Source organism: Paenibacillus oleatilyticus, from assembly GCF_018998565.1.
GTDB lineage: Bacteria > Bacillota > Bacilli > Paenibacillales > NBRC-103111 > Paenibacillus_G > Paenibacillus_G oleatilyticus.
Genome location: NZ_JAHNZO010000002.1, coordinates 230,686 through 288,356 on the forward strand (window position 1 = coordinate 230,686; position 57,671 = coordinate 288,356).

The following is a 57,671-nucleotide window of genomic DNA, read 5'->3' on the forward strand; positions in this document are numbered from 1 at the left end:
GCTCGCGGAAACGAAGCGTCAGCGCGTGCTTAAGGACCGTGCAGACACGCTGGAGCTGGTGGAGCAGGATATGCTGGAGCTGGAGCTCGCCGAGACGTTCACGCACGTTCTGTGCCCCGAGGGAATTATCCAGCATGTAACCCGGATGAGCGAGCACCGGACTGTGCTCGGGAACATCCGAAAGCATCTGGTTCCCCAAGGGCTGCTTGCCGTGGAGCTGCTGCTGCCGCCCGTGCAAGCGAGCTGGAAAACGGTGCAGCGTAAGGTGCTGCCGAAGGACAAAATCGTCTACAAGCACGTGGAAGGGGAAACATCGCTGCGGCGTCAAATCTACCGGCTAACCGTTACCTACGAAACGTTCGTGCAAGGCTTGGAGCAGCCCAGATACCGGGTGGAACGGGAATTGGCCCTGATGACGCCGAAGGAACTCGTGCTGCTGCTGGAGTCGGAGGGCTTCGAGGTGGTCGGCCTCGTAGAAAACGAAGGCAGCGGCAAGCCATGGAGCACGGTGCTTCCGAGCGGACTTGACCGGGTCGTGTCCGATCTGAAGCCGGACGAAACCTTGGAGACGCTGGAAGCCGAAGGGCGTCTCGGCTCGACGACGCTTCCCTACACGCCGGAGGCATGGCGCGCAGGAAGCTTTCCGGTCGGAACGGACGCCGGAATGAACGTGCACGCGGCGGCTGCGTCCTTCACGATCCTGGCGAAAAAGCGCTGATTCGGCTGTATCTATACATGATCCTTGTCGAAGACGGCAGGGATTATTTTTTTTGCAAATGTTTTTCGTTAGAAAAGATAGCCCCGGCGAGTCATAGGCACAGGTACTTAATTTATGTTTAGATGAAGGAGCGTGGTTATACGCTGATTACATATCCGGGAGGATTTTTCTCATTGTATAAGCATTTGAAGAGTTTGATTTTGATCATTCCTACATTGACCATCGGGATATGGGAATATACCCGGCATGAGTTTTTGCTTCCTTACATTTCGATGGATTTGGGCAACTGGCTGGCGCCTTTGCTCGTTTACCTTGTCACGATGACGCTGCTTCGGAAGCTGTTTGCGCTGATGGAGCAGTTGCAGGAGCAGCTGCAGCAGGAGCGGGCGGCGAAGGCGGCCTTGGAGGAACGGGAGAGAGTGGCTTCGGAGCTTCACGACGGCATCGCCCAATCGTTATTTCTGTTATCGGTCCGCGTGGACCGGATGGAGCAAAGCCATGCAGTTCCGATGGGCGAGCTGTATCAAAGCTTGCGGAAAACCGTGCACGAAGTGAACGACTATGTCCGCCAGGCGATCGACGGCTTGCGGTATCCGGCCGCGCCGCAAGCGCAGCCGTGGATGGAGTCCGTCCAGCACCTGATTGCGGATTTCAGGAAAGATACCGGCATCGCCGTCCGCCTGGAATGGAAGCTGTCCGAGGAGCGCATGACCGTAAAAGAAAAGGTGGAGCTGTACGCTACGCTTCGCGAGGCTTTAATCAATGTCTTCAAGCATGCAGGGGCGACGAACGTCTGGATACAAGGCAAGGACGCCCCCGGAGCGGGTGACGGCTGGAGGTGCACGGTTGCGGACGACGGCCAAGGCTTCGTATTCGATCCGCTGTCGAAGAAGAACGGCTACGGCTTGAAAATCATCCAAGACCGCGCGGCCAAGATGGGCTGGACGTTCGCTCTCCGCAGAGAGAACGGGCACACCGTGCTGGTCGTGAACAAGCCGGATGACGCAGCATTCAGGCATTAAGGGAGTAAGCCGGACGGAAGGACGCTGAAGCCGGTCGTCCACCGTTTGTTCATAAAAAAGGCGGAAAATTGACTCAAAGGGGTCATTTTTCGCCTTTTATCGTTCGTTATAATAAGGACGAGGGTTCGCGAAAAGAACAGAGTGCAGGGAGGCAGCCTTATGCAGCGTAGAAATGTCGAAGGGATTAAGAAATTCAGCGAGCAAAAGACGGTAGAGGCGTACCGCAAGGCCGCATCGGCCATTGAACGGTTGAGGAAGGAAAAGCTGAAGATTAATTTCAATACCGTATCGATCGAGGCTGGCGTGTCCAAGCCATTTCTGTATACCCATCCTGAGCTTCGCGACAAGATCGAATGGCTGCGCAGGCAAGAGCAGACGGAGACGAGCGAGAAATGCAGGCTGACGCAGCGGCTGGAGGAAGAGAACGAGAGGTTGCGAAAAGAAGTGCGGAGACTGCACGAAATTCTGAGAAAATCGAAGATACCCGTTGTTATTTAAAGTAAATGACGTGTTTGTTCATTATTTTATCAATATATTAGCCCTGGGGAGTCATTTTGAACGAAAACGACTTCTATACAATAATTCTTGTCGCTTGCGGCAAGGATTATTTTTTTTACGGAAAGGGAGTGCGGGAAGGTGGAATTTCCGACAATCGATTTCGGTTGGGTCGGCAACGGCAACCTGATCGGCATGATGGCGGTGCTGCACGTCATGATCAATCATGCCGTCGCTATCGGCGGGTCCGTTCTTATGGTATCCATGGAGTACGCTGCTTTCAAACGAGGGAACGAAAGGCTGGAGGCGTACGCCAGATGGCTGAGCAAATGGATTCTGATCATCACCACGACGGCGGGAGCGATGACGGGAGTAGGCATTTGGTTCACAACGACCGTTATACTGCCGAATGCAATCGGCTCGCTGCTGCGCATTTTTCATTGGGCTTGGTTTACGGAATGGCTGGTGTTCGTATCGGAAGTCGTATTGCTGTTGACGTATTTTTACACATGGGACCGCTGGAAGGGAGAGAAGAAAAAGCTGCATTTGTGGACCGGCCTTGCACTGTGCATCATGTCCTGGTTCACAATGGTAATCATTACCGGCATTTTGGCTGCCCAGATCAATCCAGGCGATTGGGTCGAGACGCTGTCGTTCTGGAGCGCATTTTTGAATACGACTTGGGTGCCTTCCACGTTGTTCCGCACCTTCGCCGCCATCACGCTGGGGGTTGCGGTACTGACGCCACTGAACCGGTGGTTTGTAAAAGACTCGCTTGACCGCCACATCGTCTTGAAGCTGTACGGCAAATGGCTCGTCGTTTCTGTGCCGCTGATGCTCGCATCCGGGTGGTGGTATCTAAAGACGCTGCCCGATCAAGCGCAAACGCTGGTCGTCTGGGCGTCGGGCATGAGCGACTTTACGTTCGCCTTTATCAACGTGCTCGGCCTGCTGCTTATGTTCGTGCTCGGCGTCATGCTGATGGATGGCCGGACGAAGTACCCGGTTGCGCTAACCGTATTCACGGCGGCGTTCTCGCTGCTGCTGATTACCGAGTTCGAGATCGTCCGGGAAAATATTCGCAAGCCGTATGTCATTTACAATTACATGTACGCCAACGGCGTGCTGAAAACGGATGTCGAGCGGTTTCGCAAGGATGGCGCGCTGGCGCAAGCGAAGCTATCTCCCGTCCGGGAGGTGACGGAGGCGAACAAGCTCCAGGCCGGGGAAGAGCTGTTCCGCATGCAGTGCATCGCCTGTCACAGCATCGATGGTCCGCGGCGCAGCCGGGTCATGACGGAAAGAGCGAAGGGCTGGAGCGAGGAAGCGCTGGCGTCCTTCATTCCGCAGATGCACAATATCCGTCCGGTCATGCCGCCGTTTGCGGGAACGGACGAGGAGGTCAAGGCGCTGGCCGCCTATATTCACAAGATGGTTTCGGAGAGGAACGGTGCAGAGTGAACGCCTATTTGACCGCCAAATCGCCAGTACCCAACGATCTGGGGCTGGCCATTCCGGGCGACCTGCCATTTTTCGAAGTGCTGATGGTCGTCGGCTTTATTCTTCATATCATTTTCGTCAACATTCTGGTAGCCGGCTCTGTGTCCGCGGTGTATAACGAGCTGAAAGGCATCGTCCGCAAGGATGCGGTTCTGGACCGCCTGGCGCAGCATATGGCGACGCACGTGTCGATTGTCAAAAGCATCGCCGTCGTGCTCGGCATTGCGCCGCTGCTGATCATCAGCACCATTTACACCCAGTTTTTTTATCCGTCGACGATCCTGATCGGCAAAATGTGGCTGCTGCTCATCCCGCTGCTGACTGTCGCGTTTCTGGCACTGTATGTCTATAAATTCACATGGGAACGCTGGCAGAAGCGCAAGGCGCTGCATCTTGGCTTCGGCCTATTCGGCACGTTGATCCTGCTGTTCGTACCGCTGCTGTTCATCACGAACGTGACCTCGATGCTCCATCCCGAGCTGTGGGACCCGGAGCGCGGCTTCTGGCGCTCGCTGTTCGCGTATCCGACCATCTGGCAGCGCTACCTTCACTTTATGGCGGCGAGCTTTACGATGCTCGGCCTGTTCCTGTACGGGTGGGCGAGACGCCGCGAGCGGAACGGCGCCGGAGCGGTCACGGAGGCGGCCAAGCGCTACGGCAAAACGATGGCGGCAGGCTTCACGCTGCTTCAACTGCTTGCAGGACCGCTGCTGCTGCTTAGCATGGACGGACGTGTCCGCCATGCGTTTATGGGCGGATCTGCGTTCCATACCGCGCTGCTCGCTACCGCGGTGCTGCTGGCTATCGGCTTATGCTGGCTGCTGGTCCGCCTGGTCAGGCAGGATGGGCGAAGGCTGTTCGCCGCCACCGTTACCGTGCTGCTGATCGTACTGACACTGATGAGCTGGATCCGGCACGAGGTGAGGGAGATTTACTTGCAGCCGTACATGGAGGAATCGCCGCGCACTGTACAAAAATAATGCCGGGGAAGGCTGCCGTGGAGGCGGCGTTTAGTAATAAGTAATCGGAAAAGGGCCATAGCAGGCTCTTTTCCATTACAACCTGTGATACCTGTAAAAATAAAGCACAGCGGGGTTGTATATAATTGCCAATCTGCTATAATAATATTGTTTCGTGCGAAACAAAAATACCGATATTGTTTTGTTCGAAACAAAAAATTCGTAACGGCAGTTGGAGAAAAGGAGAGGATACGAATGGATTATGAAGTGATCGTTGTCGGCGGAGGTCCGGTCGGCATGCTGTTGGCAGCGGAGCTGGCTTTGGCCGGAGTGAAGGTATGCGTGTTTGAGCGCTTGAAGGATACGACGCCGTATTCGCGGGCGCTGACGCTTCATCCCCGCTCGCTTGAACTGTTCGATTTGCGCGGCTTGAAGTCGAAGCTGATGAGCATCGGAAAGCCGCTTCCGACCGGACATTTTGCGGCGCTGGATACCCGCTTGGATTTTTCGGTATTGGATTCTTCCTCTAATTACACGCTGTATATTTCGCAGCACGATACCGAGAAAGTGCTGGAGGAGTGGGCGCAAAGTGTTGGCGTGGAAATTCGGCGGGAGACGGAGGTCGTGTCGGTGCGCCAGGATGCGCGAGGCGTAGAGGTCACTGCCGTCGGCGCGAAAGGGGAAGCCGTACTGACCGCAGCGTATGCTGTCGGCGCAGATGGGGCAGGAAGCCTTGTACGCAAGCAGGCGGGCATCCCGTTCGAAGGCACGGACGCGACCTTAACCGCGATGCTCGGAGACGTCGTACTGGCGTATCCGCCGGAAACGAACGGGCTTTCCCGCTTCACCGAGCACGGGCTGGTCATGATTGTCCCCGTAACGGACCGGCTTCATCGGGTCGTGATGATCGATCCCCTGAGGATGGGGGTGCCGAAGGAAGAACCAGTGACGCTCGAAGAGCTGCGTTCGGGGCTGGAGCGTATTCTCGGAAGCGATCTAGGCATCTCCGAGCCGTTCTGGCTGTCCCGCTACGGCAATGCGACACGTCAAGCGAAGCGTTACCGGGAGGGACGGATATTCCTCGCGGGGGATGCGGCGCATATTCATTTCCCGGCGGGAGGACAGGGGCTGAACGTAGGGCTGCAGGAAGCGATGAATCTTGGCTGGAAGCTGGCGGCGGAGCTGAAGGGGCAGGCTCCCGGATGGCTTCTGGACAGCTACCATACCGAGCGGTTCCCCGTAAATACGGCGCTGCTTCGCAATACACAGGCGCAAACGCTGCTGATGGGATTTGACTTCTCGCCGAGAATGATGGGACTGCGCAGCATGCTGTCCGATTTGCTTCGCATCCCCGAAGCGAATAAGGAATTAGCGGCCCAGATCGCGGCGTTCGATGTCCGGTATGCGCCGGATGAGGGGGCATTGCCGCACGCGTTGAACGGACGCCGCTTTACGGAATTGAAGCTGCGACTGGACAACGATACCGTTCGGAATGCTTATGAGCTGTTTCACTCCGGCTGCTTCGTTCTGCTTCATTTCGCTTCCGATGACCGGCTGAACGACGTCGTTCCTTGGGAGGGGTACGGTCATATCCAAGTTGTTCGCGCCTCGATCGCCGGAAGCGGGAACGAAGCCGAATGGGACGACGTGCATACGGCGCTGATTCGTCCGGACGGACATATAGCGTGGGCGGTTCCCCGATCTGAGCCGCAGCCGCTGGAAGCTATCAAACGGGGAATCGCCCGTTGGTGCGGAAGCCATCATATTTAAAGGTCTTATTGTTTTGTTCGAAACAATCGGTGTATAATTGGAAGGAGATGATGTGTGAAGAGGAGACCTCAAACCGATGTCGAAAACCCAACTTAACAAGCAGTGGATTTTTAAGCTATTCGTAGAACTTATCACGCAGCAGGAGACGAGAGACGGCAAATTTACCGTCCGATTCGCAGAAGAGAAGCGAAAGGTGGAATCCGAGCTGCGCCAGAAGCTGGATCTCAATTTGTCCGAGATTCACCTGATCGCCTGCATAGGGGACCACGGGCCCATCAACGTGACGACGATTTCGGAGAAAACGGATTTGACCAAAGGGTCCGTCACTCGGATCACCCAAAAGCTGCTAGCCTTGGATTTGATCAAAAAACAGCAGCTCCATGATAACAAGAAAGAGGTTTATTTTCGTTTAACGGCCAAAGGCCAGAAGCTGCATCTGATTCATGACCGCCTTCATCAGGATATCGAACAGCGGTTTATGCTCTTATTGGATAAATATACGCCGGAGCAATTGACCTTTGCCCGGGAGCTGCTGCAGGATTTGCTGGAATGGGATTACTGAGCGGTTAACAATTTGACTGCCGGCCGTCTCATCGGTACGGAAAAGGAGAATGGCGCCATGAGCATCGCCCAAACGATCAGGGAAAGAAGAAGTATCCGGACGTTCAACCAGACCCCTGTTCCCCAGGATCTGGTTCTGCAGCTGCTGAATGATGCGGTATGGGCGCCAAATCACGGCCTCCGGGAGCCTTGGCGGTTTATTTATGTGGGAAGCGCCGAGGGGAGGGACAAGCTGGCTGCCCTTACGCTTGAAGCCTCCGCCCACTTGAAACGGGTCAAGCTGCTGCCGTCCAAATTAAAAGAACTGATGCGAAAAAAGCTGGCCCAAATTCCGGCCAATCTGATCGTCGTCATGACGGAAGATAAAAACGAGCATAAAAGAGATGAAGATTTCGCCGCCGTCTGCTGCCTGATGCAAAATATGCAGCTGCTCGGATGGGAGCAAAAGCTCGGGATGATCTGGTCGACGGTTGACTTTATTCATTCCCCTGTGTTTCGCAGCGGACTTGGCGTCCGGGAAGGCGAACGGATCGTCGGCATCCTGCACATGGGGTATTTCGATAAAGTCCCCAAGCCGAAAACCCGGACGCCGGCGGAAGCTAAGCTTGTTGTATGGTAGGATCGTTCAAGAGGGGGAGAGCCCCCTCTTTTCTGCTTGCGGTTTCACCTGCGCTGAGACCAGGATCGAGACTACCAGCAGGGCGCAAGTATAATACACCAGACCGTTCCAGCCGAACCGGTTGAGAAAGAAGCCGCCCGACCAGCCGACCAAACTTGATCCCGCATAATAGAACAGCAGGTAAAAGGAAGAAGCCTGCGCTTTGAAATCTTTTACCGCCATTACGCCTACCCAGCCGCTCGCCACCGAATGACCGGCAAAAAAGCCGAACGCGACGATCGCAACCCCCAATACCTTGACGGCAAGAAGGCTGCTTAACGTCATCAGCGCGCCCAGAATAAAAATGGCAATCGCAAGGCCGAGAACCCGTCTTCGGGAATAACGGTCCGCCAGCTTTCCGAACCAGATCGAGCTCCAAGTCCCTACCAGATTGACTACGAACAGAAAGCCGAAAATCGTTTGGCTGACATGATACGGCGCTTGCGTAAGCGGGTAACCGATATAGTTCAACACCGTGATGTACCCGCCCATCAGCAGGAAGCCCGTAATAAACATGGATAGCAGATTTTTATCTGCCAGACTGGCCCGCATCCCGGCAAGCCATTGCCGCACGGACGTTTTGCTCGGGGTAAAGTTCCCGGAGGCCGGGAGATAGAACCAGAACCACAAGCTAAGTAGCAAGCTCACGATTCCCATCATGAGCATGGCGAATTGCCAATTGAAGAGATCAGTTAATCCTCCGATGATAATCCGGCCTATGAAACCGCCTATGGCCGTTCCCGCCACATAGACCCCGATAACTCTCCCGATGGCCCGGGGAGAAAATTCCTCATTCAAATAAGTCATGGCGATCGACGGAAAGCCTGCGATGCTGATGCCTTCCAGAAACCGAAAGACGAGGAAAGCCTGAAAATCATGGATAAAGGCCGAAGCGATGGCGAATATCGAAGTGAGCAGCAGCGAGAGGCTCATGATTCCTTTTCGACCCCAAATATTGGAGACGACCGTGAAAAACAGCAAGCTCATCCCCAAGGCGATGGTCGTTAACGAGATCGAAGCGCTGGCGGTTGCCGGCGAAACTTGATACTGCTGCGAAAATAAACTGATGAGCGGCTGCGGACTGTATAATATGGCAAACGTGACGATGCTCCCCAGCAGCATGCTGACCGAAGCCTTCCGATGCGCCGGGCTTCCGAGTTCGAGATAGTTCATCTTATGGCGCCTCCATCCGTTGAATTGACAATTCAAGTATAGGATTGACAAGAAGCGCTGTCTAATGCATTGTTTTTATTATAATGATGTTTTACGTGTAATAAGATACGGAGGGATCGGAATGGAATGGCAGCAGCTCGAATATTTTCATACGGTTGCCCGATTGCAGCATATGACTTTGGCGGCGCAGACGTTATGTATTACCCAACCGGCTTTAAGCCGCTCGATTGCCCGGCTGGAGAAAGAACTCGGCGTCCCGCTATTCGAGCGAAACGGCCGTGCGATCGCGCTCAATCGGTACGGACGCCTGTTTTTGAACCGTGTCAACCGGATCATGAACGAATATCAAGAGGGCAAGCGAGAGCTGGAGGATTTGATTCATCCGGAGCATGGGGAGGTATCCTTGGGATTTCTTCATACGCTCGGCGTCCACTCGATTCCGGATGTCATCCGGTCCTTTCGCTCGGCTTACCCGCAGATTCATTTTCAGCTGCATCAAAACAGCACCCAGTTCCTGCTGGATCAGCTCTCGGCAGGGGCGATCGACCTCTGTATGGCTGCCCCTCAAGAAACGAAGCACATCCAATGGGTCTCGTTATGGAACGAAGAGTTGTTTGTTATCGTTCCGGAAAATCACCCGCTTGCCGCTTCCGAATCCGTTCTGTTGGAGGACATACGCAGCGAGCCGTTGATTTCGTTCAAGAAAGGCTACGGACTGCGAAAAATTACCGACAAGCTGTTCGAAGAGGCCGGAATCGGTCCCGATATCCGGTTCGAAGGGGACGAGGTCCATACGATCGCCGGGCTTGTCGCGGCCGGTCTTGGCGTTGCCGTCATCCCCGATACGAAAGGAATCGAACGCGCCAACCTTTCATTCCTGCGCGTACGTTGGCCCGAGTGCCGCCGGGTAATCGGCATCGGCTGGATCGAAGGACGCTACCTGTCACCTGCGGCGGAGCGGTTCCGTGATTTTGTCATCGATTATTTCAGAAACTGACGTAACTGTCCTTCCGGCGGTTACGTTGCCTGAATTATTTATGAATTAATTCTTAATATGGGTCGTGGAGTACGCATTGATTGGCGGTCACCTTGACATTTTTGAACCGGCTAATATTGAGCATAATGTTCATTTGATCCGCCTCGTCTTGCAGGCCATCGCTCGGGGCGAAACTATCGCGGTGGACTCCGTACGCTAACGGAAAGCCCTCTTGTTTCAGCCTTTTTGGCAGCACAAGAGGGCGATTTTTTATGACGCGCTCCTGTTGGCGCTGCGCGAAAGTTGTCGAATAAAACCGGATCATCTGGTACAATATGGGTGAACCCTGCGATTAGGAGCGAGAGAGATGCCTGATGAAACGGATGCCTTACAAATACGGATCGAGCCTTGGGCGGAAGCAGATCTTGATCTGCTGTATCGCTTGAATACACCGGAGATGCTGGAGCATCTCGGAGGACCGGAGACGGAGGAGCAGCTTCTCGCGCGCCACAAGCGGTACGTTGAGATCGGGCCGAAGGGGACCGGCCGCATGTTCGGTATCGTCCTGCTGCCAAGTCTCGAAGCGGTCGGCAATATCGGGTACTGGGAGCGGAGCTGGCAAGGAGCGACCGTGTATGAGACCGGCTGGGGTGTTCTCCCGGCATACCAGGGCAAAGGCATCGCGACCATGGCAGCCGCGGCAGCCATGGCCAGCGCCAGGGCCGAGCGGAAGCACAGGTACATGCACGCTTTCCCGTCCGTCGATAACCCTGCATCCAACGCGATCTGCCGGAAGCTGGGCTTCCAGTTTGTTGCCGAATGCAGCTTTGAATACCCGCCGGGAAGCATCATGCGATGCAACGACTGGCGCTTGGACCTTGGCGAGAGTGAAGCGTAGTTATGAGATAGGGAGGATTCCAAAAGTGGAAGCGTTGATTGAGGAATACGATCGTGGATATAAGATGCTGCGGGAAGCCGCCGAAGGATTGACGGAAGAGGAGCTTCGTTTCAAGCCGGCGCCGGACAAATGGAGCATTCATGAAATTCTCATTCATCTTGCAGATTCCGAGCTGGTCTCGACACAGAGGCTGAAAAAAGTGTTGGCGGAGGACGAGCCGCTTATTATGTCGTGGGAACAGGACTTGTGGGTGAAAAACCTCGGGTATGAGAAGCAGGACCGTGAGCAGCATCTGCTCCTGTTTCAAATGCTGCGTGCCCATATGCAGCCTGTGCTCGCCCGTCTGACAGCCGAGCAATGCGAGCGGGTGGGCGTGTATGAAGACGGGGCGAGGTTTACCTTTCGTCAAATGCTGGAATACCGCGTCAAGCATGTCCGTATACACCTTGCGCAGATCGAGCGGGTGAAGGAGGCTTACCGGCAGAGCAGGGTATAAGCTTTTTGGAGGCCATCCCAACCACTTGGCATGGCCTCATGCATCGTTTTCCGCCAGATTATCCTTCCAGCACGTCCGCGTCCAATTCGCCTGCAATCTCCATCATTTTGGGGATCACCGCTTCATTGGAGCCGGATACGTAAATATCTCCCTGGTAATGACGGAAGGGGATCTTGCTATCGCCGCAGCTCCACATGAAAAAATCTCCCTCAATGGACATGGTAGTAACCCCTGTCACCGTAAACACCGAGGTATAGGCAAAGTCGGGTTTGGTCGAAAAATACTGTTTGCACTCCTCCAAAGAAATGCCTTGCTCCGAAGTTCCATTTTCTTTAAATTCCCTTGTAATCCGATAACGTTTGCTCATGGAAATCCTCCTATTTCGTTCTTCAAATATTTATTTCCGGTGATGATGTCATTGACTCGCTGGATCGTCGTCCCGGTTCTGGGGACATCAGCGGTTCTATGGAGCAGCAGCCACCGGAGACATGCAATCGCTTCAAACCTTAGCATTTCTTCCGCATCGAATTCACTACCCGATAAATAGGCATTCCGGAATGCAGAGGCCAGCATTTCTCCATTGTAAATATGGATCAAGAAGCTCGACCAAGCCAAATCGTACCTGGCGTCCCCTAATTGCGCATTGGTCCAGTCGATGATAGTGTACTTTCCTTGGATGTCGAGGATGTTGCCCAAATTAAAGTCGCCGTGGATCAGCTTGTTTCGTTTCAGCCCGGAGCTTGTAACCAACGGGAGCAGTTCGGCCTGGATATCTGGATGCTCTTCAATTCCCGGATAGAAATAAGGAATGAAATCGTATGTTTTAAGGAGCGCAGGCCCCAGCTCCCGAACCGGTAATCGATGCAGTCCCAGCAGCAAGTCGGCGAAATCTTTTACGTGTCGGTTCGTGACTATTGAAGGCGGGCTGCCATCGTAGCTCGTCAACAATACTTTATGCCGGGAAGGGGTATATCCCCATCCATAAGACGTGGAGACGGAAATACCTCTGTGGCGAAGTGCATCCAGCAAGTCATGTTGAAAACGTACATCCGGATTCGAAGCTTTGTTCCATATTTTAAGCACAGCGCAGTCCGTACGGGAACAAAATTTCAGCACGTTGGCTTCCAGTCCGGCCGGTAGGGGGGTAACGGTTAGTTCTTGGCCCAGCAATTCGTCAACGAAGCTCGTTTTCTCGACCCAAATAACCTCGTCCAGATGCTCCACATTTAACCTCCTGTCTCATCCTAAACGCGATGTTCCGAGGTATCCATATCAATTCCAAAAATGGAAAATTCGTACGGAAGCCGGTTCGAAGAACCATTCGGCAGCTCGTCGATTGGTAGCAGCCTATTGCAGCCCGAGCTCTTGACAAAGCTCAACCAATTGATGCACGCCATAGAACTGCTGGCGATTACGCTGATGGATGCTTACCAGCGCATTTTCCGTGACCTTTTTCGCTTGTTCGATGCTGTGATGCTCCACGGCTTGGACGATTTCCTTCATATTATCCAGAAAATAGACGGTCCGGCGCAGCGTGCGAATGAGCAAGATTTGCCGCACATGCATCGGCGTGAAAATCCGGTAGCCATTCTCGGGATCGCGTTCCGGCGAGATGAGCCCTTCCTTCTCCCAATGCCGGATCGCCGAATCCTGTACTCCGGTGAAAGCGGCGACTTCGCCAATGCTCATGTGGGTTTTCGGCTTTTTGTTCGCGGCGAGAGGGAGCTCCGGATTTTGCAGCAGCTCCAGTGTCTGGTCAGCAGCGGTCTTTTCGTGATGCAGGTTCGCTTGCTCTTTGTTGACGAGCCAGAAGGCGGTGTCCACATCTCCGTTTTGAATGAGGCGAAGCACTTGGCACGTGAGCCCGACGCCAAAGGCAGGAAACATCGCGCGAAGGCATCGAAAGTAGGCCAAATGCACCTTGGTATACAGGCGGTACCCGTTCGGAGCGCGGTCGGGTGCCGGAACGACACCCCAAGACTCATAATGCCGCAAAGCGCTCGTGCTAATGTGCAGTTCTCTGGCAATCTCGATCGGCTTGTAATACCGCATCTCCAGGCCTCCTTCACAAACGAAGCGAAAGTAGATTTCTACTATATCAAAAGCGTCTCATCTAAGCAAACCTTGAATTAAAAGATTCAAGTAAAGATAAATTGTATGATGAAGGCTAGGTTCACGAGGCTTTTTCTATTCCAAATAAATGACCGGGCCCACGAAGGTAACGTTAAGTTGACCGCGCAGTTGAAATTTGAAAAATCAGGAACGTTCGTTCTATAATTAAGGCGACAAGCGCAGCAGGCCGCGACAAACCCTGCCAATACAGCATAAAGGAGTCGGGTACCGAATGAGCGAACCGGACTGGAAGGAAGTAGAGGAAAGGCTATTCCAAGAGAGTGTTTCCACCATAAAGCAGTTTTAGGCTGAGCATGCAAACGAAGAAATCTGTTATTTCGCCTTTGATTCCGAGCCGTACTACGGTTACGTACTCCTATGCTTTGACACAACAGAGAACTCTGTTATGGAGGCGAAACGCTCAGCCGAGAGGGCGCTTATCTTTACTGCTCAATCCATAGAGAAAGGCATGAATTGGCAAATGGCCAATTCGTACATGACCAGCACCAATGTGCTGCCGTTTACCAATAATACTGGCGATTTTAAGTACCAAGGCTACACGCAGGTCGACTTTCAGGGCTGGCAGGAATTTGCAGACAGTGATGCTTATCCGAAGGGATATTCGGAAGACCAGGATTATTTGGAAGGCAATCTGTCCATTGTTTTCTGGAGAGTGATTGACCGGCTGATCCGGGAGAATCACTTTTCCGTTCTGAAAATGGCCTCTCCGTTTTTCGCAGGTTACGGGTTTCATGATCGGGATCAGGTTCTGCTCAGAATAATCAATTGGGGCAATGAAGAGGGCCGAATGTGACGCCGGAATCAATATTTTTAATATAAACGTCAGAGACCTTCAAGTCCTCGAAGGTCTCTTTTGCGTTGCCCGGACGAAAGCTCTACGACAACTTGCCAATTCAGGACATATGTCCTTTCCCAATCCTTCGATCTGTCATTTAATAATGGAAAAATGTATAGTTGGGGAGAGGGAAGATATGCGAGGGAGTTTATTTGCGTTTTTGGGCGGGGGCTTTATTACCCTGCAAGGAGTAGCCAACTCCCGGATTAGTCAAGACATCGGCACATGGCAAGCGGCGACGCTCACCCAGTTCACCGGATTCATTGCGGCGCTGCTGATCCTGATCTTCGTCCGCGACGGGAGTTTGCAGGGATTCAAGCAAGTAAAGCCGCTATACTTGACCGGCGGCGCTTTCGGGGCGGTCGTTATTTTCAGCAACGTCACGGCCATACATCAGATCGGCGTAACCTTGACGATTGCCGTTTTGCTGATCGCTCAGCTGGGTTTGACTTTCATCATTGACTGCAACGGATGGTTCGGCGTGGCGAAGCAGAAGATGGGGCTGCCGCAGTTCATCGGGATTGCGATGATGATCGCCGGTGTGGTTATCCTGAAATTTTGATTGCTGCAAGTTGAAGCTGGAGGCCGGAGTATGAAGGAAATTCAAGATCGTGAGCAATTGAATCATTATTTGCGGGCATTTCAGCTCGACTCCGTATTTCACGAACCGTTGCTGCCGCATTTGTCGCTGTACGGCTTCGAGCAGGGGGATCTCATCTGCACCCAAGGCCAAGCACCGGAGTATCTGTACGTGCTTGTGAACGGGAAGATCAAGATCTATACCACCTCGTCGGAGGGCAAAACGCTCGTTCTTTCTTTCAAGACGCCGCTTGAGGTGATCGGGGACGTCGAATACGTGCGCGGGACACCCATTCTCAATACGGTCGAGGCCGTATCGTCCGTCCATATGATCGGCATCCAGTACCGCTGGCTGCACAAATACGGAAAAGATCATGCGCCGCTGCTGCGGTTTTTGCTGGAAATCATTACGCAGAAGTTTTACATCAAATCCAATTCGCTCAGCTTTAATCTGATGCATCCGGTGGAAGTGCGTTTGGCCAGCTATCTATTGTCCGTCACCTCCGACGAATCCGATTCCCGATTGGAAGGGCAGCAAAGCGAGGTCAGTCTGTCGGACGCGGCGAATTTCATCGGCACAAGCTACAGACATTTGAACCGGGTCATCCGGCAGTTTTGCAACAAAGGTCTCGTTGAGCGCGACAAAGGGGTTATCGTGGTGAAAGACAGGAATGGATTAAGCGCGTTGGCAGGTCATAACATTTACGAGCACCATCGGGGAAAAGGGGGAACGCGATTATGATGGTAGGACTATTTTTGTCGCTTATCGCAGGCTCGCTGGTCGGGCTGCAAAATATTTTTAACAGCAAGGTGAACGAGCGCGCGAGCTCTTGGGCTACGACGACATTGGTGTTGGGACTGGGCTTTCTGGCTTCGCTGACGCTCGGTCTGATTGTTGAGGGAACGGATTTATTTGCCCCGCATCCGATGCAGACCTGGTATTGGTTTAGCGGTTTGATCGGCGTAGGGGTGGTCACCTGTGTGGTGCAGGGGATAAGGCTGCTTGGTCCTACGTTTGCCGTCTCGATCGTGATGGCGGCGCAGCTCGGGTTTGCATTGTTGTGGGACTCGATGGGATGGCTCGGTCTGGACAAGGTTCCTTTTACGTTCAGCAAGCTGATCGGAGTGCTGGTCATCGTCGGCGGGATCGTTGTGTTTAAATTGGGCGGCAAAAGCGGGGCGCCGCGGGAGGCGTCCAAGGTGCCTTCGGGCCGTTCCTGACAAGGGCAGGCCTATTTAAAGCCCGCCCGTTCGTTTCTTTTCATCTTCATGCGTTCTTTGATGTAGTAATATACGGTCGTTACGGCAAAGATAAAGAGCAATTGCGCGATAACAAAACTTGTCATGCCTTCATCTCCTTTCGGGAAACGAGAAGGAGCAATTTCTTCCGGTCCAGCCAAAGCAGCACAAAGCACATGACCGCAAGCACCGTACTCAAATCCTGCACGCCGATGTCAAAGCAGTAATTGACCAGCATAACATTCACGGCAATCGGAAAATAGATGAGGGCTCCCAAGGTGGCCGTCCTTGGAAACAACAGCAGAATCGCCGCACCAACCTCGCCCAAGCCGATAAACATTTCGTATACTTTGGAATACCCGAAGAACGTCCAAGCTAGGGCGAAGCCTTCGCCCTTGGCCGCGGCGATCTCCGCCGTCGGTTCGCCGAATTGTCCGAAGACCAGCTTGACGAGTCCGTACAGAAGGAACATGCTGGCCAGAAAATACCGTATCGTGGCCGGAATCGATTGTCGAAGCACGCGATAGATCAAAGTTCAACCCTCCAATGAATTAATCCGTACTTAAAAACCGCTCCCTCATATCAGGAGTAGGCATCATGCAGGAGCTCTGCTTGCCGAACCAGCGATAGCGCCGCCGTGCAAACCAGCGATAGAACAGGTCCCTGAGTGGCCGAGGAATGACGATAGCCAAGTAAGCCGCCTTCCATAATCCGTCCAGACGCCTTGCGATACGCAGCACCGCGGTTGATTCGGTATACGTCCTCTCCCGTTCGATCAGTACGATCGAATCTGTTCCCAGGGCTTCAGGGAAGGCTGCAAGCAACGCGCTGCCGGCGCTCGACTGTTGTGAGGCAAAACGAAAGTATCCGCTGCGGTCGCGCTTGATGATAAACTGAACCGACCGGTTGCAAAAATTACACACGCCGTCGAACAAAATAACCCCGTGTTTCTTAGGGTCCTCCATACTCCCCCCCCTCCTGATTGGAATTCAATCTCTCTTGTTCCAGAATAACGTTGCAAGGTTAAATTGAAGTCAGGTTCAAGTTTAAATTTCGTTTAATTTTTTGGATTACATCAATCCGCTGCCTCCGGCTGCTCCGTATGCATGCGAAATAACTGAATATATAGTCCGATACTGATGCATGCAACTGCCAAAATGATACTGAAAATTCCCATAGGCGGTACCCAACTGGACAGGAAAACCGTCATCGGCGCCAGAAATCTCCCGATCGTCGCCTGCAAGCTGTCGGCTGCCATGTACTGTCCTCTTGCATGATCGGGGGCATAGTGGCTAATAAAGCTCTGGGTGACCGGAGAGCGTACAATTTCACCAAAGGTGAAGATGATCGTTATGAAAAACAAAAACCATATATTGGTGCCCAGTCCGAGGGCGAAGGTGCCTACTCCGGACAACAGCGACGATAAAATGAACACATTTCGCTCTTTCCAATGGCGGAACCATTTTGTCACAGGAAGCACAAACAGGACAAACATCAGACCGTTTAGCCCCAGCACCCAGCCAAAGATCTCCGTACTGGACAGCACTAGAGAATCATCCTTCCATGCGAACAGAGCCTGGGCAGGGACCTCGTTGATGACGTATACGGCCAAATATAGATCCAATTGCATAATGGGGATCAGAGCAAAGATGCCAGCCAAAATATAAACAAGGAACACTTTATCGCGAAAAATGATACCGTATCCCTTCAATTGCTCCTTGAATACGCGGGTAATCGGAACGGAGCTATCCGGACTGCTTTTTGCCGACTGCGGCAGCGTTTCATGAACAATGAAATACATTGCGATGAAATACAGCAGCAGGACCACGGAGCAGGTCCACAACAGCTCTTGCCGGTACTGGAAGAAGAAGATCGCTCCAAGCGCAGGTCCGAGCACGGCGCCAATGTTATTCGCCGTCACGAACGTTGCGAAGATCTGGCGACGTTCGTGCGCGGGCACCAGATCGGCCACCATAGCGGAGCTTCCAGGCCTGTAGATGGCTCCACCCAGCCCAATGCCGATAAACGCGATATAATCCATCCAATGGGACGACGACATCGCGAATAAGGCAAACATCACCGTCTGAAGCGAAGCGCCCAGCAGCATTACGGGACGCCTTCCTAACCGGTCGGCCAAAGCTCCCCCGAGCAGACTTCCGATGATGCTGAATATCGGAGGGATGGCCATCAAAATGCCGGCGATATGGCTGCCTAACGCCGCGCCAAAATAGACCGTGATAAACGGATAGTACATCCAAAACAGCAGGTTAAAGAGCCCTTCGCCAAATAACCGCACTTTCAAATTGGGATTCCATAAACGGATTTGCACTTCAAAACCTTATCCTTTCCACAACGAAACTTGTCAGGTTTCCCGGCCGGGTATACAAACTATAGAACGTTATCCAGAAAAAGTATAGACTTATAATTATGAATGGTTTATACTAATAATAATGAAAATTGAATAAGCCGAGCTTTATTTTAACTGCTTCAAAAATCGAACATTTGTTCTGAAATGTGAAAGACGCTTCCATCGGAAGCGTCTTTTTTGATGTAGTTGCATTAGGGGAATGGTATGTTAAAATTATCCTTATTCGGAATGATAAGGAGGGGTGTTAATGACAACGGGAGTCTGGAACTTTGTTTCATGTTCCGGGTAGCCGTTGTTTTTATTGATGTCATGTATGGAGCGAGGTGATCGGGCGCGTGCGGAGCATTCCGGCAAATCCATTGACCAGAATGAGTGTGAATTACCAGCTGATTTTGCTGTTTTTGCTCATGGTCAGTCCTGTTTTTATACTGCAATGGTACGGAAATATGAAGGCCGAGCAAATTTTGAAGCGGAACGTGACGAATGCCTACCTGGAATTAAACAAGCAGAATTGGAATCTGCTCAATCGGGACATGGAGTCGATCAATCGCATCACCATGACGATTATCCAAAATCCGCTCACGCAGCAGATGCTTCCGGACGATACGGACACGGTTGTGACGCGGGTCGGCAAATACGAGGCCTTGGACAAGCTGCTCAAAAGCTACTCGATCGGGGGAGATGACGGCGGAGCCGTAGCATTTTCCTTATACGTCAACGATCCTAACGACGATTATTCGTTTGCACCGAAAGTCAGACAGGCCTCGCAGGCAGGCGTTTTTTTCGTTTCGGATCGGAATCAGCCGGTTTGGTTTCGGGAAGCGCTTCAAAAGCAAGGCAAGGGCGAGCTCAAAATTATCGATCATTTCGATCCGTCGTCCGACCAAGGAACGCTGAGTTACGTCCGTGCCGTGAACAATATCTCGCATGGAAATGGCGTGATCGGCGTTTTGGTGGTGACCAAGCTTGAAAGAATGATCGAGAACGATTTTCGCAGCGTTCATTTGCCGGATGGAGAAATTTATTTAACCGACGGGTCCGACCGGATTCTTGCGTCAACGACGAAAGACGCGGGAAGCAAGCTTCCGCTTCCGCCCGACGCCAAGGACATGACTACTATGGAAGGCATTCTGGACACCGTGCACTCGGATTATATTTACGTCGTCAACTACAGCTATTTGCTCCAGCAAAAGCTGGTTTACCGCATTCCCATCCACTCCTTGCTTCAGCAGCAAAGCGAGCTGAAACGGGTGATTCAATTCATTTCCGTCGCTTATTCGGTACTGGCGTTTGTCGTCATGATGTATTTCTGGAGATCGTTAATGAATCCGATGCAGAAGCTGGTTCATGTTATAAGGAGCTATGTGCCGGGCAAACCGGTGCGGAAAACGGCCGCGCGCAGGAGAAACGACGAGCTCGGTGTGCTGATTTCCTCCGTCTATGACATGGCCGACCGGCTGAATCATCTCGTGAACGACAAGTATCAGCACGAAATCAAGCAAAAGGAAGCGCAGCTGCAAATTTTGTATCAGCAAATTAATCCTCACTTGCTGTATAACACGCTGGAAAGCATTTATTGGAAAAGCACGCTGGAAGGCAAGGGCGAATCCGCGGAGATGATCAAAGAATTGTCCAAGCTGATGAAGATCGGATTAAGCAGGGGCAGAGAGCTGATTACGATCGGCGAAGAGATGGAGCATGCCGCCGCCTATATCAGCCTGCAGCAGCGGAGGTACGAGCATACGTTTCGTGTGGAATGGAAGATCATGGAGGACGTGCGTGCGCTGCTGATCCCGAAGATTACGCTCCAGCCGTTAATTGAAAATGCTATTATTCACGGCGTGAAAAATATGGGGGAAGACGGGGAAATCGTCATATCCGCCGAACGACAGAACGACGACAAGGTGATAGTCCGCGTGGAAGATAACGGCTTTAGGGAAGCGGATCTTAACGCGATCCGCCGAGCGCTGCACGAGGAGCAGCCGGACCCGTCCTTGGGATACGGCATACGCAACATTCATCAGCGGGTCCGGCTGCATTTCGGCGCTGCATACGGGCTCGACTATACGAGAAATCAACCGCACGGAACGGTTGCCACAATCACTTTGCCCAAGCGCGAAGCCGTTTCGGCTGAACAATAAATGGGCGAGGAGGCTTGGAATGTACAATATTTTGCTAGTGGACGATGAACCGCTGATTTGTCAAGGTTTGAGCCGGCTTTTGGCTACTTCGGGAATGAATATCGATCAGCTCTTTATCGCGCACAGCGGCTATGAAGCGATGGACTATATTCGCATGGAAGAAGTCGACCTGCTGATCACGGACATCCGGATGGGCGAAATGAGCGGAATCGAATTGATGCATCAAGCGAAAATGGCCAGGCCGTCGGTGCAATCGATCGTCGTTTCCGCCTACGAGACGTTTCAGTATGCGCAATTGGCGATGAGGTTGGGCGCGAAGGATTACTTGATCAAGCCGCTGAACAGCAGCCATTTTCTGGATACCGTACGCAATGTACTGCTCAAAATGAACAAAGCGGCTGCTGCAGCCCACGATGAATTTATTACCGAGCTGAGCGACCGGTTCCGGATGGAGGAGCCCGACCGGGCGAAAACGGAGGCGCTGAACCAGCTTTTGGCCGATCCCGATTCAGCCTGCGCTTCGGCGGACCGGCTTGTGCCGATGGCTTCCTTGCAAGGGCCTTATTTTGCCGTGCTTAAAATCAAGCTGGATGTCCAACCTTCCCCGGCAGGGAACCGGTTCCCTGAAAAGGATCTCGACTTATGGCAGTATGCCGTATTGAACGTGGCGAGCGAGCTGCTTGACGGGCAGTGGAACCATGTCGCTTTTTATTCGCCCGATCATGAGATTTCGATCATTTTGCAATGGGACGACGAAGCCTATGGAGATAAGAGCATCAACAAAATCAACCAACTGGACATGATTGGAAGATCGCTGCATGCGAATGTGCGGAAATATTTATCGCTGTCATGTGTGGTGGGCATAAGTCAGATTATGAAAGGAATCGAGTTTCTGGGCGCTTTGAACGAGCAGGCGCGGAAAGCGATCCGCTTTCACCGGGAGCATCAGGATCATTACGTGTTTTACTACGGCGATTTTAGCTGGAATCCGGCTTCCCATGAGGCGACCGAGGAGGAGCTGATCGTACATCACCATCAAATTGTGGATACGGCCAAGCAATACATCCACCGGCATTTTGGGCAAAAAGGGCTCACGCTTCAGGAGGTCGCTCAGCAAAGTCACGTGAGTCCGAATTACTTGAGTTATTTGTTCAAGAAAAAAACGGGCTACAACCTTTGGGATTATGTCGTGAAATTGCGAATGGAGGAAAGCCGGAGGCTCATTACAAGCACGGATATGCGCCGCTACGAAATCGCCGATAAAGTAGGGTATGAATCGCCGGAGCATTTCAGCAAAATATTTAAAAAATATTACGGCGTCAGCCCAAGCGAATTGAAAAAGTAAAATCGCCAATGATCCCGATAGGATTGCACATGTTCAATTTCCCTGCGCATTTTTACAATGAAGTCAAGACCTAGGAGAAATGAGGGAAATCGGCTGTGTATCAAGTCGTGAAAAGACATCTATGGGGTTATCTGTTTATTTTGCCGGCTGCCGTTATTTTCGGTTTGTTCTTATGGACGCCGATTGTCAAAGGCTTCGCTTACAGCCTGTACCACGTTGATTTTATGAAAGGCAACGCTTTTGTCGGCTTCGACAATTATGTCAAAGTGCTTCGCGATCCCGATCTCGGGCGCGCGGTGAAGAATACGCTGTATTATATGTTTCTAGGGCTTGTCATCGGCTTCTGGGTGCCGATCGTCTTTGCGATTGCCATCTCCGAGCTGAGGAGGTTCCAAGGGTTCGTCCGCATCGCCGCTTACTTGCCGAACGTGCTTCCCGTGGTCGTCTTGTACGGACTGTGGCGATGGATTTTCGACCCGGTCGGCCCGATCAATGCGGTGCTGAGCAAGCTGGGCTTCGAGCCCGTTTCGTTTATGACCGACACGAGCTGGTCCATGGCCTCGCTGGTCTTCATGGAAACCTGGCAGCAGTTCGGCGGCGCGCTGCTGATTTATTTGGCCGGCTTGCTGAGCATTCCCCGGGATTGGTACGAGGCGGCGGAAATCGACGGGGCCGGCGTCTGGCAGCGGATTCGCTACATTACGCTTCCTTCGATCAAAAGCCTGATTCTGCTTTTATTAATTCTGCAAATCATCTCGACCTCGCAGGGCTATCAATCCCAGTATGCCATGCTCGACGGCGGCCCCAACAAAGCGACGCTCACGTATGTTCTGCTTATCGTGAAGTATGCGTTTACAAGCCAGGATTACGGCGCGGCGTCCGCCTTGGGCGTGCTGATGTTTTTCGTGCTCGGCGGATTGGCTCTGGTTCAATCCAGGCTTACCGGCAGGGAGGGGGCTTGAGCATGAGCAAGCACGAACGCGGCATTCTTTCGGGCTACGATTTGCGGAACCGCTCCGTTCGGTTCGGCTATGCGTTCATGATCGCGGCAATCCTCGTCATGGTCTGCACCATGATCTATCCGATTCTCATTACGTTTTTTAACGGGGTCCGGCCCAATACGGAGATGAACTCGTTTCCGCCACGCTTTTTCCCTTCGGCGTGGCATTTCGAAAATTTCGGGCAAGGCTGGAATTATATCCATCTGCTGCTGTTCCTTCGCAATACGTTTATCATTTTCGCGGGCAATTTAATCGTGACAGTCGCGGTGCTGGGGTTGGCGGCATTTAGCTTGACGCACTTGAACGTGCCATACCGGAGGCAGATCGGCGCCTTTTTCTGGATTACGCTCTTTATCCCGCCGACGACCTACATTATTCCGAATTTTATGAATTTGAAGGAGCTCGGGCTGCTGAACCAATTTGCGGCCTTCTGGCTGCCTGCGGCCGCCAACGCTTTTTACTTGCTGCTGCTGAAAAACTTCTTCGGCGGCCTGCACCCGGAAATTTTCGAAGCGGCGAGAATGGACGGCGCGTCCGACGGAACCTGCTTTTTCCGGATTGCCTTTCCTTTGTCCGTGCCGATTTTTGCGACGTTATCGATCTTTATTTTTTCCGCGGTATGGAACGACTGGTTCTGGCCGTCGATCGTGATGCACAGCGACAACGGGTATCCTCTGGCGACGGCCATCTACAAGTATGTGCTGCAAGCCCGCAGAATGAATTTAAACCTCAAGTTCGCGATCTTGTTCATGGTGATGCTTCCGCCGGTCGTCGTGTTTCTTCTCTTTCAAAAGTTTATTCTGCGCGGCGTGCAGCTGGGAGGAGTGAAGGGCTAGCGGGCGCGATGGCTGAATCGTAAACCTGCGCATAATCCGAATAGGAATACGCCTCGTTTCGGAGGAAGGGCCCGATTAAGATGGAGGTTAGCTGCACATTCATCATTTGGAAAGGGGAATTCCAATGCGCGAGCGCAACGCTTTATTCGCATCATCGATGTCACTTTTTATGCTAGGTTTCATGCTCACCGCATGCAGCCCGGACGCAAGCCCGGCCACCGACGGCGGGAACAATTCAGCTTCGTCCGGCAAGAAAAAAATTACCATCAGCGTCTACTATCCGACGCCCGATCTGGTGGAAAAGCGGGCGCTGGAGGACGATAAAATCCGCCGGTTTACGGAGAAGTATCCGGACGTGGAAATCGTAAAAAGCGACTGGCACTACGATCCGAACCAGATCGGCATCAAGATGGGCGCCAACGAAGCGCCGACCCTGTTCAACACGTATGCGACGGAAGGAAAGTTTTTGGCGGAAAAAGGATGGGCGGCCGACCTTACGGGCCTATTCAACGCATATGAGTTCAAAGATCAGATGAACCCGATTTTGCAGCAGCAATTCGTCATCGGCGGCAAAATTTACGGGATCGCCCAGCAAGGCTATGTGACCGGCACGATCGTCAATAAGAAGATGCTGGAGGATAAAAAGATCGCGGTACCGCCGCTCGACTGGACGTGGGACGATATGTTCAACACGGCCAAGGCGGCAGCCGATCCTGCGAAAGGGATCTCCGGCATTGCTCCCATGGGGAAAGGGAACGAAGCCGGGTGGAACTGGACCAACTTCCTGTTTGAAGCGGGGGGAGACATTCAGAAGGTAGAGGGCGGCAAAGTCACGGCGCTCTTTCATTCCGAGGCGGGTGTGAAAGCGCTGCAATTTTACCGAAGCCTGGCTTGGGAGGCGAAAGCCATTCCGAAGGACTGGGCGCTCGGTTGGGGCGACGCTGTCGGAGCTTTTGCCCAGAGCCGGACGGCCATGGTGATCGCCGGACCGGACGGTCCGATCGATCAGGCGCTCAACCAGGGCGGCATGAAGCCTGCCGATGTGCTCTTTTACCCGATGCCGTCTGCGGCTAAGGGCGGCAAGCATACCGGCGTACTCGGCGGCGATTATCTCGTCATCAATCCGAAAGCGACGCAGGAGGAGCAAGAAGCGGCATTCCGTTACGCAACGTTCGACTACTTCTCGGACAAAGGGCTGGCTTCTATCGAAGCGAGCATCCAGCAGCGGAAAAAGGACAACAAATATGTCGTACCTCCGGTGATCGAGTACTTCACTTCCGATTCCGCTTACGGTAAAAAGGTGAAGGCCGTCTACGACAAATACGATAACGTCTATCAATACTCGCCTGACATTATGAAATACCTCGACGGGAAGCTGGAAGCGCAGTTCAATACGCAGGATTACTACGCGACCATGACAAGTGTCGTACAGGACGTCTTTTCGCGCAAAGACGCCGACCCGAAAACGGTGCTGGATGCGGCGGCGAAGCTCATTCAGGAAAAATATTACAACTCGATCAAGGTGGAATAACAAGTCGTTGCGAGTAGGGAGAGGTTGGTCGGGATTGATATCCGGTCAGCCTTTTTTGCCTGCGCAGCGGTGCCGTACGCCGGGGGCCAGCGGGGTGCAACGCGCGAGAGGTCCGTAATATTGCGCCTGATCTTCATAACATGCAACCTTGAAACGAAGGCGCGAAATATTAGAATGGTAATCAGCACAGCCGCTTCTGCAGCATCTTGTACGGCTATAGGCTGTCTATTCAAGGGGAGGGGAGGCACGGACAGACGGTAAGCTAAGCATGAAATCACTTGAGGGGAGGCGATAAAGAGCATTGAAGCAGAGGACGCGCAAGCTGGTTCTGGATATTGAATAAGGAGGCAGGCTTATGAATATGCCGTTTCGCTTAAAGGGAAGAAGAACGAATGTTCCGATGTGGATACTCGTTTTTTGTTTGGTGCTTACACAGGTCGGATGGGTCCCCGAGAAGGCTCAAGCCGCAACGAATTTGGCAGTAGGCAAACCGATTACCGCGAGCAGTTCCGTCGATGTCTATCATGCGGCGAACGCGAACGACGGCAATCCGTCGAGCTATTGGGAAAGCGCAAACAACGCTTTTCCGCAGTGGCTGCGTGTCGATCTCGGCGCCGTCAGCACGATCAACCAAGTCGTTCTTCGTCTGCCGCCCGCCTGGGAGAAGCGTTCCCAAACCTTATCCGTCACGGGCAGTACGGACGATGTCAACTACAGCACGCTGGCCGCTTCTTCCGCTTACTCGTTCGATCCCGTCGGCGGAAACGCCGTAACGATCTCCTTCGCGAATGCCGGCGCAAGATACGTGAAGCTGAATTTTACCGCCAATACCGGCTGGCCGGCGGCACAACTATCCGAGCTGGAAGTATACGGCCAAACGCCACCGCCACCGCCGGGCACCTATGAAGCAGAGTCAGCCCAATTATCGGGCGGCGCCAAAGTCAACACCGATCACGCCGGCTATACGGGGGCGGGATTTGTCGACGGCTACGGGAATCAAGGAGCAGCGACGCAGTTTACGATAAACGTAAGCTCCGCAGGCAGCTACAACGCCATTTTAAGATATGCGAACGCCATGGGCGGAGACCGCACGCTCAGCCTGTACGTCAATGGAACGAAAATTAAACAAACGACTTTGCCTTCCTTGGCGAACTGGGACACCTGGTCGACCAGGTCGGAGAGCGTGAAGTTAAACGCCGGCAGCAACACGATAACATACAAGTATGATCCCGGCGATTCGGGTAACGTGAACCTGGATCAGCTTCAGATCGCCGAAGGAACCGGATCGGAGCCAAGGTCCGCTTTTGCCACCATCGAGGCTGAAAGCTACGATAGTCAATTCGGCGTGGAGACCGAAAACGCCAGCGAAGGCGGATCGAGTATCGGTCATATCGATGAAGGGGATTATGTCGTCTATAAAAATATCGATTTCGGGACCGGGGCATCGATTTTTGAGGCGAGAGCGGCGAGCAATACTGGGGGAGGAACGATCGAGGTCCGTCTGGATAGCCTTACAGGCACGCTCGCCGGTACGTGCGTCTTGCCGGGCACAGGCGGATGGCAAACATGGATCACGAAATCATGCGGAATCCATACCATCAGCGGGAAGCACGACCTGTATCTCAAGTTTACGGGCGGCTCCAACCTGTTCAATCTGAATTGGGTTAAGTTTTTCAATCCGACGACTCCGATTCCGACAAGAGGCGCAAACATGCCTTACGATATTTATGAAGCGGAGGACGGCGTGATCGGCGGCGGGGCGGCCATCGTAGGTCCGAACCGCAATGTCGGCGATTTGGCCGGCGAGGCTTCCGGACGGAAAGCGGTGACCTTGAATACGACGGGCAGCTTCGTGCAGTTCACGACGAAAGCCGACACGAATACGCTGGTGACGCGCTTTTCCATTCCCGACGCTCCGGGCGGCGGCGGAATCCATTCCACGCTCAATATTTATGTCAACGGCACGTATGCCAAATCGATCGATCTGACTTCCAAGTATATGTGGCTTTACGGCAGCGAAACCTCGCCGGACAATTCGCCCGGCGCAGGCGCTCCAAGGCATATCTACGACGAAGCGAATATCATGTTCGATCAAACGATTCCTAAAGGAAGCACCATCAAGCTGCAAAAGGACCCCGCCAACACGACGACGTACGCGATCGATTTTATCAGCTTGGAGCAGGTTTCGCCTCTTGCCAATCCTGACCCGGCCAAATACGTCACGCCGGCCAACACGTCGCATCAAGCCGTCCAGGATGCGCTGGATCGGGTGCGTATGGACCCAACCGGCAAGCTCGTCGGCGTATATCTCCCTGCGGGTACCTACGAAACGGGCTCCAAATTCCAGGTCTACGGCAAACCGATAAAGGTTATCGGCGCTGGCCCCTGGTATACGAGGTTCGTGGCTCCGGCGAATCAGACGAATACCGATATCGGCTTTTATGCGGGCTCCGGCTCCAACGGCTCCACCTTCGCGAACTTTGCGTATTTCGGCAACTATGTTGCGCGGATCGACGGACCGGGGAAAGTATTCGGCTTCACGAACGTCGCCGACATGACGATCGACAACGTGTGGGTAGAGCATCAGGTTTGCATGTTCTGGGGGCAAAATGTCGACCGCACGGTGATCAAAAACTCCCGAATCCGCAACGTATTCGCGGATGGCATCAATTTTACGAACGGCAGCACGAACAATCTCGTCAGCAACGTCGAGGCCCGCGGAACAGGGGACGACAGCTTCGCTTTATTTAACGCCATCGATGCGGGAGCGCCGGATGACAATGCGGGCAACGTATTCGAAAATTTAACCTCGCTACTCACCTGGCGCGCAGCAGGCCTCGCGGTATACGGAGGCACCGGCAATACGTTCCGGAACATTTATATCGCAGATACGCTCGTTTATTCCGGCGTGACGCTCAGCTCTCTGGATTTTGGCTACCCGTTCCGGGGCTTCGGCGCTTCGCCGCAAACGACCCTCGAAAACATATCGCTGATCCGCACGGGCGGGCACTTCTGGGGAAATCAAACGTTCCCGGCGATCTGGCTGTTCTCGGCCTCGAAAGAGTTCCGCGGTATCCGCATAAAGGATATGGATATCGTCGATCCGACTTATCACGGGATCATGTTCCAGACGAAGTACAACGGTTCTTCTCCTGAAAATCCCGTCACGGACACGATTTTTTCCAACGTGACGATTTCGGGCGTCCGCAAGAGCGGGGACGCGTATGACGCCAAGTCGGGCTTCGGTATCTGGGCCAACGAAATTGAAGGAGGACCAGCCGTAGGCTCCGCCGTATTCAACAATCTGAAGTTCCTCAATATGGGGCCCGGCACAACAAATATCAAGAACACGACTTCCACCTTTAAGGTTACGGTCAACCCGTAAACTGAAAACAGACCTTTGCCGTACGTATGCAGGCGAAGGTCTGTTTTTTTCGCTTTTTATACGAAAGGTCAAATTTTAATCGTTTTGTGATCCATTTGAGCTTCAAGAACATCGTATAATGCCAATTTATAATTGATTTTATCTAAATTGTAGTAAAGCTCTTTTATTTTTTTCTCTATTTCTGATTTATGAATTAACATCATTTTTTTACGTATTGAAATCGTGTGATCTCCCTAGCAGCAGCGGCAATCCAGGACGTAATTTTCCAGTCCAAGGCTGCCGCTGCTTTCCATTTTCGAGTCATTCTAATCCGGGTTTATCGAATTACTACTGCATCCACTTTAAACGGCCAATCGCAACAAATAGGGCAAACGCTAAGAAAATGATGTTCACGACTATTTCTCCATACTCGCCGCGCATCATATGGAATACGGCACCGAAAAGCACGATGGCAGCAAGTCCGGCCGCGGCAATCGGCGTCAAAACAGGGACGATTTTTGTAGCTTGAGGCAAAATTAAACCTATTGCTCCAAGCAATTCCACTAGTCCAATAAAGAAAACAAGATCTTTGGGAACATCGCTTACCCATGTCCAGGACGTTTTTGCTGCTTCATACTGAAACGCCTTCAACCAACCGGAATAGACAAATCCTAATGCTAATATCCCTTGTGCGATCCATAACACGACATTCATGAATGACGCCAACTCCTTATCAATTTCATCTATTGCTATCCCAACCTAACTCACGATAATCCATACTGTTTTTTCTTCAATCGCCTCCTCTTGTGTCTATTGAGCTCTAGGTGCATAATAATCTATAGCAATCGCTTTAGGAAGTAGTTACTTAAAATAAACGTAGTATACAAAAAGAAACCTAAGGCCAGCAGAGAAGGGGAGGGTATAATCAAATCATGTCTACCTTTTGTAAATTCGAGACGGCGTTGGAGATCCTTGTCGGGAAATGGAAGCCGGTTATTCTGCTTCGCCTTTTTTCAAACGGAACCATGAGATTTAGCGAGCTTCAAAAAGCGATACCGGAGATAACCAAAAAAATGCTAACCCAACAATTACGGGAGTTGGAGTATCACGATATTGTTCATCGTGAGATCTATCGCCAAATTCCCCCCAAGGTGGAATATTCCATCACAGAATACGGTAAAGGGATGGAACCCATTTTGCAGGCGTTAAATGATTGGGGAGTAGCTCATATCGAGCATTTAAATGAGTTATACGGTCCGAATCATTCCGTAGAATCGCACACAAATGATGCAATGGAGAAATAGATTACGCTAACGGGTAACGTTAGAAAAGCAGCGGTAGTCTGGAACTTTATTTTCGTGTTCCGAGATGCCGCTTTCCCTTTTCTCGAGGGTCAGTCTAAAACTTGCCGCCTTGAACAGTCAGGCGATTTCGTTTCGTTTGCAGAATGTTAACAAAGATTGTGAAAACGATCACTACCAAAATTACCCAAAGTAGATAATAATATGAATTACGGGCCCTGATCATTGTAGCATTCGGGAAGGAGGCTTTCGGTGAACATTGCAGTCTGCGTCAAACAAGTGATGCTGCAGGAGATGGCGGACGAAAGCAAAGAAACGGACGGTGCAAGCCGGGAAGCGAGCCGGTTGGTCAACAACGCGAACGATTACTATGCCGTGGAAGAAGCGCTGAAATGGAAGGACCGGTACGGAGGGACCGTGACGTGCCTGTCGATGGGACCGGAAAAATGCCAAGAGCAGCTTCGCGACATCGCCGCTTTGGGCGTCGATCGGATCGTCCTGCTGTCGGGCCGGGAATTTGCCGGGGCGGATACATTGGCCACTTCGTATACGCTGGCGGCAGGGATTCGCAAATTGGGCGGTTTCCAACTCGTGTTGACTGGCGAGCAGTCGCTCGACGGAGAGACCGGCCAAGTCGGCCCGAGCTTGGCAGAGCAGCTCGGCATCGTGCATGTGGCGAACGTAAGCGAAATCTGCTCCGCGCATGACGACCGGGAAATGGTGGTCAAACGGGAGCTGGAGGATCGTGAAATCATGATCAAGCTGCCTTTGCCCGCGCTGCTGTGCATCCGCAAGCATATCAACCAACCGCGGATTCCTTCGGTTGTGGGCCTCATGAAGGCGAAGACGGCAAAAATCACGGTTTGGGGCCCGGACGATCTGGGGATAGAGCCGGAGCGGGTCGGTCTGAGCGGATCGCCTACCCGGGTCGTCGGCGTATACCACCCGGCCGGAAAGGAGCGGAAGGCCGACGGGGAAATCGTCCGCTATGCGGACAACCGGCAATGCGCAGCCCGCATTTTGTCCAAAATCGGGGCCTGCGACGACAAAGGAACAGGAGTTTTCACATGAGCCAAATTCGCATTCTTCCATCGAATTGCATCGGATGCGGAACCTGTGTGCAGCTTTGTCCATTTGAAGCGTTGAGCTTGGCGGAAGGTCAGGCACATGTCGACCACGACCGGTGCGTCGTATGCGGCTCCTGCGTGCCGGTATGCTCAGCGGATGCAATTGTCGACGATTCCTTGCCGGATGATTTTATGCCTGGAGATTCCATGGTCGACTGGTCCATACCGGACGAACCGGACGTTAAGCGTATCGTTAAAAGTAACGAAGCGTCGTCGTTTAGCGGCATTTGCGTCTATGCGGAGCATACCGAAGGAGCGCTCGTTCCTTCGGTGGCGGAGGTGATCGGGGCTGCGAGGCAGTTGACCGAAGGAACGGGGTTGCCCGTATCGGCTGTACTCCTTGGCAGCGAGGTCGGCCATTTAACCGGCGAGCTGCTGGAGCTGGGCATCGATGAGGTATGGCTGGTCGACAGCCCGAATCTGCAGCCCTATGCGGAGGATGCGGAAGCCCGCTGCATGAGCGAGCTGCTGGCCGAGCTGAAGCCGGCCATCGTGCTCGGAAGCGGTACCCGGCGCGGTCGCTCGATCTTCCCGAGAGTCGCCGCACGCTTGAATACCGGATTGTGCGCGGACTGTATCAGCCTGTCGCTCGATCAGGACACAGGCAACCTGGTTGTCACGAGGCCCGCTTACGGCGGCAGTATCGTCGCGAAAATCGTCATTCCGCACCAAAGACCGCAAATGGCGACGATCAAGGAGCACGTATTCCGGCCGGCCTCGAAAGTAAGCGCGCCCAGCGGCATCGTAAGGGATATGAGCTCGCAGATTCGCGTGTCCAAGACGGTGCTTGAAATTTTGGAAGTTGTGAAGGGGCGGGCGGACCCCGCTAATCTGCTGCAGGCCGATACGATTGTTGCGGTGGGGCGAGGGATCAAGAAGGCGGAGAACCTGCCGCTGATCTACGAATTCGCCGGAGCGATAGGGGCTAGCGTAGGAGCTACCCGGGCCGCCGTAGATCTGGGCTGGATGCATCCGTCCCATCAGATCGGCCAAACCGGAAGCATCGTGAAGCCCCGCGTCTATTTTGCCTGCGGGATTTCCGGGGCGCTCCAGCATACGGTGGGGATGGAGGAGGCGGAAACGATCGTTGCGATCAACTCCGATCCGAATGCGCCGATTTTCGATCTGGCCACCTACGGGATCGTAGGCGATCTGTTGGAAGTGATCCCGGCATTTATGGAGACGTTGAAAGCGGAGAAGCAGCAAACGATGATGTAACGAAGCAGACCTGATTGTACCTTTATGGAAAATGGAAAAGTACGGGAGGCGCAGACCGATGACGGTACGAGAACAAATTTCCGATTATATTCGCGAGCTGACCCACGAGCCTGTAACCGATCCTTCGCTGAATCTGTTCGAAGCAGGCTTGCTGACCTCGCTGGATGTGCTGGATCTGATTTCTTTTCTGGAAGAAACGTTTCGGGTGACCATTTCCGAGGATGACGTGAACATGGAGAGCCTCGGAACGATGAACGGTGTCGTGTCGCTGGTCGAACGGTTAAGGGCATGAAGGTAGCCATATGCTGATTCCCGACATGTTGTCCATGGCTGCGGCAAACGATCCGCAGAAGGAAGCGTTTATCGAGAAGCACAGGCGGTTGACCTTTCGGGAAGCCGACGAGGCTTCGACCCGGCTCGCGCGATTTCTGCTCTCTCAAGGCATTCGCAAAGGCGACCGGCTGGGCATTTTTTCGGCCAAATGTCTCGAAGAAATTATCGTCATCCTGGCGGCAATGAAGATGGGGGCGATCTTCGTCCATATCAATCCGCATGTCAAAAGCGAGCAGCTGCGTCATATTGTCATGGATTGCGGGATGCGGGCGCTGTTCGTTCATGACAGCAGAATCGGCGTTCTGAACCAAGCCGGTCTGGAAGAAAGCACCATCGAGCTGGTCGTAAGATTATCTCAGGCGCAGGCGCAGCGCAGAGACCGGTCGGAATACGAACATGATTATGCGCTGGAAGACATTTTGCGATGTGCGGATTTCGCGGGCGGCCTTCAGGCAGAAGTGCATGCAGATGATCCGGCAGCGATCCTATACACCTCCGGCTCCACCGGAAAGCCGAAGGGCATCGTGGTGACGCATCGGATTTTTAGCGAGGCGACAATCATCTCGGCGCAAGTTTTGGAAAATCGGGCCGCCGACCGGCTGATCAGCGTGACCCCGTTTTCGTTCGACGGCGCGCTCAGTCAATTGTTCACCATGCTGTATGTAGGCGGAACCTTGGTTTTGCAAGAATCCCTTTTCCCTCATGATATCGTGGAAACGATGCTTCGCGAGCAGATTACCGGCTTCCATGGCGTACCGTCGCTTTGGAGGATGCTCCTCCAAAAACACTCTCCATTGGCGAAGCACCAATACCCTCACCTCAGATACATCTCGATTATCGGCGAACCTTTTCCCCATGACGAGCTAATGAAATTAAAGGCTCTGCTGAAGCAGACGAAATTTTATATGATGTACGGCATGACGGAGGCATTTCGTTCCACGTGCCTGCTTCCCGAAGAGTTCGAACGCAAAATCCCGTCGGTGGGCAAGCCTTTGCCCGGCGTAGACATTACCGTCGAAGACGAGGACGGCCGCTTGTGCGGTCCGGGCGAGACCGGCGAAATCGTGCACCGGGGCGCGTTCGTCTCTCCGGGCTACTGGAACGATCCGGCGAAGACGAACGAAGTGTTCCGGGGCGGAGCGCTGTATACCGGCGACCTCGGAAAGCTTGACGAGGAAGGCTACCTGTATTTTGTCGGACGCAAGGACAAGATGCTGAAATCGCAAGGCTTCCGGTTCAGTCCGGAGGAAGTGGAGGAGCGCTTGTGCCAGATGCCCGGCGTGATCGAGGCTGCGGTGATCAGCAGGCACGATCCGGACAAAGGCGGCAGCTTGAAGGCGCTGGTCGTCACGGAAGAGGGGGTTACTCTGACGGAAAAGGAGGTCATCCGCTACTGCAAATCCGTTCTGCCCTATTACATGATTCCCGACACCGTCCATTTTCGCGAGCCGCTGCCCAAGACCGCCAATCTCAAAATCAACCGGTCCGAATTAAGCTAATTCAGAAAGGGGAACCCAACCGTGAAACGGTGCACCTTATGCGTGATGCCCGAAACCTACCCCGGAATCACGTTCGATTCCGAAGGCGTCTGCTCCTTTTGCCGCAAGCAGAGCGGGAAACAGCCCGTTCCGTCGCTCCCCAAGCTTCAGGCGAAGCTGGATGAAATCATCCGCGAATGCAAGGCGCAGAACCGGAAGTACGATGCGCTGGTTGCCTACAGCGGAGGAAAGGACAGCACGTTCCTGATTCATACGCTCAAGGAAAAGTACGGGCTTCGCATGCTCGCTGTGACGCTCGACAACGGCTTCATGTCGGAATACTCGTTTGTGAACATGCGCAAGGTGCTGAACCGCTTGAATGTGGATCATACGATTGTCCGGCCCCGGTACGACCTGATGAAGCAAATTTTTTTGCAGAGCTCGGCGCCCGAGGTTTACCCGACCCATCTGACGCAATTCGGCAGCGGCATCTGCATCTCGTGCATCCGCATCGTGACGAACATGTGTTTGCGGGTTGCGATCGAAAAAGGAATTCCGATGGTCATGCTGGGTAACAGCCCGGGGCAATTGATTCAATCCGAGAACGAAATCATATTTCAGGACAACAAAATTCCGTACGAGCTGCGCAAAAATTTGTTCAAGCCGCTCGCGGAGCGCGTGGGGGACGACGTGTATACGTATCTCATGCTGGATAAGGATGAATACAGAACGAACCCGTTTCCTTTTACGATCAACGCATTCCCGATCATCGGATACCAGGAGGACGAAATTTACCGTACGATCCGGGAGCTGGGGTGGACCAAGCCGGAGGACGTCGATCCGAATTCGACGAATTGCCGGTTGAATTCGCTAGGGATCGTCAAGCACAAGCAGGTTCATCGTTTTCATCCGTACGATTTTGAAATGAGCTTGCTGGTGCGGCAGGGTATCATTACCCGGGAAGAGGCGCTGAAGCGCGTCGAGGACCCGGAGGAAAAAGCGCTGCTGCTCGCCGAGCAGGTGGAGGAGCAATTGCTGAGCTAAGCGTGGCCAATTCACGTTATGGGGCGGAGGCTGCTTATGGCTACTCATGAGAAAATTTCCGAGCTGCTGGACGCCAATCCGGATATTTTGCGATTGCTCGTTGACAGCGAGACGTTATCCGACGCCCGCAGCCGGATGTTCGGCTACTTGAACGAATGCGAGGACAAGGTGCGGCGAGCCGACTGCCCGCTGCATCCGCTGGAGAAGAAAAATACCCGGGACTGCATCACGGTTTTCAAAAGCATTATTTCGGAAAGCAACGAGCACAAGACGAAGCACAGCTGCCTGGACACCTTATGGAAGCTGGCTGCCGAGCATTGGCGGCGGCAGGAGTGGCCCGAGGTGACGGATGCGTTTCTTGTGGAAATGAAGCATTTGTTCAAGGGGGTGATCGGCCTTTCGGGAATATATTCGAAATCGGGTATTTGCAAGCGCGAGGTTCCGGCTTTCATGCATCTGGAAGGGCGCGAGGCGGCTGTCGTTCGGTCCGAGCTGCTTAACGTGAAGGCGGACCAGTATGCGGGATTTATCCGCAAGAACGGTTATAAAACCGGGCTGGACGACGAGGTCGTCCGGCGCAGACAGGAGCACCGGCAGCGAATTTTGCAGGCGCTGGGAGCGACGGAGCAGGACTGGTCGAATTACCGCTGGCAGTTCAAGCACCGCTTCCGCGATGCCGGCAAAATCGGCGAAATCATCGAGCTGACCGCCGAAGAGAAGGCATGTATCGATGCGGCGATGGCGCAGGGGATTCCTTGCGAGATTACACCGTTCTACCTGTCTTTGATGGACCCCGATCCCAAGGCGGACCGGCATCGGCACGACCGGAGTTTGCGGGCGCAGGTCATTCCGAACCGGATCTATCTGGACAAAATGCTGGAAGCCAGGCTGCTCCCGAAGGAAGAGCTGGATTTTATGCACGAGATGGACACCTCGCCCACCGACTTTGTGACCCGAAGATATTCGCAGATCGCGATTGTCAAGCCTTACCTATGGTGTCCGCAAATCTGTATCTACTGCCAAAGAAACTGGGAGCTGGCGGAGGATTCCTGCGGCAAAGCCGATCCGGCGATTCATAATTTATCGGAAGCGTACGAGTGGTTCCGGGCGAACCCGGGCATTAGCGAGGTGCTCATTACGGGCGGGGACCCGCTGGCCGTCAGCAACGACAAGATCGCGTCCATTTTGCAGACCTTCGCGGAAATGAAGCACATCAAGCGCATCCGCATCGGCACGCGGACGCTTGTCACGGCGCCCATGCGCTTCGACGAGGAGCTGCTGGCGATTTTGCGGACGTATCACCGGCCTCCGGAGCAGACGATTACGCTGGTCACCCATGTGCAGCATCCGTATGAAATTTCGCAAGAAATGGCGGACGCGATGCGAAAAATCAAGACGCTCGGCATCGACGTGTATAATCAGCAGGTGTTCACCATGCAAAATTGCCGGAAGTTCGAGACCTGCTTTTTGCGGGAATCGCTGAAGGGGATCGGCATTTCGCCCTACTATTTGTTCAATCTGAAGGGAAAAGAGGAGACGGCGGACTTCAAGGTGCCCGTGGCCCGGCTGCTTCAGGAGCAGAAGGAGGAGGCGCGGTTAATGCCGGGGCTGGTGCGGACCGACAAACCGGTGTTTAACGTGCCTACGCTCGGGAAGAACGAGCTGAACGCTTGGCAGGACCATGAGATCATTATGATTTTGAACGACGGGAGCCGGATTTACGAATTTTACCCTTGGGAAAAATATATGGCCCCGGTCAATACGTACGTGTACAAGGATACGCCGATATACGATTTCCTGCGCCGATTGGAAGCCTTGGGGGAAAATCCGGACGATTACAAGACGATCTGGTATTATTTCTGACTTCTGATCCGCCACACGGAACCGAAAGGAGGGAACCCCAATGTGCGGCATTTGCGGAGCGTACCACTATGGGAAGGAATCGCCCGTCTCGGAAGCGGTGCTGAACCGGATGAACGAGGCGCTGGCGCATCGCGGTCCGGACGGCGAGGGCGTGTTCGTCGATACGTTTATCGGGCTCGGGCACCGGCGGCTGTCGGTCATCGATCTTCAGAACGGCAAGCAGCCGATGACGAACGAGGATCATACCGTCTGGGTCACCTACAACGGCGAGATTTACAATTTCCGCGAACTGAAGCGTGACTTGGAGAACAAGGGCCACCGTTTCGCGACGGATTGCGATACCGAGGTCATCGTGCACAGCTATGAGGAGTATGGCCCGGACTGCGTGCGCAAGTTCAACGGCATGTTTGCTTTTGCGGTCTGGGACGAGAAGACGGAGACGCTTCTTCTGGCCCGCGACCGGCTGGGGGTCAAGCCGCTCTACTACAGCTTGTCCGATAAAGCGCTGCTGTTCGCGTCGGAGGTCAAAGCGATCCTGCAGCATCCGGATATCCGGGCGGAGGCGGAACCGGCGGCGATTCCCGAATATTTATTCTGCACGGCGCTTTTGAACGGGCACACGATGTTCAAGCACATTCAATCCGTTCCGCCAGGCCATACGCTGCTGTTCCGCAACAAGACGAAGCGGCTTATTCCGTACTGGGATATCGCTTTGCGGCAGTCGGCGGAAGAGCCTCAGACGTTCGGAGATTACAAAGAGCATACGCTCGCGCTCCTTCAAGAGTCGGTGCGCATGCGGCTGATGAGCGACGTGCCGTTCGGTTCCCTGCTCAGCGGAGGGCTGGACTCCAGCTTAATTACCGCCCTCGCTGCGGGGCATGCGTCCCACCGGCTGAAAACCTTTTCGATGGAGTACGGCAAGAACAGCGAGGTGGCCGGGGCCAACTCGGATACGATCTACGCCCGGCTGATGGCGGACGCTTTGCAAACCGACCATAAGGAATTTATTTTCCGGCCGGAGGACTACCACGACATGCTGGAAAAGACGACCTGGCACGTGGAAAAGCCGGTCGATCTGACGACCCCTTCCGTGTACCTGCTGTATCAGAGGTTAAAAAGTGACGTCACGGTCGTCCTGTCGGGCGAAGGGTCGGATGAGCTGTTCGGCGGATATTTCTTTTTCCTGAATCACAAGCCGGCAAGCCAGCTTACGGAGTTCCCTTGGGCGCCGTATCTCCAAGAGGTGTCCGGCCTGCTGAATCCCGACGTCGCCAGACAAACCCGGTTCAGGGAGAACGTGTCCTCGGCCTTGCGCGACATGACTTCCCGGTTCGAGACGGACGACGAGCTGAACAAAGTGCTGTACTTGTTCATCAAGCTCTATTTGCTGGAAATGCTGGAAAGGCAGGACAAAACGAGCATGGCTTGGGGCATCGAGGCGAGGGTTCCTTTTCTCGACTACCGGATCGTCGACTATGTGGCGAATATTCCTTCGGCCTACAAGCTCAAGGACGGCAAAGAGAAAATCATCCTGAAAGAAATCGCCCGAGAACTGCTGCCGAAGGAAATTGTTGAGCGGAAAAAGCGGCCGTTCCCGTTCCCGGTCGATCCGAAATCGGTCGTCGTCCAAAAAAACATCGCCAACGAGCTGATTCAATCGGGCAATTCCAAAATTTCCGCTTACTTCGACAAACGGGCGGCGAACGATTTTTTCAACAAAAAGAACGGGTACGAGCACATGGACAATCTGGCGATTTTCAGAACGTCGCACGCATTGATCGCGCTGGAATGCTGGCACAAAACGTTTGGAGTGTGAGGATATGGAACTGGAATACGGGGAAGTGCGGAAGGCGGTTTTTGATACGGCCGAAACGTTCATTAAGCGGAAGGTCCGGCCCATCGCCAGCGAAACGGATGAGCGCGAGCAATTTCCGCTGGACAATATTCGGGAAATGGGACGCCTCGGTCTGCTGGGCATTCCGTATCCGAAGGAATACGGAGGTTTGGAGCTGGACTATGCGACGTATACCGGCTTCGTGAAGGAGCTGGCCAAGGCATGCGCCTCCACCGCCATGACCGTCGTCGCGCACACCAGCTTAACCTGCAACCCGGTCAGCGCCTTCGGCACGGAAGAGCAGAAAGCGCGCTATTTGCAGCCCATGCTCTCCGGGGAAAAAATCGGCGCCTTCGCGCTCACGGAGCCCGGCAGCGGGTCGGATATGTCGTCGATGCAGACGAAGGCGGTCGAGGCGGAAGATCATTATGTGCTCGACGGTTCAAAAATTTTTGTGACGAACGGCAACTACGCGGATTACTTCATCGTTCCCGCCAAGACGGCGCCGGAGAAGAAGCTGCTCGGCATCAGCGTATTTTTGCTGGAAAAAGGGATGCAGGGCCTGTCCACCTCCGGGAAAAAAGAGCGGAAGCTCGGGATGCGAAGCTCCGATACGGGCGAGCTGATTCTGGACGGCGTCAAGGTTCCGAAGACCTGCCTGATCGGACGAAAAAATTTCGGTCTGGACATCCTGCATCAGACGCTCGTCAGCGCCAGACTGGGGATGGCGGCGATCGCCGTCGGCATCGCGGAGGAAGCGAAGCAGTACTGTATCAGCTACGTCAAGCAAAGAAAGCAGTTTGATCAATATCTTTACCATTTTCAGTCGGTGAAAAATATGTTGGCCGATATGGAGATGAACATCAATGCCGCCGATCTGCTGCTGCAAAAAGCGGCCCGGATGAAGGACAACGGCGAGAAATATGCGAAGGAGGCGTCGGAGGCCAAGCTGTTCGCCTCGGAGGTCGCGACCCAAGTGACGAAGGATGCGATCCAGCTGTTCGGCGGGTACGGCTACTCCAGAGACCTGCCGCTCGAGCGATTTTTCCGGGATGCGAAGCTGACGGAGATCGGAGACGGAACGTCGGAAATTCAACGGTTGATCATTGCGGACGAACTCATTAAGCGAGGGAGCCGCAGCTCTTAAGGAAACCAGGACGAAAGGATGAATCTCATGACGAAACGGGCAAAACGCAAGTACCCGGCGATCACGCGTCAAAGCGAGCAGCGGAGCTATCCGCTTTCCTTCCAGCAGGAGCGGGTGCTGTACCTCTCCGAGCTGCTGCCGGGCAGCACGCTGTGGAACAAAATTTCCTGCAAGCGCGTGACGGGGGACATCGATCCGGAGGCCTTGCGCCAGGCGGTGGGCGACTTGATTGGGCGGCATACGGCGCTGCGGACGAGAGTGAGCTATGAGAACGGCGCTCCGGTTCAAACGTTCGATCAAACGCTGGAAGTTATTTTCCAACGGATCGACGGTTCGTCGGAGGAGGCGGAGGTGCAGGATGAAGCGGCGTTGCGGAAGCTGGCGGACGTGTGCCGGGAGCCGATGGATGTGAGTGGCGACCCGCTGTTCCAAGTGATCGTCGTGCCGATGGGAGGCGCGGGAGCAGCCGAATGCCTCATCATTTTGAAGCTGCACCATATTATTTCCGACGAGACGACGTTCCAGCTCCTTTGGCACGATCTAAAAGCATTCTACAACGCGCGAATGGGTGTGACCGACGGAGAAGAGCTCAAGCCGCTCGCGGTCGATTACGCGGATTACGTGCACTGGCAGCGGGCGAATTTCGACGAGGCGCATACGCAGGAGCAGGAGGCTTATTGGCTCAAGCAGTTTCAAGGAGAGCTGCCGGTGCTTGATCTGCCGACGGATTTCCAGGAGCCTGCGCAGCTCAGCTTCCGGGGAGCGCTTGAAATCCGGGCGCTGCCGGCTGATCTGGTGAAAAAGCTGCGGTCGCTCTGCATGCGGCATAAGGTGATTCCTTTCTCGGCGTTGCTGTGCGCTTATTACGTGCTGTTGCAGAAGTGCTCCCGCCAGCAGGACGTCGTGGTCGGGACGGTATTTTCGGGAAGGCAATACAGCTCCAGCCTGGCCCAGGCCGCCGGCTTCTTCGTCAACACCGTGGCGATTCGGATGGAGGTGGATGGGGAAGCGGCCTTTGACGAGCTGCTGAAGCGCGTGCACGACAAAGTCGACGAAGCGTACTACATGCAGGATTATCCGTTCGAACGGCTGATCCAGAAGCTGAACCCGGAGCGGCGCAGCGTGCGCAATCCGTTATATCGCGCCATGTTCAACCTCGTCAGCTCTGCCAAGGAAAAAGCGACGTTCGCCGGTGCGGAGGAGGCTTGGGAGGAGCCGGTGCTGGATGCGACCCAGGTGGACCTGCTGCTCAACATCCATCAGCAGGATGACGCGATGGAAATGCGGTTGGAATATAATACGGACCTGTTCCGCCGGGAAACCGTCCGGCACTTGATGGAGCTTTACGTAAACCTGCTGAGGAAGCTTGTGGAGCATCCCGAGGTGCAAGTGAAAGAGCTGGATATGCTGGACCCACAGGAGCGCAAGAAGCTGCTGAGCGAGTGGACCCGGACCGAGGCGGACTATCCCCGCGATGTTTGCGTTCACGAGCTGTTCGAAGCGCAGGCGGAGAAAACGCCGGAACGCGTCGCGCTGGCCTTCGGCGAGCGGACGATGACCTACGGGGAGCTGAACGCCCAGGCGAACCTTCTAGCCCGCACGCTGCGGGATCACGGAGTCACCGCCGAAAGCGTCGTCGGGGTGATGACGGAACGGTCGTTTGCCATGATGATCGGCATCCTCGCGGTGCTCAAAGCCGGGGGAGCATATCTTCCCATCGATCCCGGGTTCCCGGAGGAACGCAAGCGGTTCATGCTGGAGGACAGCGGAGCCCGCGTCCTGCTTGTTCCGTCCGGCGAGGCCGAAACGGCGAAAGGCCAGCCTGTTCCGACGCTTGCGATCGATGAGAAGACCGAAGGGGATAGCTCAAATCTCAGCCGTGTGAGCGTCCCGAGCGATCTGGCGTATATCCTGTATACGTCGGGCTCGACCGGAAAGCCCAAGGGGGTTATGGTGGAGCACGGCTCGCTCGTCAATACGCTGGCCCATTTGCAGAGATCGTTTCCTTTGGAGCAGGAAGACGCGTATCTGCTCAAAACGTCGTTTACCTTCGACGTGTCCATGAGCGAATTGTTCGGCTGCTTCTTTACGGGCGGCAAGCTCGTCATTCTGGAGCCGGGAGCCGAGAAGGAACCGGCGAGAATCATCGAGACGATCCGGCGTCATCAAGTGACGCATATCAATTTTGCACCGTCCATGCTGCAATCGTTTATGGGTGTGGCCGAGAGCAAGGATGCTGCTCCTGCTCTGCAAAGCTTGAAATACGTGTTCGCCGCCGGAGAGGCATTAGGCACTCATACGGTCCGGAAATTTTATTCCATGGGGCTGCAGGTGCAGTTAGTCAATCTGTACGGTCCGACGGAAGCAACGATCTATGCCACGGGCTTCGCTTTCACGGGCGGCGAAGAGCTGCACCGGGTGCCCATCGGGAAGCCGATAAGCAACATGCGGGCGTACATTGTCGACGAGCATATGAACTTGCAGCCGGTCGGAGTGGACGGCGAGCTCTGTCTAGCCGGGAAAGGGCTGGCGAGAGGCTATTTGAACCAGCCGGAGCTGACGGCGCACAAATTCATAGACCATCCGTTCTGCCCGGGCGAGAAGCTGTACCGGACAGGGGATTTGGCCCGTTGGCAGGAGGATGGAAATATCGTCTTCCGGGGGCGGATCGACCAGCAGGTCAAGCTGCGGGGCTTCCGGATCGAGCTGGAGGAAATCGAGAAGACGCTGCTGCAGCATCCGTCGGTACGGGGCGCTGCCGTTGCGGTGAAAGAAGATTCGTCCGGCCTCGAAAGTCTCGTCGCTTATGTCGTGACCGATGAGGAGAAGCCGGATGAGGAGTGGACCGGGCATCTCGGTCGTTGGCTGCCTGCCTATATGGTTCCGGCCCGCTACATGAGACTGGAAAAACTGCCTTTAAGCACGAGCGGTAAAGTGGACCGCAAAGCGCTGCCGTCGCCGGAAGCCGCCTTATCGCCTCAACCGGCGGAAGAAGCACCTGTGACGGAAATCGAGAGAAAGCTGATCGAAATTACGGAAAACATCCTGAACATGCAAGGCATCGGCGTGAACGACAATTTCTTCCGGCTGGGCGGCAATTCCTTGTTGACGATCCGGTTCGTTACCGAAATCGAGAGCGCGTTCCAGATTAGCTTGACCTTGATGGATTTTATCGATTTGCCGGTGATTAAGGACATTGCCAAAATCATCGAGCCTATGCTTCCCAAGGCCGTACCGCAAGCTTAGCGACAGGGAAGCGCGAAAGGTTGGTTGCTATGGGCAAACGCCTACGAAAATATCCGGACATCCCCCGCCAACGGGCAAGACCGCATTATCCGCTTTCGTTCCAGCAGGAACGGGTGCTGTACTTGTCCGAGCTGCTGCCGGATAGCGCCGTCTGGAATTTGATTTCCTGCAAACGGCTGACAGGTTCCGTCGATTCGGACGCCTTATTGTGGGCGGCCGGCGATTTGACCGAGCGGCACCCCGCGCTGCGGACGAAAGTAAGCTATGCCGGCGGTACGCCCGTTCAATCGTTTGACGAAACGATGGAACGCATTTACCGCTGCGTCGACTTGTCGACGGAGCCGGAGGAGGAGCGGGAAGCGAAGGCCCGGCGTCTGCTGTCCGAAGCGAGCTTGAAGGCGATCGACCTGCGCCGGGGACCGCTGTTTCAGATCCTTTGGATACGTATGGGCGAAGCGGAAGGGATGCTGATCCTGAAGCTGCATCATATCATTTCCGATGCCACGACCTTCCAGCGCATTTGGCACGACTTCAAATGGTTCTATAACGCGCATGCGGGCGTATCGAATAGAGAGGAACTGCCTGCGCCGGGCATCCGGTATGCGGACTATGTGCTGTGGCAGCGGGAAACGTTCGATGAGACGCATACCCGGGAGCAGGAAGCATACTGGCTGAAGCAGTTTCAGGGAGAGCTACCTGCGCTTGAACTGCCGACGGACTTTCCGGCCCGGCCCGGGCTCAGCTTCGCAGGGGCGCTTGAAATTCAGCCGATCCCCCGTGAGGTGGTTCAGGGGCTACGGACGCTTTGCATGCAGAAGCGGGTAATCCCGTTTTCGGCGCTGCTATGCACTTACTATGTGCTGCTGCACAAATGCTCGCGCCAGCGCGATGTAGTCGTGGGCACGGTATTTGCGGGGAGGCATTACAGCCCGGAGCTGCAGCAAGCGGTCGGTTTTTTCGTGAACACTGTGGCGATCCGAATGGAAGTAGACGGGGAGACCGCCTTCGACGAGCTGCTCCGCCGGGTGCACGAGCAAGTGGACGAAGCCTACGATATGCAGGATTACCCGTTTGAACGGCTTATTCAAAGGCTGAATCCGGAGCGCAGCAGCAGCCGGAATCCGTTGTTCCGCGTTATGTTTAACATGGTCGTTGCAGGCAAGGAAGAAGCGGCGTTTGCCGGGGCAAAGGAAGCCTGGATCGAACCGGATATGGACGCGACCCAAGTCGATCTGCTGTTCGATATCCATCAAGAGGATGACGAGATGGAAATCCGGGTGGAGTACAATACGGACTTGTTCCGTCAGGAGACGGTCCGGCGGCTGATCGGCTTCTATGTGAACCTGCTTCGAGCGGCGATTGAACGCCCCGAGGCCCGGGTGAAGGAGCTGCGGATGCTCGACCCGGCAGAACGGAACAAGCTGCTTGCAGATTGGAACCGCACGGGGGCGGAGTATCCGCGCGAGGCATGCATCCATGAGCTGTTCGAGGCGCAGGCGTGGAAGATGCCGGAACGCATAGCCGTATGGCATGAAGGCAAGGAGCTGACCTACCGGGAATTGAACGAACGTGCGAACAAGCTCGCCGTCATGATCCGCAGCAAGGGAAGCGGTGCGGAGCAGATCGTCGGCATTGCGGCCGAACGGTCCCTTGAGATGGTGATCGGGATGCTTGCGGTATTGAAAGCGGGCGGCGCGTATATGCCCATCGATCCCGGTTATCCTGAGGACCGGATCAAGTATATGCTGCAAGACAGCGGAGCCAAAGTTCTGCTCGTTCAACAAGGGAAGCTGGATGCAAGCAAGCTGGAAGCGGAGATCATCGCCATTGACATCGGGGAGGAAGAACGGTCCCTACATAGCCCCGATCATTTGAAAAGCGATACGCATGCGCGCAGCCTGGCCTACGTGATGTACACGTCCGGCTCGACCGGACGGCCGAAAGGTGTCATGGTGGAGCATCGGAACGTCGTGAGGCTAGTCCAAAATACCGATTACGTCCGGTTAGAGGACAGCGACGCGATTTTGCAGACGGGAGCCCCGGCGTTTGACGCGACGACGTTCGAAATATGGGGCTCGCTTCTGAACGGAATCAAGCTATATGTGGCAAGCGATAATGTGCTGCTCAACGCTGACCATCTCGGCCGTTTTATTGCGAGGCATGGCATAAGCCATCTCTGGCTGACGGCACCGCTGTTCAACCAGCTTTCGGATATGAAGCCGGAGCTGTTCGCTCCACTGAAGGCGCTGCTGATCGGAGGCGACGCCTTGTCCGTCCGGCATGTCAACAAGGTGCTGGCGGCCGTTCCGGGCCTTCGCATCCAGAACATGTACGGACCGACGGAAAATACGACGTTTTCCACTTATTTTCCAATCACCGGGCCGCATGAAACGAACGTTCCGATCGGCAAGCCGATCCGGCATTCCACAGCGTACATTGTCGACGTCTACGGGGAACTGCTGCCTGTCGGCGTGCCCGGCGAATTGTGCGTCGGTGGGGACGGCGTTGCCCGCGGATACTTGAACCAGCTCGAGCTGACCGAGCAAAAATTCGTGGATAATCCGTTCGAGCCTGGAACGAAAATGTACAGGACGGGAGACCTTGCCCGCTGGCTTCCCGACGGCAATATCGAGTTCATGGGCCGGATGGATAACCAGATCAAGCTGCGGGGCTTCCGCATCGAGCTTGGGGAGATTGAGGCGAAGCTGGCAGAGCATCCGCACACGAAAGAAGTCGTCGTGACGGTAAGGGAAGATCGCCCCGGGGACAAGGCGTTATGCGCCTATTTCGTTGCTGACCGGGACATCCCGGCCTCCGAATGGCGGGCCTATCTCGCCAAGGCGCTGCCGGAGTACATGATCCCTACCGCTTTTGTCCGGATCGACAAGATGCCGCTCAAGGAAACGGGAAAAATCGACAAGAAGGCGCTTCCCGAACCGAACGGAGCGGCGTATGAAGTCAAGTTCCGGCGACCGCCCGAAACCGAACTGGAGCGGGAGCTGGCCACCCTGTGGATGCAGACGCTCGGTCTAACGGAAGTGGGCATCGACGATTCGTTTTTTGAACTGGGCGGGCATTCCTTGAAAGCGACGATGATCGTATCGCAGCTCAACAAGCAATTCCATACGGACCTGTCGCTTACGGAATTTTTCGGCGGTCCGACGATCCGCGAGCTGGCACAGCGATTATCCGCAAGAGCGGACGGCCTGTACTCTTCCATCGCTCCGGCGGCGAAGCGGGAGAGCTATCCCGTCTCCACGGCCCAGAAAAGGATGTATATCGTCAGCATGCTGACACACAGGGGAACGGGGTACAACATCCCGCTCGTGCTTAGCCTGGAAGGGCGGTTGGACCGGGATCGGCTGGGATATGTGTTCCGCGAGCTGATCCGCAGGCACGAATCGTTCAGAACCTCCTTCCATATTGTCGACGGGGAGTTGGTGCAGCGCATTGACGAGGAGGGGAAGCTCGACCTGGAATGCCTGACTGTAGAGACGGAGGAGGAAGCGAATCGGATCATTCGGAACTTTATCCGGCCCTTCGACTTAAGCCGGGCGCCTTTGATCCGGGGGCTGCTGCTGCAGATGCAGGAAGACCGTCACCTGCTGCTGCTGGATATGCACCACATTATTTCGGACGGTGTCTCGCTCGACATTTTGTTCCGAGAGATCATCGCCCTGTACCAAGGCGAGTTTCTAAACCCGCTCCGCGTTCAATACAAAGATTACGCCGTGTGGCAGCATGATTTCCTGGCTTCGGAGCAGGTCCGCAAGCAGGGCGACTATTGGGCGAACGTGCTGGCAGGCGAGCTTCCTGCGCTGCAGCTTGCGACCGATTATCCGAGACCGGCCACTCAGACGTTCGCCGGTACCCATGTCTCCTGCCAGGCGTCTCCCGAGGTGCTGGCGGGACTGAAGCGGATCCAGGCCGAAACGGGCGCGACCTTGTATATGATTTTGCTGGCGGCGTACAATGTGCTGCTGTTCCGGCGCACCGGGCAGGAGGATCTTGTGGTAGGCACGCCGATCGCCGGAAGAAACCATGCGGATACCCAGAGCCTCATCGGCATGTTTGTCAATACGCTGGCGATGCGCAGCAAGCCTTCCGGGAAGATGACGTTCCGGGAATTTGCGGATCAAGTGAAGCGTCGTGCGCTTGAGGCGTATGAAAATCAGGATTACCCGTTCGAAGACCTGCCGGAGCGCATCGGTTACGTCCGCGATGCCGGCCGAAATCCGATCTTCGATACGATGTTTGTGCTGCAGCACTTCGACCCGCTCGAAGCGGAGCTCAAGCAGCTCAAGGTTCGCGAGTACCCGATCGATTACCCGGTCGCCAAGTTCGATCTCACGTTGTTCGCGATAGAACGGGATGGGGGCTTGCGGCTGGAGTTGGAATACAACACGGACTTGTTCCGGAAGGAGATGGCGGAACGGCTGGTACAAGATTACTTGGCGATACTGCACCAATTGGCGGCGGAAGGAACGGATAAGAAGCTGGCGGACTTCATCCTCGGCTCCGAACCGGGATCGGCGACTTCATCAGGGGAGCCGTGTAATCAGGGACGTCTCCTGTCGCCTCGCGACCCATGCTCTCATTCGGCCGCCTGCGCCTCCACTGCACGGATAGAAGCGCAGCTGATCGGAATCGTGGAGAACCTATTGAATACGAAGGATATCGGGCCGGGCGACGATTTCTTCCTGTGCGGCGGCAATTCGCTGGCGCTCATCCGCTTGGTCGCAGAGATAGAGGCTGCTTTCGGCGTCGTCCCCTCGATCATGGAAATCAGGGAAGCGCCTGTCATTTCCGAATGGGCCAGGAAGGTGGAAAGCTTGCAGAAGCAAGCAGCGCTCTGAACCGACCGCCGGTTTGGGGGCTGTGTGAAGGAGGCATTACCATACGGGGAGAGCGCAGGAGGAGTCTTTCGGGAAAGGAGAGGAAGACCGTGAATATTCAATACCACTACAAAAAAGCGGCCGTTTTGTTGAAGCGGGGGCAGCCGCCCGGCGCGAGCCCCTTGTTTTTCGTGCATGACGGAACGGGCCGGATCGAAGGGTACTTCAAGGTGGCGGAGATTGTCGAACGTACGTTCTCTGTATACGGAATTACGCTGGACGAACGGGTCGGGTATGCACCGCAAAATATTTCGATCGAAGAGTTGGCCATTAGCTATATCGAACAAATGAAGCATATCCAGCCCGAGGGGCCCTATTGCATCGCGGGTTGGTCGATCGGCGGAACGATTGCGGCGGAGATGGCCCGCATCCTGGAAGCCGATGGGGAGGAGGTCGGCTGCTGCGTCTTGGTGGACGCGCCGCCTCCGGGCTATTACCCGCCGCAAGACGCGCAGCCGTTCTCGGCCACCTCCGAGACGGACTACATCCGGCCGTTTCTGTGCAATGAGGAGCCGCTCAAGCGCTGGAGCCGGAGCCGGAGCGCTCAAGCGTTCTGGAACGCCGTCGCGGATACGCTTCAGCCCTCGGACTTCGATCGGCGATCCTTTCTCCGCTTTGTCCGCGAGGAATGGGCCGACATTTTCCCGGACGGAAGCGGACTGTCGCTGCATCAGCTATTTTGCGCGGTGAATATCGTCCGCACGCTGCACCGGGCGCGGGCAGCCTATGTTCCGAGGGGGAGCATCGATTCGCCGGTCCATGTATTTCAGGCGACCGAGTCGCCGCTGGAGGGAATGGAGCGATGGGGACGGTATTGCGCGCATCCGGTGTATATTCCGGCGGAGGGTAGCCATTACACGCTGTTTGACGCGGAGCATGCGCCGGCCTTTGCCCGGCAATTCAACCGCATCCTGAAAGGTGCCGCCGCCACAAAGAAATCTGGTTAAGAGGAGAGCGCTTATGAAAGAAATGGTGGAACGGATTGTCGAACTGAATGTTAGCCGGCTGGACGCCTTGAAAGCTGTGGATAAGCCCAAGATCGGATGGACGTCGATCTATACGCCGGAAGAAATTTTGTATGCGGCGGGCTTCATTCCTTTTCGGATCATGGGGACGACTGCCAGCAACACGTCGGAGGCGGGCGCGCTGCTGGGCAACAACTACTGTTCTTATCTGCTCAATTGCCTGGGAGAAGGCATGAACGGCGTCTACGAATTTACGGACGGGATCGTGTTCGTCGACGAATGCGATTGGCGGAAACGGCTGCACGAGACGTGGACCCACCAGATTCAACCGAAATACAGCTTCTTCCTGGAGCTTCCGAAAGCTCTCAATCCGGTCTCCAGGGACTATTTCCGGATGCAGGTCCGTCGCATGATCGAATCGCTGGAGCAGCATTTCGGCTGCTGCATCACGGAGGAGTCATTGCGGGAAGCGATCCGCTTGTTTAACGAAACGCGCCGATTGCTGCAGCGGATGCATGATTTGCGTAAGCAGGACGTGACGTCGCTCACGGGAAGCGAATTGCTGAACATTATGAAATCAAGCACGGCTGGCATGAGGCAGCAGTACAATCAAGAGCTGTCCCTGCTGCTCAGCGCCATGGAAGCCCAGCGGGAAACCAAAAAAACGAAGCCGCACAAAGTGCTGATCTGCGGCAGTTATTTCGATCACGATAACATTGTCGACGCCATCGAGCAGACTGGAGCGAAGGTCGTATGCATGGATATTACCAACGGCGTCAAATATTTCGAAGGGGAGGTCGACGAGCACCGCGATCCGGTCGAGGCGATCGCCGATTACTATTTTGACAAAGCGACCTGCGCCCGGATGTTCGAATCGGATATTCGGCTGAACCATTTGATCAAGCTGATCGACGAATACGATATCGATTCGGTCATCTATTTTTCGCTGAAGTTTTGCGACATTTATTCGATGGACTACCCTTATATCCAAAGCAAGCTCAGCGAGAAGGGTACGCCCGTGCTGCTGGTGGAAGGCGAGTGCAGCATGACGAATATCGAAAGCATCCGCACCCGGATTCACACGTTCCTCGAAACGATGATGTATTAGTAAAGGAGAAGAGCGATGAGCCAATTTAAAGTGGAAGCGAAAAGCCGCGAAGAGCAGTACAAAACGATGATGTCCGTCCTCGAAACGTACCGGGCCGAGCCGTCCGACCCGTCCTCGGCGCTGAAAGCCGCGCGGATGAGGTCTTTGTTCAACGGCTACCGCCTGACGCAAGCCTATAAAGAGGATACGAAAGTAGCTTATGTCGTCGAGCAGTTTCCGAATGAAATCGTCTTCGGCTTTAATATGCTTTCCTGGAATATGGAGTCGATGGCGATCCTGCTGGCCCAAACCGTCAATGTGGACCCATTCATCAATTTGACGCAGGAGAAAAGTCTTTCCCGGGACATCTGCTCGTTTCTGCGCGGGTCGCTGGGCGTCATGCTGGCGAACGGCTACCCGAATCCCGACCTGGTGATGGTGAACGATCAGCCGTGCGATTGCCTGGCCAAAGTGGGGAACATGTCGAGCAAGCTGTACGACTGCACGTTCCTCTCGATCAATACGCCGAACCAAATCAACGAAGACACGCTGGCCTATCTCGTGGAACAATTGAAGAAGCTGATCGCCGATATCGAAAGCACCCTGAATATCCCGTTCGACGAAAAGCTGTTCCGGCAGGTCATTCAATATTCGAATGAAGCGAGAGACTATTACTGCAAAACGGTCGAGTTGAACAAAACCTACGAGCTGCCCGGCGTGTCCAGAGAATTGCTCGAAATTTTCGGCATGAACGGCTTCGGCTTGAAGGAAAACGTGCAAATCTGCAAAACGTTGTACGAAGAAGCGCTCGAAATGAGCAAGCAGTCCGATCCGAACAAAAAGAAGAAGCGGATTCTGTGGGCCGGCCAAGCGCCGCACAACGATCACGAATTAATCCGCTATTTCGAGCAGCAGGTCGAGATCGTCTACTGGGCGCCGCTGTGGGAAGCCAATCTGGTGTCGCTTGACCCGGAGGACCCGCTGAAAAGCATCGCGGAACGGGCGATCCTGTATCACTGGAACGCCAAACGGTTGAAAGAAAATATTTCTCAGGTTTGTACTTCATTTCATATCGATGGTGTTGTAATATCTAATATATGGGGTTGCAGGAACATGATGGGAATCAGTTCGATGATTCGGGAGATGTCCGGTGAACAAGGCTTGAAGTACTTGACGATCAGCGTGGATTACGTAGACAAGAACAACTACGCGTTCAATCACGTGAAAAACCGCATCGACGCTTTTCTGGAAATTATGAGCGACTGAATCATCCACTAATTCGGGATAAAGGAGAGTAACCCTATGATAACCTTAGGAATTGATATCGGTTCTTTGTCGACCAAGTCTGCGATTTTGAACGACAACAGCGTCGTAGCCTACGATGTCGTGTACACCGGAGGCGATAATCGGCAATCCGCGGAAACGACGTTCAACAACGTGCTGGCGAAAGCCGGACTCACGAAACAGGATATCGACGTCATCGTTACGACCGGCTACGGCCGGGAGAACGTGCCGTTTGCGGATAAACACGTATCGGAGATTACCTGCCACGCCAAAGGGATGCATTTCTTGAACCCTTCCATCCGGACGGTTCTCGATATCGGCGGGCAGGACAGCAAGGCGATTCAGATCGGGGAAAAGGGCAACGTCGTCAACTTTATGATGAACGACAAGTGCGCGGCGGGCTGCGGCCGGTTCCTCGATATTATCGCCAGGGCGCTCGGGGTCAAGCTCGAAGAGCTGGGCGGGATTCACCAAACGGCCACCTCGACGGCCCGGATCAGCAGCATGTGCACGGTGTTTGCGGAAACGGAAGTCGTGTCTCTGGTCGCGGTCGGTACGCCGACGCCCAGCATTATCAAGGGCGTGCACGAATCGATAGCGACCCGGGCGATCGCGCTGCTCAAGGCGGTAGGCATCAAGGAGCCGCTCGGCATGAGCGGCGGCGTCGCCAAAAATATCGGCATCGTTAGCGCGCTGCAGGATCTGTTAAACATGAAAGTGGAAGTGACGGATTACCCGCAAGTCACGGGGGCGATCGGGGCGGCTTATATCGGCCAGAGCGCGTAACCGGCGGGCGTTGTAAATCGGGAAACCATGAAAAGGGGAGTCGCTTGTGTCCATGTCACCGGAGACGGAAAAAGCGCACGATGCGGTTGTCATCGGGCCGGCAAGCCGGGAGCAGTCCATATCGATCAAAACGATATTGAAAATTACGCTGCCCGTCATTTTATCGATGTTTTCGCTCAATTTGATGGTATTTGTCGACCGGGCCTTTGTCTCGATGTACGATCTGGGACAATTCGCGGCCGTCGTGCCGGCCGGTAACGTAGGGACGGCGCTCTCCAGCATATTCATCGGCATCGTCGGCTTCGGCTCCACGCTAATCGCCCAATATTACGGGGCCGGCAAATACCCGAAATGCGCCTCATCGATGTGGCAGAGCGTCTATCTCAGCATCTTTTTTTCGGTGGTGCTGCTTCTGGTGTCTCCCCTTGCCGTCAATATTTTCGATTGGATGGGGCATACGGGAGAGCTGTTGGCTTACGAGAAGCAATTTTTTTACCTGATCATGGTTTCCAGCTGCGTCCAGCTATTTATTACCGCGTTTTCCGGCCTATTCCGAGGCGTGGCCAGCACGACGGTCATCATGATGGTCGGGATTCTGTCCAACATATTCAATGTGCTGTTTGATTGGCTGCTGATCTTCGGAAAGCTCGGTTTCCCGGAGCTTGGGGGGATTTGGGGCTCGGGACTGGCGATCATCGGCAGCTCCGTGCTCGCCGTAATCGTGTACATGATCTTGTTGGCCAGACGGGGCGTTCAAGCGAAGTATGAGATTTCGGCGCAGATGAAATGGGACGGCGCCTTGCTTCGCAAGCTGCTTCATTTCGGATTTCCCGCAGGCATTCAAGCGTTTCTCGGCACCGGGTATTTCAGCCTGCTGCTGCTGATCATCGGCAAGACCGGGGAGTTTCCCTTGTCCGCTTCCAACATCGCGTTCACCATCGAAGGGGTATCGATCTTCCCCATCTGGGGGTTAGGCGCCGCTATCGCCATTATTGCCGGTCAAGAGAAGGGGGCCGGACGCCTCGACAATGTCCGAAGAGCCGCAAAACTGGGGCTGGGGATCGGGCTTGTGTTCAACGTGCTGATCATCTTTATTTTCAATTTGTTCCCGCAGGCTTTAATCTCGATCTTCGGCGGCGGGAAGGATCAGGAGACGTTCCTGAAGCTGATGGCGGTTACCGTGCCGCTCGTCCGGCTCACTTCGCTGTGGATCGTGTTCGATACGATGCAGATTATCATCGGCAATGTGCTGCGCGCGGTAGGCGACACGATGTTCATGATGGTCATCTATATCGTCGTTCCCATCCTGTTTTATATCGTGATTCCGTACCTGTTCAGCGTCGTCTGGGGGCTTTCGTTAATTTGGATATGGATCGCCTTGGTCGTTTATTCCATGGTGATGCTGCTTATGGTGTCCGTCCGCTTTCTGGGCGGGAAATGGAAACGGATTGCAGTCATCTGAACGCAGGCGGTCCATCGTCCATTTATATATTATTCTTGGGAGAGGTGCAGGAGCACATGGAGTTTTCAAATGTATACGAGGACGCTGAACGGGCGGAAGCCTATGCCACCTTGGAGTTTCCGGGAACGTATTATTTGGCCTACCGGGATTTGCCGGAGATGCTGGGGAAGCATATTACCGGAACGAGCGCACTGGATTTCGGATGCGGAGCGGGGCGGTCGACCCGTTTTTTGCGGGATCGCGGCTTTGACGTGATCGGCATCGACATTTCGGCCGGCATGCTCGGCAAAGCGAGAGAAATGGACGCGGCCGGCGATTACCGGCTGATTCCGGAAGGGGATCTGCGTCTGCTGGACGGGGCGACCTTCGATCTGGTACTGTCGATGTTCACCTTCGATAACATCCCGACCTTGGAGAAGAAGCTGCAAAATTTCAGACAGCTCGCCGCTGCGCTGAAGGAGGGCGGGAAAATCGTGATAGTCGTTTCCTCTCCCGAAATATATGTCCACGAATGGGCCTCCTTCACGACGAAGGCTTTTCCGGAAAATCGGCATGCCCGAAGCGGGGACAAAGTCAAAATCATCATGAAGGATACGCACGACCAAAGGCCGGTAGAGGACGTCATGTGGTCGGACGACGCTTACCGGGACATTTTCGAGCAGACGGGGCTTCACGTGGTAGAAATGCATCAGCCGCTCGGTCGGGAGGATGAGCCTTACCCTTGGATTAACGAAACCCGCATTTCGCCATGGGTCATGTACATACTGGGGAAGAAATAAGTGCTTATTGCAAGGCGGGGAATGTCCCGAAGCGGCCGATTCGAATGCACTCTTCACGGGGAAAAGGCGGCTCGGCCGGTCGGGATATTCCCGATTTTTTTTCTTCATGCGGCCGATCTCCCGATAAGCTTACCATGAGCGAGGGAGGCATGCGCCCTTAGATAGTTTACATAACAAATATTATGTTTGCTCTTTCTATACTTGCTCGAGTTAAAACAAATGGAACAAAATTATTGACCAAACAGTCTGGAAATGATAAGCTCTCTTCAGAGAGGGAAGGAGGTGTAAATCTTGCCCATTCAAGACTGAATGGTCTGAAAAATGTTTCTGGCATATTTCTCGACGATCGGGAAAATATTTTTTTGATTAATCCAGACCGATTGGTCTGAAAAAATCTTTTAGAGGTGATTACGATGACAAATCGGACGACAGACTATGAAACGAAGCTTGCAGAGGCAAGAACGATTATGGAGACGTTTATGAAATCTTTGGTCGAAAAAGACATGGACCGCTGGATTGAGCTGTTCGACGAGAACGTCGTGTTTGAATTTCCTTACGCCCCCGACGGTTATGCCCGGAGTCTCGAAGGGAAGGCTGCGCTTTACCAACATGTAAAGGAGCTGTTCGGGATCATAGAAATTGATCTCTTTACGGAGCCTGCCATTCATCAGACTATGGACCCGAATGTGTTCATTGCGGAATTTGGCATCAAGGCAGGTCGGGCCGTCAAGACCGGCAAGCCTTACCTCCAGAATTACATCTCCGTGATTGAAATAAAAGACGGCAAAATCGTGCATTACAAGGACTATTGGAATCCGCTGGTTGTTCTTAAAGCGTTTGGCGACGAGAGCGGACAGTAGATGCAAGCTTACCGGTACATAAATTTTTCTAACGATAAGGAGCTGATCGTCGTATGGCAGACGGCAAAAAAATACTCATTACAGGCGGAAGCGGCAAAACGGGAAGCCGAATCGCCAAGCGGCTAACGGAGCTTGGGCATGGCGTGCGTACAGCCGGCCGCGGTAAATCCATTTTCGGCAGCGCCATCGAGCATGCGTACTTCGACTGGTTCGACGAGAGCACCTTTGATTCGGCTTTACAGGGCGTAGACAACATTTATTTGGTCGGACCTGTCGCCGTGATGGAACCGTTCAACATCATGCTTCCTTTTTTGGATAAAGCGGTAAAATCGGGCGTGCGGCGGATCGTCTTATTAAGCAGCGCTTCCGTGCCGGAAGACGGGCCTGTGTTCGGCAAGGTGCACCGGGAGCTGCGCCGGATGGTGCCGGAGTGGGCGGTGCTTCGCCCGTCGTACTTCATGCAAAATTTCACGGAGGGCCAACACGGGGTAACCATCAAACGTGACGGAATCATCGTCACTGCCACGGGCAACGGCCGGGTCGGATTCGTCGATGCCGACGATATTGCGGAGGTAGGGGTGCGGGCATTGATTGACGAGCGACCGCATAATACCGATCATATCATCACCGGCCCGCAGTCTCTAACCTATGCGGAGGCGGGGGAGATGATCGGGTCAGCCGCAGGTTTGACGATTCGGCATGTGCATACGGATACTGAACAACTCGCCGCCGGATTCATCCAAGCCGGAATGCCTGAAGAGTATGCCTTCTTCCTGGCGGGCTTGGATCAAGCGATTAAGGAGGACGGAACGGAGGATCTCGTTACCGATGTTGTAGAGCGCCTGACCGGGCGTCCGCCAAGATCGTTCGAGGATTTTGTCCGATCCAACGCTGCATTTTGGAAGACTACCTAACCTAAAGCGTCCCGAAGGACTGGACATTGTCTGCACGAGATCAATGGTTGTATAATGTTTAATACAAGCAAAGTTTTAGAAAAATCTCAGGAATAGAGGTGGGGTATATCCCGTAAGAGTTTACGTCCGCCTTTGAAACCCGTGAAAATACCGCACATTCTAATCAAATTCACGGGTTTCAAGAGCGGCTGGAGGGATATACCCCACCGGCGTATGCAGAGAGTTTTATACGCGAAGCGATTTTCTCAACAGGCTAAAACCTTACCGGGAGGACATTTCAATGACAGAGAAATATGTATTCCGTTAAGTCCGAGGTCCCCCCCCCCCATCCTATTCGCCATCTTATAAAACTATAGCTTGGGAGGACGAATATGGATATTTTGATCAGAGAACTGACGGTTGGGGACGGAGAGCGATGGATGGATCTCGACGGAAGCTTTATCGTGGATTCTATCCTTGTCCTGTCATTAACGGGACAGCGAATCGGATATACAGTGAAAGAGATACCCGCTTATAAGAAAAGCTACGCCGACGAACCGTTGGAAGAAGACACGGAAGCGGATTATTCGGACTACATCGGCAACCCGGATCAAATCGTCTATTTGGCGTTGGCGGACAATGAAGTCGCGGGGCACATGATTTTGAAACGAAACTGGAACAAATATGCCTATATCGAAGACATCAAAGTTGACGCCCGTTACAGAGGCTGCGGCATCGGCCGCAAACTAATCGAGCAGGCCAAGCGTTGGGCGAAGGACGGCGGCATGCCGGGCATCATGCTGGAGACGCAAAGCAACAACGTCCGCGCATGCAAGTTCTACGAAAGCTGCGGTTTCGTCATCGGCGGGTTCGACACTTATGTCTACAAAGGCATCGATCAACAAAGCGATGAAATCGCGATCTACTGGTATCTGATGTTTGAATAAGGCGGTTAGCGCCGGGTTTTGAAGAGGATAACGAACGCAAGGGAGGAGGGGAAGGCTTGCGCCGAGCAAGCACGCTCCCCCTTGCAGGTTTTTATCCTCTTATTTCATTCAATTCTTTGCTCAAATGGTTGAGTGTCGCCGCTCGTTCCTGTGCCTCTTGCTGATCAAATAAGAGCTGCTCCATAAACTCCCAAATATCCTCCAATTTGCGTCTGTACCGATAAAATTGCAGCACATCGGGGTTGATGGCAAAATCGTTATGCACCTGCCGATAGATATGTACAAAATCATCATAATAGGGCTCGTCAACTAGAAACATGAGATCGGCTTCGACAGGCGCCAATTTCAGCCCTTCCCAGTCAATCAGCATCAGCTGCCGGTCGGTCTGCATCAGATTCCAAGGGTGAAGATCGGTATGGCACAAGGCCATTCTTAAATTTCGGTTCTTCAACTCCGCTGACAGCTTCTCAACACTATCCGTCAGTTCGTTCATTTGTTTCAGGTGAGGGATGATCAATTCCCTT

The 57,671-nt window shown here is 54.1% G+C and carries 50 protein-coding genes (2 of these 50 only partly in view); 41 read left to right on the forward strand and 9 right to left on the reverse strand.

Features of this window, described 5'->3' with window-relative positions; all coding sequences use genetic code 11:
• The 8 genes from KQX66_RS04270 to KQX66_RS04305 all read left to right on the forward strand — a co-directional run.
• On the forward strand, nucleotides 1–718 hold the 3' portion of the coding sequence (locus tag KQX66_RS04270) for a class I SAM-dependent methyltransferase (protein ID WP_216790153.1). The gene continues 374 nt to the left of window position 1, outside the view; 718 of the gene's 1,092 nt are visible here — the last part of the coding sequence; its start codon lies beyond the left edge, outside the window; it ends in the stop codon at nucleotides 716–718.
• A 173-nt stretch (nucleotides 719–891) separates the two neighbouring features.
• A complete protein-coding gene (locus KQX66_RS04275; RefSeq protein ID WP_253956906.1) occupies nucleotides 892–1,740 on the forward strand; it encodes a sensor histidine kinase in 849 nt (282 codons plus the stop codon).
• 159 nt (nucleotides 1,741–1,899) lie between these two features.
• Nucleotides 1,900–2,238: a DUF6262 family protein gene (locus tag KQX66_RS04280; RefSeq protein WP_216790158.1), complete on the forward strand. Its 339-nt coding sequence runs from the start codon at nucleotides 1,900–1,902 to the stop codon at nucleotides 2,236–2,238.
• 138 nt (nucleotides 2,239–2,376) lie between these two features.
• A complete protein-coding gene (locus tag KQX66_RS04285) occupies nucleotides 2,377–3,696 on the forward strand; it encodes a c-type cytochrome (protein ID WP_216790161.1) in 1,320 nt (439 codons plus the stop codon).
• Complete coding sequence (locus KQX66_RS04290) at nucleotides 3,693–4,715, forward strand: cytochrome c class I (RefSeq protein ID WP_216790164.1); 1,023 nt, start codon at nucleotides 3,693–3,695, stop codon at nucleotides 4,713–4,715. Before KQX66_RS04285 ends, KQX66_RS04290 begins: the two co-directional genes overlap by 4 nt.
• Nucleotides 4,716–4,949: 234 nt before the next feature.
• Nucleotides 4,950–6,464 carry a monooxygenase gene (locus KQX66_RS04295; protein ID WP_216790166.1) on the forward strand — a complete coding sequence of 505 codons (1,515 nt, stop codon included), beginning with the start codon at nucleotides 4,950–4,952 and terminating at the stop codon, nucleotides 6,462–6,464.
• A 76-nt stretch (nucleotides 6,465–6,540) separates the two neighbouring features.
• Nucleotides 6,541–7,026, forward strand: a complete 486-nt coding sequence (locus KQX66_RS04300) for a MarR family transcriptional regulator (RefSeq protein WP_216790169.1) — start codon at nucleotides 6,541–6,543, stop codon at nucleotides 7,024–7,026.
• Nucleotides 7,027–7,083: 57 nt separating this feature from the next.
• Nucleotides 7,084–7,644: a nitroreductase family protein gene (locus KQX66_RS04305; RefSeq protein WP_216790171.1), complete on the forward strand. Its 561-nt coding sequence runs from the start codon at nucleotides 7,084–7,086 to the stop codon at nucleotides 7,642–7,644.
• A 6-nt stretch (nucleotides 7,645–7,650) separates the two neighbouring features.
• Here the strand turns inward: KQX66_RS04305 and KQX66_RS04310 are convergent, their stop codons facing one another.
• Nucleotides 7,651–8,856, reverse strand: a complete 1,206-nt coding sequence (locus tag KQX66_RS04310) for an MFS transporter (protein WP_216790174.1) — start codon at nucleotides 8,854–8,856, stop codon at nucleotides 7,651–7,653.
• A gap of 121 nt (nucleotides 8,857–8,977) precedes the next feature.
• Between KQX66_RS04310 and KQX66_RS04315 the strand changes: the two genes are divergently transcribed.
• The 3 genes from KQX66_RS04315 to KQX66_RS04325 all read left to right on the forward strand — a co-directional run bounded on the left by KQX66_RS04315 (nucleotide 8,978) and on the right by KQX66_RS04325 (nucleotide 11,226).
• Nucleotides 8,978–9,853: a LysR family transcriptional regulator gene (locus KQX66_RS04315; protein WP_216790177.1), complete on the forward strand. Its 876-nt coding sequence runs from the start codon at nucleotides 8,978–8,980 to the stop codon at nucleotides 9,851–9,853.
• 346 nt (nucleotides 9,854–10,199) lie between these two features.
• The gene (locus KQX66_RS04320) at nucleotides 10,200–10,730 is read left to right on the forward strand and encodes a GNAT family N-acetyltransferase (protein ID WP_216790179.1); all 531 of its coding nucleotides are present in this window, start codon (nucleotides 10,200–10,202) and stop codon (nucleotides 10,728–10,730) included.
• 25 nt (nucleotides 10,731–10,755) lie between these two features.
• On the forward strand, nucleotides 10,756–11,226 hold the full coding sequence (locus tag KQX66_RS04325) for a DinB family protein (protein ID WP_216790181.1): 471 nt from the start codon (nucleotides 10,756–10,758) through the stop codon (nucleotides 11,224–11,226).
• Nucleotides 11,227–11,284: 58 nt separating this feature from the next.
• Here the strand turns inward: KQX66_RS04325 and KQX66_RS04330 are convergent, their stop codons facing one another.
• The 3 genes from KQX66_RS04330 to KQX66_RS04340 all read right to left on the reverse strand — a co-directional run bounded on the left by KQX66_RS04330 (nucleotide 11,285) and on the right by KQX66_RS04340 (nucleotide 13,278).
• Entirely contained in the window at nucleotides 11,285–11,593 is a 309-nt protein-coding gene (locus KQX66_RS04330) for a hypothetical protein (RefSeq protein ID WP_216790183.1), read from the reverse strand.
• Nucleotides 11,590–12,450 carry an aminoglycoside phosphotransferase family protein gene (locus KQX66_RS04335; protein ID WP_216790185.1) on the reverse strand — a complete coding sequence of 287 codons (861 nt, stop codon included), beginning with the start codon at nucleotides 12,448–12,450 and terminating at the stop codon, nucleotides 11,590–11,592. Before KQX66_RS04335 ends, KQX66_RS04330 begins: the two co-directional genes overlap by 4 nt.
• Nucleotides 12,451–12,573: 123 nt before the next feature.
• On the reverse strand, nucleotides 12,574–13,278 hold the full coding sequence (locus tag KQX66_RS04340; RefSeq protein WP_216790187.1) for a MerR family transcriptional regulator: 705 nt from the start codon (nucleotides 13,276–13,278) through the stop codon (nucleotides 12,574–12,576).
• A 466-nt stretch (nucleotides 13,279–13,744) separates the two neighbouring features.
• Here KQX66_RS04340 and KQX66_RS04345 point away from each other — a divergent pair, with 466 nt between their 5' ends.
• The 4 genes from KQX66_RS04345 (at nucleotide 13,745) to KQX66_RS04360 (ending at nucleotide 15,994) form a co-directional block, all read left to right on the forward strand.
• Nucleotides 13,745–14,152, forward strand: coding sequence for a hypothetical protein (locus tag KQX66_RS04345; protein WP_216790190.1), 408 nt, complete (start codon nucleotides 13,745–13,747; stop codon nucleotides 14,150–14,152).
• A gap of 178 nt (nucleotides 14,153–14,330) precedes the next feature.
• Entirely contained in the window at nucleotides 14,331–14,756 is a 426-nt protein-coding gene (locus KQX66_RS04350; protein WP_216790192.1) for a DMT family transporter, read from the forward strand.
• 30 nt (nucleotides 14,757–14,786) lie between these two features.
• A complete protein-coding gene (locus KQX66_RS04355; RefSeq protein ID WP_216790194.1) occupies nucleotides 14,787–15,515 on the forward strand; it encodes a Crp/Fnr family transcriptional regulator in 729 nt (242 codons plus the stop codon).
• Nucleotides 15,512–15,994, forward strand: a complete 483-nt coding sequence (locus tag KQX66_RS04360; protein ID WP_216790196.1) for a DMT family transporter — start codon at nucleotides 15,512–15,514, stop codon at nucleotides 15,992–15,994. The genes KQX66_RS04355 and KQX66_RS04360 overlap by 4 nt, the downstream gene beginning before the upstream one ends.
• Nucleotides 15,995–16,115: 121 nt before the next feature.
• On the opposite strand, the gene KQX66_RS04365 is transcribed toward KQX66_RS04360, so the two are convergent.
• From KQX66_RS04365 to KQX66_RS04375, 3 genes are all read right to left on the reverse strand, one after another.
• On the reverse strand, nucleotides 16,116–16,484 hold the full coding sequence (locus KQX66_RS04365) for a hypothetical protein (protein WP_253956931.1): 369 nt from the start codon (nucleotides 16,482–16,484) through the stop codon (nucleotides 16,116–16,118).
• A 79-nt stretch (nucleotides 16,485–16,563) separates the two neighbouring features.
• A complete protein-coding gene (locus KQX66_RS04370; RefSeq protein ID WP_216790200.1) occupies nucleotides 16,564–16,977 on the reverse strand; it encodes a thiol-disulfide oxidoreductase DCC family protein in 414 nt (137 codons plus the stop codon).
• Nucleotides 16,978–17,087: 110 nt separating this feature from the next.
• Nucleotides 17,088–18,341 (reverse strand): MDR family MFS transporter, encoded by a 1,254-nt coding sequence (locus KQX66_RS04375; RefSeq protein ID WP_216790203.1) that lies wholly within the window; start codon nucleotides 18,339–18,341, stop codon nucleotides 17,088–17,090.
• 374 nt (nucleotides 18,342–18,715) lie between these two features.
• On the opposite strand from KQX66_RS04375, the gene KQX66_RS04380 reads away from it, so the two are divergent.
• From KQX66_RS04380 to KQX66_RS04405, 6 genes are all read left to right on the forward strand, one after another.
• The gene (locus tag KQX66_RS04380; RefSeq protein ID WP_216790205.1) at nucleotides 18,716–20,521 is read left to right on the forward strand and encodes a cache domain-containing sensor histidine kinase; all 1,806 of its coding nucleotides are present in this window, start codon (nucleotides 18,716–18,718) and stop codon (nucleotides 20,519–20,521) included.
• A gap of 19 nt (nucleotides 20,522–20,540) precedes the next feature.
• The gene (locus KQX66_RS04385) at nucleotides 20,541–21,866 is read left to right on the forward strand and encodes a response regulator transcription factor (protein ID WP_216790207.1); all 1,326 of its coding nucleotides are present in this window, start codon (nucleotides 20,541–20,543) and stop codon (nucleotides 21,864–21,866) included.
• A gap of 95 nt (nucleotides 21,867–21,961) precedes the next feature.
• Nucleotides 21,962–22,828, forward strand: coding sequence for a carbohydrate ABC transporter permease (locus KQX66_RS04390; RefSeq protein ID WP_216790210.1), 867 nt, complete (start codon nucleotides 21,962–21,964; stop codon nucleotides 22,826–22,828).
• Between the two features lie 2 nt (nucleotides 22,829–22,830).
• Nucleotides 22,831–23,703, forward strand: a complete 873-nt coding sequence (locus KQX66_RS04395; protein WP_216790212.1) for a carbohydrate ABC transporter permease — start codon at nucleotides 22,831–22,833, stop codon at nucleotides 23,701–23,703.
• 124 nt (nucleotides 23,704–23,827) lie between these two features.
• Nucleotides 23,828–25,234: an ABC transporter substrate-binding protein gene (locus KQX66_RS04400; RefSeq protein ID WP_216790215.1), complete on the forward strand. Its 1,407-nt coding sequence runs from the start codon at nucleotides 23,828–23,830 to the stop codon at nucleotides 25,232–25,234.
• Nucleotides 25,235–25,589: 355 nt separating this feature from the next.
• Nucleotides 25,590–28,619, forward strand: a complete 3,030-nt coding sequence (locus KQX66_RS04405) for a carbohydrate-binding protein (protein ID WP_216790217.1) — start codon at nucleotides 25,590–25,592, stop codon at nucleotides 28,617–28,619.
• A gap of 327 nt (nucleotides 28,620–28,946) precedes the next feature.
• Here the strand turns inward: KQX66_RS04405 and KQX66_RS04410 are convergent, their stop codons facing one another.
• A complete protein-coding gene (locus tag KQX66_RS04410) occupies nucleotides 28,947–29,312 on the reverse strand; it encodes a DoxX family protein (RefSeq protein WP_216790219.1) in 366 nt (121 codons plus the stop codon).
• Between the two features lie 218 nt (nucleotides 29,313–29,530).
• On the opposite strand from KQX66_RS04410, the gene KQX66_RS04415 reads away from it, so the two are divergent.
• The 20 genes from KQX66_RS04415 to KQX66_RS04510 all read left to right on the forward strand — a co-directional run bounded on the left by KQX66_RS04415 (nucleotide 29,531) and on the right by KQX66_RS04510 (nucleotide 57,147).
• Nucleotides 29,531–29,902 (forward strand): winged helix-turn-helix transcriptional regulator, encoded by a 372-nt coding sequence (locus tag KQX66_RS04415; protein WP_216790222.1) that lies wholly within the window; start codon nucleotides 29,531–29,533, stop codon nucleotides 29,900–29,902.
• Nucleotides 29,903–30,151: 249 nt separating this feature from the next.
• Nucleotides 30,152–30,970, forward strand: a complete 819-nt coding sequence (locus tag KQX66_RS04420; protein ID WP_216790224.1) for an electron transfer flavoprotein subunit beta/FixA family protein — start codon at nucleotides 30,152–30,154, stop codon at nucleotides 30,968–30,970.
• Entirely contained in the window at nucleotides 30,967–32,244 is a 1,278-nt protein-coding gene (locus KQX66_RS04425) for an electron transfer flavoprotein subunit alpha/FixB family protein (RefSeq protein WP_216790226.1), read from the forward strand. Before KQX66_RS04420 ends, KQX66_RS04425 begins: the two co-directional genes overlap by 4 nt.
• 58 nt (nucleotides 32,245–32,302) lie before the next feature.
• Complete coding sequence (locus KQX66_RS04430; protein WP_216790228.1) at nucleotides 32,303–32,536, forward strand: phosphopantetheine-binding protein; 234 nt, start codon at nucleotides 32,303–32,305, stop codon at nucleotides 32,534–32,536.
• A 10-nt stretch (nucleotides 32,537–32,546) separates the two neighbouring features.
• Nucleotides 32,547–34,076 (forward strand): class I adenylate-forming enzyme family protein, encoded by a 1,530-nt coding sequence (locus KQX66_RS04435; RefSeq protein WP_216790231.1) that lies wholly within the window; start codon nucleotides 32,547–32,549, stop codon nucleotides 34,074–34,076.
• Between the two features lie 21 nt (nucleotides 34,077–34,097).
• The gene (locus KQX66_RS04440) at nucleotides 34,098–35,099 is read left to right on the forward strand and encodes an adenine nucleotide alpha hydrolase family protein (protein WP_216790233.1); all 1,002 of its coding nucleotides are present in this window, start codon (nucleotides 34,098–34,100) and stop codon (nucleotides 35,097–35,099) included.
• Between the two features lie 36 nt (nucleotides 35,100–35,135).
• A complete protein-coding gene (locus KQX66_RS04445) occupies nucleotides 35,136–36,962 on the forward strand; it encodes a KamA family radical SAM protein (protein ID WP_216790235.1) in 1,827 nt (608 codons plus the stop codon).
• A 40-nt stretch (nucleotides 36,963–37,002) separates the two neighbouring features.
• Nucleotides 37,003–38,778: an asparagine synthase (glutamine-hydrolyzing) gene (gene asnB / locus KQX66_RS04450; RefSeq protein ID WP_216790237.1), complete on the forward strand. Its 1,776-nt coding sequence runs from the start codon at nucleotides 37,003–37,005 to the stop codon at nucleotides 38,776–38,778.
• A 4-nt stretch (nucleotides 38,779–38,782) separates the two neighbouring features.
• A complete protein-coding gene (locus KQX66_RS04455) occupies nucleotides 38,783–39,943 on the forward strand; it encodes an acyl-CoA dehydrogenase family protein (protein ID WP_216790239.1) in 1,161 nt (386 codons plus the stop codon).
• 27 nt (nucleotides 39,944–39,970) lie between these two features.
• Nucleotides 39,971–43,189: a non-ribosomal peptide synthetase gene (locus KQX66_RS04460; protein ID WP_216790242.1), complete on the forward strand. Its 3,219-nt coding sequence runs from the start codon at nucleotides 39,971–39,973 to the stop codon at nucleotides 43,187–43,189.
• 29 nt (nucleotides 43,190–43,218) lie between these two features.
• Entirely contained in the window at nucleotides 43,219–48,045 is a 4,827-nt protein-coding gene (locus KQX66_RS04465; RefSeq protein ID WP_216790244.1) for a non-ribosomal peptide synthetase, read from the forward strand.
• An 89-nt stretch (nucleotides 48,046–48,134) separates the two neighbouring features.
• Complete coding sequence (locus KQX66_RS04470; protein WP_216790246.1) at nucleotides 48,135–49,031, forward strand: thioesterase domain-containing protein; 897 nt, start codon at nucleotides 48,135–48,137, stop codon at nucleotides 49,029–49,031.
• Between the two features lie 13 nt (nucleotides 49,032–49,044).
• Nucleotides 49,045–50,157 carry a 2-hydroxyacyl-CoA dehydratase subunit D gene (locus tag KQX66_RS04475; RefSeq protein ID WP_216790248.1) on the forward strand — a complete coding sequence of 371 codons (1,113 nt, stop codon included), beginning with the start codon at nucleotides 49,045–49,047 and terminating at the stop codon, nucleotides 50,155–50,157.
• Nucleotides 50,158–50,172: 15 nt separating this feature from the next.
• Nucleotides 50,173–51,402 carry a 2-hydroxyacyl-CoA dehydratase family protein gene (locus KQX66_RS04480; RefSeq protein WP_216790250.1) on the forward strand — a complete coding sequence of 410 codons (1,230 nt, stop codon included), beginning with the start codon at nucleotides 50,173–50,175 and terminating at the stop codon, nucleotides 51,400–51,402.
• Between the two features lie 36 nt (nucleotides 51,403–51,438).
• A complete protein-coding gene (locus KQX66_RS04485; protein WP_054977191.1) occupies nucleotides 51,439–52,206 on the forward strand; it encodes an acyl-CoA dehydratase activase in 768 nt (255 codons plus the stop codon).
• A 52-nt stretch (nucleotides 52,207–52,258) separates the two neighbouring features.
• Nucleotides 52,259–53,668, forward strand: coding sequence for an MATE family efflux transporter (locus tag KQX66_RS04490; protein ID WP_253956937.1), 1,410 nt, complete (start codon nucleotides 52,259–52,261; stop codon nucleotides 53,666–53,668).
• A gap of 56 nt (nucleotides 53,669–53,724) precedes the next feature.
• Nucleotides 53,725–54,447 (forward strand): class I SAM-dependent methyltransferase, encoded by a 723-nt coding sequence (locus KQX66_RS04495; protein WP_216790255.1) that lies wholly within the window; start codon nucleotides 53,725–53,727, stop codon nucleotides 54,445–54,447.
• 413 nt (nucleotides 54,448–54,860) lie between these two features.
• Nucleotides 54,861–55,307, forward strand: coding sequence for a nuclear transport factor 2 family protein (locus KQX66_RS04500; protein WP_216790257.1), 447 nt, complete (start codon nucleotides 54,861–54,863; stop codon nucleotides 55,305–55,307).
• A 53-nt stretch (nucleotides 55,308–55,360) separates the two neighbouring features.
• Nucleotides 55,361–56,221 (forward strand): NmrA family NAD(P)-binding protein, encoded by an 861-nt coding sequence (locus KQX66_RS04505; RefSeq protein ID WP_216790260.1) that lies wholly within the window; start codon nucleotides 55,361–55,363, stop codon nucleotides 56,219–56,221.
• A 371-nt stretch (nucleotides 56,222–56,592) separates the two neighbouring features.
• A complete protein-coding gene (locus KQX66_RS04510; protein ID WP_216790262.1) occupies nucleotides 56,593–57,147 on the forward strand; it encodes a GNAT family N-acetyltransferase in 555 nt (184 codons plus the stop codon).
• Between the two features lie 91 nt (nucleotides 57,148–57,238).
• Here the strand turns inward: KQX66_RS04510 and KQX66_RS04515 are convergent, their stop codons facing one another.
• Nucleotides 57,239–57,671 carry the final stretch of a phosphotransferase gene (locus KQX66_RS04515; RefSeq protein WP_216790264.1) on the reverse strand. The gene runs 512 nt beyond the window's last position, so only the last 433 of its 945 coding nucleotides appear in the window; the start codon falls outside the window, past its right edge; its stop codon occupies nucleotides 57,239–57,241.

Coding starts and splice junctions, on each gene's coding strand:
- KQX66_RS04280 (WP_216790158.1), top strand. CDS start 1,900: ATGCAGCGTAGAAATGTCGAAGGGATTAAGAAATTCAGCGAGCAAAAG.
- KQX66_RS04295 (WP_216790166.1), top strand. CDS start 4,950: ATGGATTATGAAGTGATCGTTGTCGGCGGAGGTCCGGTCGGCATGCTG.
- KQX66_RS04300 (WP_216790169.1), top strand. CDS start 6,541: ATGTCGAAAACCCAACTTAACAAGCAGTGGATTTTTAAGCTATTCGTA.
- KQX66_RS04305 (WP_216790171.1), top strand. CDS start 7,084: ATGAGCATCGCCCAAACGATCAGGGAAAGAAGAAGTATCCGGACGTTC.
- KQX66_RS04310 (WP_216790174.1), bottom strand. CDS start 8,856: ATGAACTATCTCGAACTCGGAAGCCCGGCGCATCGGAAGGCTTCGGTC.
- KQX66_RS04315 (WP_216790177.1), top strand. CDS start 8,978: ATGGAATGGCAGCAGCTCGAATATTTTCATACGGTTGCCCGATTGCAG.
- KQX66_RS04320 (WP_216790179.1), top strand. CDS start 10,200: ATGCCTGATGAAACGGATGCCTTACAAATACGGATCGAGCCTTGGGCG.
- KQX66_RS04330 (WP_216790183.1), bottom strand. CDS start 11,593: ATGAGCAAACGTTATCGGATTACAAGGGAATTTAAAGAAAATGGAACT.
- KQX66_RS04340 (WP_216790187.1), bottom strand. CDS start 13,278: ATGCGGTATTACAAGCCGATCGAGATTGCCAGAGAACTGCACATTAGC.
- KQX66_RS04345 (WP_216790190.1), top strand. CDS start 13,745: ATGGAGGCGAAACGCTCAGCCGAGAGGGCGCTTATCTTTACTGCTCAA.
- KQX66_RS04350 (WP_216790192.1), top strand. CDS start 14,331: ATGCGAGGGAGTTTATTTGCGTTTTTGGGCGGGGGCTTTATTACCCTG.
- KQX66_RS04355 (WP_216790194.1), top strand. CDS start 14,787: ATGAAGGAAATTCAAGATCGTGAGCAATTGAATCATTATTTGCGGGCA.
- KQX66_RS04360 (WP_216790196.1), top strand. CDS start 15,512: ATGATGGTAGGACTATTTTTGTCGCTTATCGCAGGCTCGCTGGTCGGG.
- KQX66_RS04365 (WP_253956931.1), bottom strand. CDS start 16,484: ATGTTCCTTCTGTACGGACTCGTCAAGCTGGTCTTCGGACAATTCGGC.
- KQX66_RS04370 (WP_216790200.1), bottom strand. CDS start 16,977: ATGGAGGACCCTAAGAAACACGGGGTTATTTTGTTCGACGGCGTGTGT.
- KQX66_RS04385 (WP_216790207.1), top strand. CDS start 20,541: ATGTACAATATTTTGCTAGTGGACGATGAACCGCTGATTTGTCAAGGT.
- KQX66_RS04395 (WP_216790212.1), top strand. CDS start 22,831: ATGAGCAAGCACGAACGCGGCATTCTTTCGGGCTACGATTTGCGGAAC.
- KQX66_RS04400 (WP_216790215.1), top strand. CDS start 23,828: ATGCGCGAGCGCAACGCTTTATTCGCATCATCGATGTCACTTTTTATG.
- KQX66_RS04405 (WP_216790217.1), top strand. CDS start 25,590: ATGAATATGCCGTTTCGCTTAAAGGGAAGAAGAACGAATGTTCCGATG.
- KQX66_RS04410 (WP_216790219.1), bottom strand. CDS start 29,312: ATGAATGTCGTGTTATGGATCGCACAAGGGATATTAGCATTAGGATTT.
- KQX66_RS04415 (WP_216790222.1), top strand. CDS start 29,531: ATGTCTACCTTTTGTAAATTCGAGACGGCGTTGGAGATCCTTGTCGGG.
- KQX66_RS04425 (WP_216790226.1), top strand. CDS start 30,967: ATGAGCCAAATTCGCATTCTTCCATCGAATTGCATCGGATGCGGAACC.
- KQX66_RS04430 (WP_216790228.1), top strand. CDS start 32,303: ATGACGGTACGAGAACAAATTTCCGATTATATTCGCGAGCTGACCCAC.
- KQX66_RS04435 (WP_216790231.1), top strand. CDS start 32,547: ATGCTGATTCCCGACATGTTGTCCATGGCTGCGGCAAACGATCCGCAG.
- KQX66_RS04445 (WP_216790235.1), top strand. CDS start 35,136: ATGGCTACTCATGAGAAAATTTCCGAGCTGCTGGACGCCAATCCGGAT.
- asnB (WP_216790237.1), top strand. CDS start 37,003: ATGTGCGGCATTTGCGGAGCGTACCACTATGGGAAGGAATCGCCCGTC.
- KQX66_RS04455 (WP_216790239.1), top strand. CDS start 38,783: ATGGAACTGGAATACGGGGAAGTGCGGAAGGCGGTTTTTGATACGGCC.
- KQX66_RS04460 (WP_216790242.1), top strand. CDS start 39,971: ATGACGAAACGGGCAAAACGCAAGTACCCGGCGATCACGCGTCAAAGC.
- KQX66_RS04465 (WP_216790244.1), top strand. CDS start 43,219: ATGGGCAAACGCCTACGAAAATATCCGGACATCCCCCGCCAACGGGCA.
- KQX66_RS04475 (WP_216790248.1), top strand. CDS start 49,045: ATGAAAGAAATGGTGGAACGGATTGTCGAACTGAATGTTAGCCGGCTG.
- KQX66_RS04480 (WP_216790250.1), top strand. CDS start 50,173: ATGAGCCAATTTAAAGTGGAAGCGAAAAGCCGCGAAGAGCAGTACAAA.
- KQX66_RS04485 (WP_054977191.1), top strand. CDS start 51,439: ATGATAACCTTAGGAATTGATATCGGTTCTTTGTCGACCAAGTCTGCG.
- KQX66_RS04490 (WP_253956937.1), top strand. CDS start 52,259: ATGTCACCGGAGACGGAAAAAGCGCACGATGCGGTTGTCATCGGGCCG.
- KQX66_RS04495 (WP_216790255.1), top strand. CDS start 53,725: ATGGAGTTTTCAAATGTATACGAGGACGCTGAACGGGCGGAAGCCTAT.
- KQX66_RS04500 (WP_216790257.1), top strand. CDS start 54,861: ATGACAAATCGGACGACAGACTATGAAACGAAGCTTGCAGAGGCAAGA.
- KQX66_RS04505 (WP_216790260.1), top strand. CDS start 55,361: ATGGCAGACGGCAAAAAAATACTCATTACAGGCGGAAGCGGCAAAACG.
- KQX66_RS04510 (WP_216790262.1), top strand. CDS start 56,593: ATGGATATTTTGATCAGAGAACTGACGGTTGGGGACGGAGAGCGATGG.